Annotated in this window: 59 protein-coding genes and 1 pseudogene (2 of these 60 only partly in view); 52 read left to right on the forward strand and 8 right to left on the reverse strand. The window is 39.9% G+C overall.

Annotation, left to right across the window (positions count from 1 at the left end):
• The 23 genes from AC6BKE_RS14725 to AC6BKE_RS14835 form a co-directional block, all read left to right on the forward strand.
• Positions 1-145 carry the final stretch of a heptaprenyl diphosphate synthase component 1 gene (locus AC6BKE_RS14725; RefSeq protein ID WP_036126766.1) on the forward strand. The gene continues 623 nt to the left of window position 1, outside the view, so only the last 145 of its 768 coding nucleotides appear in the window; the start codon falls outside the window, past its left edge; its stop codon occupies positions 143-145.
• A gap of 15 nt (positions 146-160) precedes the next feature.
• Positions 161-865 carry a demethylmenaquinone methyltransferase gene (locus AC6BKE_RS14730; protein ID WP_036126763.1) on the forward strand — a complete coding sequence of 235 codons (705 nt, stop codon included), beginning with the start codon at positions 161-163 and terminating at the stop codon, positions 863-865.
• A 19-nt stretch (positions 866-884) separates the two neighbouring features.
• Positions 885-1,859, forward strand: a complete 975-nt coding sequence (gene hepT, locus AC6BKE_RS14735) for a heptaprenyl diphosphate synthase component II (RefSeq protein ID WP_036126761.1) — start codon at positions 885-887, stop codon at positions 1,857-1,859.
• An 86-nt stretch (positions 1,860-1,945) separates the two neighbouring features.
• Entirely contained in the window at positions 1,946-2,362 is a 417-nt protein-coding gene (gene ndk, locus AC6BKE_RS14740) for a nucleoside-diphosphate kinase (protein WP_004232627.1), read from the forward strand.
• Between the two features lie 242 nt (positions 2,363-2,604).
• Positions 2,605-3,753, forward strand: a complete 1,149-nt coding sequence (locus AC6BKE_RS14745; protein WP_340810278.1) for a thiolase family protein — start codon at positions 2,605-2,607, stop codon at positions 3,751-3,753.
• Positions 3,754-3,767: 14 nt separating this feature from the next.
• The gene (locus AC6BKE_RS14750; RefSeq protein ID WP_340810779.1) at positions 3,768-4,535 is read left to right on the forward strand and encodes a 3-hydroxyacyl-CoA dehydrogenase; all 768 of its coding nucleotides are present in this window, start codon (positions 3,768-3,770) and stop codon (positions 4,533-4,535) included.
• Positions 4,536-4,623: 88 nt separating this feature from the next.
• Positions 4,624-6,249, forward strand: a complete 1,626-nt coding sequence (locus AC6BKE_RS14755; protein WP_036123224.1) for a long-chain fatty acid--CoA ligase — start codon at positions 4,624-4,626, stop codon at positions 6,247-6,249.
• Positions 6,250-6,440: 191 nt separating this feature from the next.
• On the forward strand, positions 6,441-6,671 hold the full coding sequence (locus AC6BKE_RS14760) for a hypothetical protein (RefSeq protein ID WP_016994411.1): 231 nt from the start codon (positions 6,441-6,443) through the stop codon (positions 6,669-6,671).
• A gap of 84 nt (positions 6,672-6,755) precedes the next feature.
• Positions 6,756-7,529, forward strand: coding sequence for a CheR family methyltransferase (locus AC6BKE_RS14765; protein WP_036123217.1), 774 nt, complete (start codon positions 6,756-6,758; stop codon positions 7,527-7,529).
• A 407-nt stretch (positions 7,530-7,936) separates the two neighbouring features.
• Positions 7,937-9,118 (forward strand): chorismate synthase, encoded by a 1,182-nt coding sequence (gene aroC, locus AC6BKE_RS14770; protein ID WP_499857095.1) that lies wholly within the window; start codon positions 7,937-7,939, stop codon positions 9,116-9,118.
• A 3-nt stretch (positions 9,119-9,121) separates the two neighbouring features.
• Positions 9,122-10,213, forward strand: a complete 1,092-nt coding sequence (aroB, locus tag AC6BKE_RS14775; protein ID WP_340810781.1) for a 3-dehydroquinate synthase — start codon at positions 9,122-9,124, stop codon at positions 10,211-10,213.
• Positions 10,210-10,578 (forward strand): chorismate mutase, encoded by a 369-nt coding sequence (gene aroH / locus AC6BKE_RS14780; RefSeq protein WP_036123206.1) that lies wholly within the window; start codon positions 10,210-10,212, stop codon positions 10,576-10,578. The genes aroB and aroH overlap by 4 nt, the downstream gene beginning before the upstream one ends.
• Positions 10,579-10,596: 18 nt before the next feature.
• A complete protein-coding gene (gene hisC, locus AC6BKE_RS14785; protein ID WP_340810782.1) occupies positions 10,597-11,697 on the forward strand; it encodes a histidinol-phosphate transaminase in 1,101 nt (366 codons plus the stop codon).
• Entirely contained in the window at positions 11,694-12,791 is a 1,098-nt protein-coding gene (locus tag AC6BKE_RS14790) for a prephenate dehydrogenase (protein WP_036123199.1), read from the forward strand. The genes hisC and AC6BKE_RS14790 overlap by 4 nt, the downstream gene beginning before the upstream one ends.
• Positions 12,792-12,850: 59 nt before the next feature.
• The gene (gene aroA / locus AC6BKE_RS14795) at positions 12,851-14,137 is read left to right on the forward strand and encodes a 3-phosphoshikimate 1-carboxyvinyltransferase (RefSeq protein WP_249646081.1); all 1,287 of its coding nucleotides are present in this window, start codon (positions 12,851-12,853) and stop codon (positions 14,135-14,137) included.
• 95 nt (positions 14,138-14,232) lie between these two features.
• Positions 14,233-15,501, forward strand: a complete 1,269-nt coding sequence (locus AC6BKE_RS14800; RefSeq protein WP_080717083.1) for a tetratricopeptide repeat protein — start codon at positions 14,233-14,235, stop codon at positions 15,499-15,501.
• A gap of 14 nt (positions 15,502-15,515) precedes the next feature.
• On the forward strand, positions 15,516-16,073 hold the full coding sequence (locus tag AC6BKE_RS14805; RefSeq protein WP_036123193.1) for a ReoY family proteolytic degradation factor: 558 nt from the start codon (positions 15,516-15,518) through the stop codon (positions 16,071-16,073).
• 145 nt (positions 16,074-16,218) lie between these two features.
• Positions 16,219-16,668: a YpiF family protein gene (locus AC6BKE_RS14810; RefSeq protein ID WP_036123190.1), complete on the forward strand. Its 450-nt coding sequence runs from the start codon at positions 16,219-16,221 to the stop codon at positions 16,666-16,668.
• A 154-nt stretch (positions 16,669-16,822) separates the two neighbouring features.
• On the forward strand, positions 16,823-17,329 hold the full coding sequence (locus tag AC6BKE_RS14815; RefSeq protein ID WP_036123187.1) for a QcrA and Rieske domain-containing protein: 507 nt from the start codon (positions 16,823-16,825) through the stop codon (positions 17,327-17,329).
• A gap of 19 nt (positions 17,330-17,348) precedes the next feature.
• Complete coding sequence (gene qcrB, locus AC6BKE_RS14820; RefSeq protein ID WP_036123184.1) at positions 17,349-18,023, forward strand: menaquinol-cytochrome c reductase cytochrome b subunit; 675 nt, start codon at positions 17,349-17,351, stop codon at positions 18,021-18,023.
• Positions 18,024-18,064: 41 nt separating this feature from the next.
• Positions 18,065-18,838 (forward strand): menaquinol-cytochrome c reductase cytochrome b/c subunit, encoded by a 774-nt coding sequence (locus AC6BKE_RS14825; RefSeq protein ID WP_036123182.1) that lies wholly within the window; start codon positions 18,065-18,067, stop codon positions 18,836-18,838.
• Between the two features lie 317 nt (positions 18,839-19,155).
• A complete protein-coding gene (gene lhaT, locus AC6BKE_RS14830; protein ID WP_058844255.1) occupies positions 19,156-19,752 on the forward strand; it encodes a lipoprotein heptaprenylglyceryl N-acetyltransferase LhaT in 597 nt (198 codons plus the stop codon).
• Between the two features lie 60 nt (positions 19,753-19,812).
• Positions 19,813-20,487: a zinc metallopeptidase gene (locus tag AC6BKE_RS14835; RefSeq protein WP_058844265.1), complete on the forward strand. Its 675-nt coding sequence runs from the start codon at positions 19,813-19,815 to the stop codon at positions 20,485-20,487.
• Between the two features lie 55 nt (positions 20,488-20,542).
• Here AC6BKE_RS14835 and AC6BKE_RS14840 read toward each other — a convergent pair whose 3' ends face one another.
• Positions 20,543-21,412 carry a YitT family protein gene (locus AC6BKE_RS14840; RefSeq protein WP_004232676.1) on the reverse strand — a complete coding sequence of 290 codons (870 nt, stop codon included), beginning with the start codon at positions 21,410-21,412 and terminating at the stop codon, positions 20,543-20,545.
• A 115-nt stretch (positions 21,413-21,527) separates the two neighbouring features.
• Here AC6BKE_RS14840 and AC6BKE_RS14845 point away from each other — a divergent pair, with 115 nt between their 5' ends.
• The 6 genes from AC6BKE_RS14845 (at position 21,528) to AC6BKE_RS14870 (ending at position 26,568) form a co-directional block, all read left to right on the forward strand.
• Positions 21,528-21,863, forward strand: coding sequence for a nucleotide pyrophosphohydrolase (locus tag AC6BKE_RS14845; RefSeq protein ID WP_036124534.1), 336 nt, complete (start codon positions 21,528-21,530; stop codon positions 21,861-21,863).
• Positions 21,863-22,660 (forward strand): 4-hydroxy-tetrahydrodipicolinate reductase, encoded by a 798-nt coding sequence (dapB, locus tag AC6BKE_RS14850; RefSeq protein WP_058844256.1) that lies wholly within the window; start codon positions 21,863-21,865, stop codon positions 22,658-22,660. The genes AC6BKE_RS14845 and dapB overlap by 1 nt, the downstream gene beginning before the upstream one ends.
• Positions 22,661-22,679: 19 nt before the next feature.
• Entirely contained in the window at positions 22,680-23,084 is a 405-nt protein-coding gene (gene mgsA, locus AC6BKE_RS14855) for a methylglyoxal synthase (RefSeq protein WP_036124530.1), read from the forward strand.
• A 33-nt stretch (positions 23,085-23,117) separates the two neighbouring features.
• The gene (bshA, locus tag AC6BKE_RS14860) at positions 23,118-24,263 is read left to right on the forward strand and encodes an N-acetyl-alpha-D-glucosaminyl L-malate synthase BshA (RefSeq protein WP_499857104.1); all 1,146 of its coding nucleotides are present in this window, start codon (positions 23,118-23,120) and stop codon (positions 24,261-24,263) included.
• Positions 24,250-25,419 (forward strand): CCA tRNA nucleotidyltransferase, encoded by a 1,170-nt coding sequence (locus tag AC6BKE_RS14865; RefSeq protein ID WP_499857105.1) that lies wholly within the window; start codon positions 24,250-24,252, stop codon positions 25,417-25,419. Before bshA ends, AC6BKE_RS14865 begins: the two co-directional genes overlap by 14 nt.
• Before the next feature lie 165 nt (positions 25,420-25,584).
• Entirely contained in the window at positions 25,585-26,568 is a 984-nt protein-coding gene (locus tag AC6BKE_RS14870) for a biotin--[acetyl-CoA-carboxylase] ligase (protein ID WP_499857107.1), read from the forward strand.
• Between the two features lie 46 nt (positions 26,569-26,614).
• On the opposite strand, the gene AC6BKE_RS14875 is transcribed toward AC6BKE_RS14870, so the two are convergent.
• Genes AC6BKE_RS14875 through AC6BKE_RS14885 form a run of 3 tightly spaced genes read right to left on the reverse strand, consistent with a single transcriptional unit; the run spans position 26,615 to position 28,367 of the window.
• Positions 26,615-27,451, reverse strand: a complete 837-nt coding sequence (locus AC6BKE_RS14875) for a DUF4097 family beta strand repeat-containing protein (RefSeq protein ID WP_499857109.1) — start codon at positions 27,449-27,451, stop codon at positions 26,615-26,617.
• Positions 27,452-28,054 (reverse strand): DUF1700 domain-containing protein, encoded by a 603-nt coding sequence (locus AC6BKE_RS14880; protein ID WP_036124520.1) that lies wholly within the window; start codon positions 28,052-28,054, stop codon positions 27,452-27,454.
• Complete coding sequence (locus AC6BKE_RS14885) at positions 28,047-28,367, reverse strand: PadR family transcriptional regulator (RefSeq protein ID WP_036124518.1); 321 nt, start codon at positions 28,365-28,367, stop codon at positions 28,047-28,049. The genes AC6BKE_RS14880 and AC6BKE_RS14885 overlap by 8 nt, the downstream gene beginning before the upstream one ends.
• 429 nt (positions 28,368-28,796) lie before the next feature.
• Between AC6BKE_RS14885 and panB the strand changes: the two genes are divergently transcribed.
• From panB to AC6BKE_RS14940, 11 genes are all read left to right on the forward strand, one after another.
• On the forward strand, positions 28,797-29,636 hold the full coding sequence (gene panB, locus AC6BKE_RS14890; protein ID WP_499857111.1) for a 3-methyl-2-oxobutanoate hydroxymethyltransferase: 840 nt from the start codon (positions 28,797-28,799) through the stop codon (positions 29,634-29,636).
• Complete coding sequence (gene panC, locus AC6BKE_RS14895; RefSeq protein WP_499857112.1) at positions 29,633-30,487, forward strand: pantoate--beta-alanine ligase; 855 nt, start codon at positions 29,633-29,635, stop codon at positions 30,485-30,487. The genes panB and panC overlap by 4 nt, the downstream gene beginning before the upstream one ends.
• A 2-nt stretch (positions 30,488-30,489) precedes the next feature.
• The gene (gene panD, locus AC6BKE_RS14900) at positions 30,490-30,873 is read left to right on the forward strand and encodes an aspartate 1-decarboxylase (RefSeq protein WP_036124512.1); all 384 of its coding nucleotides are present in this window, start codon (positions 30,490-30,492) and stop codon (positions 30,871-30,873) included.
• A 264-nt stretch (positions 30,874-31,137) separates the two neighbouring features.
• Positions 31,138-33,243 carry a 5'-nucleotidase C-terminal domain-containing protein gene (locus tag AC6BKE_RS14905; protein ID WP_499857113.1) on the forward strand — a complete coding sequence of 702 codons (2,106 nt, stop codon included), beginning with the start codon at positions 31,138-31,140 and terminating at the stop codon, positions 33,241-33,243.
• A gap of 180 nt (positions 33,244-33,423) precedes the next feature.
• Entirely contained in the window at positions 33,424-36,195 is a 2,772-nt protein-coding gene (dinG, locus tag AC6BKE_RS14910) for an ATP-dependent DNA helicase DinG (protein WP_499857115.1), read from the forward strand.
• Between the two features lie 174 nt (positions 36,196-36,369).
• Positions 36,370-36,492 carry a hypothetical protein gene (locus AC6BKE_RS14915; RefSeq protein WP_268987987.1) on the forward strand — a complete coding sequence of 41 codons (123 nt, stop codon included), beginning with the start codon at positions 36,370-36,372 and terminating at the stop codon, positions 36,490-36,492.
• A gap of 173 nt (positions 36,493-36,665) precedes the next feature.
• On the forward strand, positions 36,666-37,433 hold the full coding sequence (locus AC6BKE_RS14920; protein WP_036125184.1) for an isocitrate lyase/PEP mutase family protein: 768 nt from the start codon (positions 36,666-36,668) through the stop codon (positions 37,431-37,433).
• 25 nt (positions 37,434-37,458) lie between these two features.
• A complete protein-coding gene (locus AC6BKE_RS14925) occupies positions 37,459-38,016 on the forward strand; it encodes a bifunctional transcriptional activator/DNA repair enzyme AdaA (protein ID WP_036125187.1) in 558 nt (185 codons plus the stop codon).
• A 14-nt stretch (positions 38,017-38,030) separates the two neighbouring features.
• Positions 38,031-38,936, forward strand: coding sequence for a DNA-3-methyladenine glycosylase family protein (locus AC6BKE_RS14930; protein ID WP_499857117.1), 906 nt, complete (start codon positions 38,031-38,033; stop codon positions 38,934-38,936).
• The gene (locus AC6BKE_RS14935; protein WP_089933272.1) at positions 38,933-39,418 is read left to right on the forward strand and encodes a methylated-DNA--[protein]-cysteine S-methyltransferase; all 486 of its coding nucleotides are present in this window, start codon (positions 38,933-38,935) and stop codon (positions 39,416-39,418) included. The genes AC6BKE_RS14930 and AC6BKE_RS14935 overlap by 4 nt, the downstream gene beginning before the upstream one ends.
• Positions 39,419-39,616: 198 nt before the next feature.
• Positions 39,617-39,946, forward strand: coding sequence for a DUF378 domain-containing protein (locus tag AC6BKE_RS14940; protein WP_036125191.1), 330 nt, complete (start codon positions 39,617-39,619; stop codon positions 39,944-39,946).
• 107 nt (positions 39,947-40,053) lie between these two features.
• On the opposite strand, the gene AC6BKE_RS14945 is transcribed toward AC6BKE_RS14940, so the two are convergent.
• Together AC6BKE_RS14945 and AC6BKE_RS14950 are read right to left on the reverse strand one after the other, a co-directional pair.
• On the reverse strand, positions 40,054-41,574 hold the full coding sequence (locus tag AC6BKE_RS14945; protein ID WP_499857119.1) for a CoA-acylating methylmalonate-semialdehyde dehydrogenase: 1,521 nt from the start codon (positions 41,572-41,574) through the stop codon (positions 40,054-40,056).
• A 13-nt stretch (positions 41,575-41,587) separates the two neighbouring features.
• On the reverse strand, positions 41,588-42,949 hold the full coding sequence (locus AC6BKE_RS14950) for an aspartate aminotransferase family protein (RefSeq protein WP_101966330.1): 1,362 nt from the start codon (positions 42,947-42,949) through the stop codon (positions 41,588-41,590).
• Positions 42,950-42,985: 36 nt separating this feature from the next.
• Between AC6BKE_RS14950 and AC6BKE_RS14955 the strand changes: the two genes are divergently transcribed.
• Positions 42,986-43,201: a hypothetical protein gene (locus tag AC6BKE_RS14955; protein ID WP_101966329.1), complete on the forward strand. Its 216-nt coding sequence runs from the start codon at positions 42,986-42,988 to the stop codon at positions 43,199-43,201.
• Positions 43,202-43,320: 119 nt separating this feature from the next.
• On the opposite strand, the gene AC6BKE_RS14960 is transcribed toward AC6BKE_RS14955, so the two are convergent.
• Entirely contained in the window at positions 43,321-44,490 is a 1,170-nt protein-coding gene (locus tag AC6BKE_RS14960; protein WP_036118693.1) for a PucR family transcriptional regulator, read from the reverse strand.
• Positions 44,491-44,630: 140 nt separating this feature from the next.
• Between AC6BKE_RS14960 and AC6BKE_RS14965 the strand changes: the two genes are divergently transcribed.
• The 7 genes and pseudogenes from AC6BKE_RS14965 to AC6BKE_RS14995 all read left to right on the forward strand — a co-directional run.
• The gene (locus AC6BKE_RS14965) at positions 44,631-45,875 is read left to right on the forward strand and encodes a Zn-dependent hydrolase (protein WP_499857121.1); all 1,245 of its coding nucleotides are present in this window, start codon (positions 44,631-44,633) and stop codon (positions 45,873-45,875) included.
• A gap of 44 nt (positions 45,876-45,919) precedes the next feature.
• Positions 45,920-47,323 (forward strand): dihydropyrimidinase, encoded by a 1,404-nt coding sequence (gene hydA, locus AC6BKE_RS14970; RefSeq protein WP_342544886.1) that lies wholly within the window; start codon positions 45,920-45,922, stop codon positions 47,321-47,323.
• Positions 47,324-47,422: 99 nt separating this feature from the next.
• Positions 47,423-48,790: an NAD(P)-dependent oxidoreductase gene (locus AC6BKE_RS14975; protein WP_089933262.1), complete on the forward strand. Its 1,368-nt coding sequence runs from the start codon at positions 47,423-47,425 to the stop codon at positions 48,788-48,790.
• Positions 48,791-48,990: 200 nt separating this feature from the next.
• On the forward strand, positions 48,991-50,253 hold the full coding sequence (preA, locus tag AC6BKE_RS14980; RefSeq protein ID WP_036118683.1) for an NAD-dependent dihydropyrimidine dehydrogenase subunit PreA: 1,263 nt from the start codon (positions 48,991-48,993) through the stop codon (positions 50,251-50,253).
• A 138-nt stretch (positions 50,254-50,391) separates the two neighbouring features.
• Positions 50,392-51,909 carry an NCS1 family transporter gene (locus AC6BKE_RS14985; protein WP_036118680.1) on the forward strand — a complete coding sequence of 506 codons (1,518 nt, stop codon included), beginning with the start codon at positions 50,392-50,394 and terminating at the stop codon, positions 51,907-51,909.
• Between the two features lie 45 nt (positions 51,910-51,954).
• Positions 51,955-52,164 (forward strand): hypothetical protein, encoded by a 210-nt coding sequence (locus tag AC6BKE_RS14990; RefSeq protein WP_016995612.1) that lies wholly within the window; start codon positions 51,955-51,957, stop codon positions 52,162-52,164.
• Between the two features lie 204 nt (positions 52,165-52,368).
• Positions 52,369-52,482, forward strand: a pseudogene (locus AC6BKE_RS14995) (IS200/IS605 family transposase); the annotation flags it as partial.
• Between the two features lie 30 nt (positions 52,483-52,512).
• On the opposite strand, the gene AC6BKE_RS15000 reads toward AC6BKE_RS14995, so the two are convergent.
• Positions 52,513-53,682: an FtsW/RodA/SpoVE family cell cycle protein gene (locus AC6BKE_RS15000; protein ID WP_499857123.1), complete on the reverse strand. Its 1,170-nt coding sequence runs from the start codon at positions 53,680-53,682 to the stop codon at positions 52,513-52,515.
• Between the two features lie 518 nt (positions 53,683-54,200).
• On the opposite strand from AC6BKE_RS15000, the gene AC6BKE_RS15005 reads away from it, so the two are divergent.
• The 4 genes from AC6BKE_RS15005 to AC6BKE_RS15020 all read left to right on the forward strand — a co-directional run.
• Entirely contained in the window at positions 54,201-54,707 is a 507-nt protein-coding gene (locus tag AC6BKE_RS15005; RefSeq protein ID WP_499857125.1) for a helix-turn-helix domain-containing protein, read from the forward strand.
• The gene (locus tag AC6BKE_RS15010; RefSeq protein ID WP_499858310.1) at positions 54,692-55,546 is read left to right on the forward strand and encodes an IS3 family transposase; all 855 of its coding nucleotides are present in this window, start codon (positions 54,692-54,694) and stop codon (positions 55,544-55,546) included. Before AC6BKE_RS15005 ends, AC6BKE_RS15010 begins: the two co-directional genes overlap by 16 nt.
• 378 nt (positions 55,547-55,924) lie before the next feature.
• Positions 55,925-57,298 carry an amino acid permease gene (locus tag AC6BKE_RS15015; RefSeq protein WP_036118664.1) on the forward strand — a complete coding sequence of 458 codons (1,374 nt, stop codon included), beginning with the start codon at positions 55,925-55,927 and terminating at the stop codon, positions 57,296-57,298.
• A 150-nt stretch (positions 57,299-57,448) separates the two neighbouring features.
• A protein-coding gene (locus tag AC6BKE_RS15020) for a spore germination protein (RefSeq protein ID WP_499857126.1) crosses the window boundary here: on the forward strand, positions 57,449-57,671 show its 5' end (the start). The gene runs 1,172 nt beyond the window's last position; only the first 223 of its 1,395 coding nucleotides appear in the window; it begins with the start codon at positions 57,449-57,451; its stop codon lies off the right edge, out of view.

Consider the following 57,671-nt stretch of genomic DNA (forward strand, 5'->3'; position numbering starts at 1 on the left):
CTTTAATAGCGTCATCCAGGAAAAAATTGTGCATTTAAAAACAGAGCTATCACAGATCATCAATCATTCAACTTTTTTACAAAGTGATATCAAACAAGCTTTACATGCACACGTAGAGGCATCCATTGCTTCTACTAACGGATAAGAGAGGTTTTTCAAAATGGCTAAAACGAAAGAAGAACACGTTCACGAAGTATTTGAGAGTATTTCGGACAACTACGACAAAATGAATGGTGTAATTAGTTTCCAGATGCATGTTGGCTGGCGTAACGATACGATGAAGCATATGGCTGTAAAACCTGGAACAAAAGCGCTGGATGTATGCTGTGGCACGGCAGACTGGACAATCGCTTTGGCAGAAGCAGTAGGTGAAAGTGGAGAAGTTAAAGGTCTCGACTTTAGTCAAAACATGCTGAAAGTTGGCGAACAAAAGGTGCAGTCATACCCGCAAATAGAACTAATTCATGGAAACGCGATGGAGTTACCTTTTCCAGATGATACGTTTGATTATGTGACGATTGGCTTTGGTCTTCGCAATGTACCTGATTATTTACAAGTCTTGAAGGAAATGCATCGTGTCGTAAAACCAGGTGGTATGGTGGTATGTTTAGAAACATCTCAATCTGAAATTCCTGGTTATCGTCAACTGTTCCGTTTTTATTTTAAATATATAATGCCGATATTTGGTAAAATATTTGCGAAAAGCTATAAGGAATATTCTTGGCTTCAGGAATCTGCGAATGATTTCCCAGGTATGAAGAAGTTAGCGGCATTGTTTGAGCAGGCAGGATTAGAAAAAGTAACGTACAAAGCATACAGTGGCGGGGCTGCGGCAATGCATATGGGCTTTAAAAAGGTACGTTAATGGGGGAAGGTTTTCACACGTGGAAAAGATGAAGTTAAAACTACTCTATTCCGATTTGAAATCAGATATCGATATCATTGAACGAGAGTTAGAAAAAGCGGTGGACTCGTCTTCATATTTGATCAACGATGCTTCTCTCCATTTATTACAAGCTGGTGGCAAACGGATACGACCAATTTTTGTGTTACTAGGTGCAAAATTTGGCGATTATGACATTGAGAAGATGAAGGATGTAGCAGTGCCATTAGAACTCATTCATATGGCATCACTTGTGCATGATGATGTCATTGATGATTCCAATATGCGAAGAGGACGCCCGACTGTCAAATCACAATGGAATAACAGAGTAGCAATGTACACGGGCGATTTTATTTTTGCACGTGCACTAGAATATATTACAAAGCTGGAAGACCCGCTTGTTCATCAAATTTTAGCCCGTACCATGGTAGAGATTTGTAACGGTGAAGTCATTCAAATTGAAGATAAATTTAGATTAGATCAAGGCTTGAAAGATTATTTTAGAAGAATCAAACGCAAAACAGCATTACTTATTTCCTCAAGCTGTGAGCTAGGTGCTGTAGCGGCAGGTGTTGATGCTAAAACAGTGCGACATTTAAAACGCTTCGGCTACTTTGTAGGCATGAGCTTCCAAATTATCGATGATGTGTTAGATATCATGGCAACAGATAAGGAGCTAGGGAAGCCTGCAGGTAGTGATTTATTGCAGGGCAATATTACATTACCGATTCTATTGCTGAAAGATGAGCCAGAGATGCAGCCATACTTAGTCAAAGTATTTGCAGGCACATTAACAGAACCGGAACGTCAAAATATGTTGCAATATGTGCGTAAATCTCATGCAATTGAGCAAGCTAATCGTATGAGTGATAAATATTTGAAAAAGGCCTTACAGGAAATTGATGCTTTACCAAAACATCCCGTAAAGAAAAAATTGCGTGATGTAGCATTGTTCATGGGTAAGCGCAAATTCTAGCTTTTTGTTGTATAAAGGCTCATTTTTTGTTAATATTTATCGGTAGGTGTAAAACCTGTTAGACGAATTTAAGGAGTGTTTTAAACATGGCAATTGAACAAACTTTTTTAATGGTTAAGCCTGACGGCGTTGAACGTCAAGTAATTGGAGACATCGTTGACCGTTTCGAACGTCGCGGTTTTGTAATGAAAGGTGCTAAATTAATGGTAATTCCTAAAGAATTAGCAGAAAAGCACTATGCTGAGCATGCTGAGCGTCCATTCTTTGGTGAATTAGTTGATTTCATCACTTCTGGTCCTGTATTCGCTATGGTATGGGAAGGCGAGAACGTAATCAAGCTTGCTCGTACAATGATGGGTGCAACTAAACCTGAAGAATCTAACCCAGGTACAATCCGTGGTGACTACGCAACAACTGTTTCTCACAACATCATCCACGGTTCTGACTCTCTTGCTTCTGCAGAGCGCGAAATCGGCTTATTCTTCGGTGAAGATTTAGTTTAATTTGTGAATAGAATAGATTAGGCAGTCTCAATTTACTTGGGATTGCTTTTTTTATTGCCTAAAAAGTAAGGATAGATAGTATGGCAATAGGGGAATTATCTATTTCTAGATAGATATAGAATTGTTAAAAGCTTTGTCCTCCTGTACAATTAAAGATGTAATATTCTGATAATTAAGTTAGGAATAGATTGATAGGCCTGTCAATAAACTGTGAGGGATGACAAGGAAAAGGGGTTATGGATATGAGAGAAGTGGTAATCGTAGCAGCTGTGCGAACTGCTGTAGGGCGTAGTAAGGGAGCATTAAGTCAAGTTCGAGCGGATGATTTAGCGGCAGATGTGTTACAGGAGGCTGTAAGGCGAGCAGGGATTGGCAAGGAACAAGTGGATGATGTCATATTAGGCTGTGTAACGCAAACAGCTGAACAAGGGGGAAATATTGCACGGACAGCTTTATTGATGGCTGGCTTTCCAGATAGTGTGCCAGGGGTAACCATTGATCGTCAATGTGGCTCTAGCCAACAGGCCGTCCATTTTGCAGCACAGGCCATTCTAGCGGGGGATATGGATATTGTCATTGCAGGTGGCGTGGAAAGTATGTCAAGGGTACAGATGGGGTCAAATATGCAAAATGCACATGCTGGCAAACGCTTACAGGAGAATTATGATATTATCCATCAAGGATTATCAGCGGAGAAAATCGCCTCACAATGGTCTTTATCAAAAGAACAGCTCAATAGCTATGCTTATGAAAGCCATCAACGAGCAATCGCAGCCATTGAAGCAGGTCATTTCAAAGATGAAATACTACCTATTCGAGTTCCACAGGAGGATGGATCAGTGACAACATTTACTGTTGATGAAGGTCCTCGTGCAGAAACAACCGTCGATATTTTAAATGCGCTAAAAACTGTTTTTCAAGAGGATGGCGTTATTACTGCTGGCAATGCAAGTCAGATGAGTGATGGGGCATCAGCGGTAGTGGTGATGTCCTTGGATAAAGCCCAGGAGCTTGGTATTCAGCCACTTGCTAAAATTGTGACAAGAGTGGTCGTAGGCTCTGATCCAACATTAATGTTAACAGGGCCAATCGAAGCTACGAGAAAAGCGCTAGAACGATCAGGTCTCAACATAGAGGATATCGACACATATGAGGTAAATGAAGCCTTTGCACCAGTACCGCTCGCATGGCTACAGGACATGGGTGGAGATCCGAAGAAGCTCAATCCTGATGGGGGAGCGATTGCATTAGGGCATCCATTAGGGGCAACTGGTACAAAATTGTTAACGACTATGTTATATCGCATGGAGCGAGAAAATTATCGTTACGGCTTACTGGCAATCTGTGAGGGAATGGGGATGGCAAATGCCACGATCATCGAAAAAATGTAAGGGGGATATGTTTGATGAAACATCATGAAGTGGTAGCGGTAGTAACGGGTGGTGCTTCAGGTTTAGGGGAGGCAACTGTCCGTCACCTTGTTGAACGAGGTGGCAAAGCGGTTGTTTTTGATGTCAATGATGAACGTGGACAAGCTCTAGTAGAGGAATTAGGGCAAAATGTCATCTATGCACGAGTGGATGTTGCGAAGGAGGAGGACGTGGCAACAGGTCTTGAGCAGGCCATTGCAGCATTTGGCAAGATTAATGTAGCGGTGAATTGTGCTGGCATTGCTGATGCGAGTAAAGTGATTTCGAAGCGAGGCGTACATGCCCTTGCTTTATTTGAAAAAGTGATCACTGTTAATTTAATTGGTACATTTAATGTCATCCGTCTAGTCGCGGAGAAAATGCAGCACAATGAGTCGAATGAGGATGGGCAGAGAGGTGTTATTATTAATACTGCGTCTGTGGCTGCATTTGATGGTCAAATTGGACAAGCAGCTTATAGTGCGTCAAAGGGTGGAGTGGCAGCGATGACATTGCCAATTGCACGAGAACTTGCGGAGATCGGTGTACGTGTGATGACCATCGCGCCAGGTTTAATTGAAACACCGATGTTTGCTTCGTTACCTGAGCCTGCAAGAACAGCTCTTGCTCAAATGACACCATTCCCTAAGCGGCTTGGCAAACCTTCGGAGTATGCCCTTTTAGTTGAAAGTATTATCCATAATGGTTTGTTAAATGGTGAGGTCATTCGTCTGGATGGTGCGATCCGTATGCAGCCTAAGTAACAACAACAATATTTAATTTTTGAAGTGGTTTGTCGCAGCTAGTAGTCTTGGTCGTTTCAAAATTTGATGTATGAAGGGACGCGGTATAATGCATATGATGGACACACCTTTATTATTAACAAGTTTTTTGAATCGCGCAGAACGATTTTTTCATTCGAAGAAAATTTATTCTAGAACAAGTGCGACAACTATTCATGAGTTTACGTATAAAGAATATGTTAAACGAACGCGCCGATTAGCGGATGCACTTACCAAGCTTGGAATGGAGCGAGGTATGAAGGTAGGCACATTTGCTTGGAATCACCATCGACATTTGGAAGCCTATTTTGCAGTCCCATGTGCAGGAGCAGTACTGCATATGATTAATATTCGGTTAGCACCTGAGCACATTGCTTATGTCATCAATCATGCAGAGGATGAAATATTACTAATTGATGATAATCTAGTACCACTTATTGCACCAATCTTGTCACAGCTGAAAACGGTAAAACATTTTATCATTATGGGAGATGCTGTTGCAGTCGAATCTATCCCCATCCCAAATGCTCTTTCTTATGAGGCTTTGCTCGCTGAGGCCAATGAACATTTCGTATTCCCAGAAGATTTAGATGAAAATACACCTGCTGGCATGTGCTATACAAGTGCAACGACAGGCATGCCCAAGGGAGTTGTTTATACTCATCGTAGCATCGTTCTGCATAGTTTAACGGCTGGCCTTGCTGATAGTATTGCTATTTGTGAATCGGATGTAGTGTTACCAGTTGTCCCAATGTTCCATGCTAATGCATGGGGATTACCTTTTGCCAGTGTCGCATTTGGTGCTACACAGGTCTTACCAGGTCCGATGTTTACACCACAGCTTTTACTTGAGTTATTTGACGTATATAAAGTAACGTTGACGGCAGGAGTACCTACGATATGGCTAGGGGTTTTACAGGAGCAACGTCAAAATCCGCGTGATTTATCATCGATGCGATTAATTGTTTGTGGGGGATCTGCCTCACCAATTGGCCTAATTCGAGGCTTTGAACAAGAACTCAATATCCCTTACATGACAGGCTATGGTATGACCGAGACATCACCGCTCGTAAGTCTCTCCACCTATTTAACCCATATGCAAGACTACACAGCTGATGAGAAAATGCATGTTCGAATTACGCAAGGTATGACCATGCCTCTAATTGAAACACGGGTAGTCAATGAACATGGTGAAGTGCCATGGGATGGCAAAACGATGGGAGAACTAACGATTCGAGGTCCGTGGATTGCTAATGAGTACTATCATGATGAGCGCACAGATGAAGCCTTTAAAGATGGTTGGCTCTATACAGGCGACATCGCGGTGATGACAGCAGATGGCTATATAAAAATTACCGATCGTACAAAGGATTTAATTAAGAGTGGTGGCGAATGGATTTCTTCTGTAGAGCTTGAAAATGCATTGATGTCCCATCCAAAAGTATTTGAGGCTGCTGTTATTGCTATTCCGCATGAAAAATGGTTGGAGCGACCATTAGCCTGTGTGGTAGCGAAGCCTGAATTTAAAGAATCGATTACCAAGGCAGAGCTACTAGAGAGTTTACAGCAGCAATTCCATAAAACGTGGATTCCTGATGATATCGTCTTCATTGAAGAGGTACCGAAAACGTCAGTAGGTAAATTCCTAAAGGCCAAATTACGAGAAGATTTAAAGGCGTATCGCGTACAAGTTTAATAAAATGGTTAGCATGAAGGTAGTGAAAAACTACCTTCATTTTTTGTGCGAAATTTATTATATATCAGTGCATCTGAACAACTACTGACTAATGCAAAAAATATTGTATTGGAAGAAGATAAATCCCTGAAAAATGAAACTATTTTTTCCATTTTGCCGTATAATCTTAGTAACGAAAGGATGTGGATGGATTGTCAATTGCCATTGTAGCGATTATTGGAGGCGTCATTATTTCATTAGCTGGGATTTTTACAGACGCTCGCACAAGACAACAAAAAATTAAACTGAAGGCTGTTGAGAAAGAAGTAGAGTTAGAAAAGCTTAGATTGGAAACGTATACGATAGAAACAGAAAAAATGCGCCTAGAATTAGAACAGTCGAAAGTGTTACTATTAGAAGAAAAACAAAATGCAAGCAAGTAGATTGGCTTACCCAAGAAAGACTATTTCAGGATTGGGACTTTTCCGCTATAATGGAAATACGACGCTAGAGGGGAAGATGACCATATGTCTGATTATGAACAATTTATAGAAGGTATTAAGCGCAAAACAGGAATAGATTTAGCGTTATATAAAGAAGCGCAAATGAAAAGACGATTAACCTCTCTTTATGAGAAAAAGGGCTATCGTAATTTTGTAGACTTTCTAAAGGCACTTGAACAAGATCGTGATTTAATGAATGAATTTTTAGATCGTATGACGATTAATGTTTCTGAATTTTATCGCAATGGAAAGCGTTGGGAAGTATTACAAAAGAAAATCTTGCCGAAGCTATTACAAACAAATAAGCGTTTAAAAATTTGGAGTGCTGCTTGTTCAACAGGAGAAGAGCCATATTCTTTAGTAATGGTATTATCTCAATTGGTGCCTTTATCTCAAATTCAAATTATTGCTACTGATTTAGATGAGAATGTCATACAAAAAGCGAAATTAGGTGTTTATCCTGAACGTTCTTTAGCAGAGGTGCCAAGTGACATTAAAGCAAAGTATTTTGAACAAGAGGGCTCCTACTATCGAGTGAAGGATGAAATTAAGCGTTGTGTAACCTTTAAGAAACATAATTTACTGAATGATTCATACGACAGCCATTATGATTTAATTGTTTGTCGCAATGTCATGATCTATTTCACAGAAGATGCAAAAGATCAAATTTATAATAATTTTAGTAAAGCCCTGCGCAAAGATGGCATTTTATTTGTTGGCTCAACAGAGCAAATTTTTAATCCAGCACGTTATGAATTTGATGTAGAGGACACGTTCTTCTATCGGAAAAATAGCTAATAATATGGATGAAAAGCTTTGTACAAACGACCAAAATAGTCTTGTACATATAGTAAGCAAGTATTAAACATAGATATTTCATACGCTTTTCGCTTATCATAAGCAAAGGCGTATTTTTTATAAAATTTAGCACTTCACTTTAGTAGTGCAACGAGTACTTTGTCAAATGCATGTTGTATCGAAGGCGAAACGTCAGCGGCAATTATGCTGTAGCGTAATGGATACAATTCAGCACGCCATTTCAGTAGTACACCGATTTCCTTTATAGACGTCGTTCAGAATATTCGCATTTAGAACGATGGAAATGGGGTGTACTGAAAAGACATTTGTAAAAGGACTGTTTTTTTAAAGAATATATGTTATAGTGAAAAATACATACTTTAGCGAGTTGAAGGGAGAAAGTGTTTATGCGTTACTTAACAGCAGGAGAGTCACACGGACCTCAATTAACGACAATTATTGAGGGTTTACCGTCACTCTTACCCATTACAGCAGAAAAAATTAATCATGATTTAAAACGACGCCAAGGAGGTCATGGACGGGGGCGCCGCATGCAAATCGAAACAGATACAGTAGAGATTGTTGCTGGTGTTCGACATGGTCAAACACTTGGCTCTCCTGTCGCACTAGTTGTAACAAATGATGACTGGAAGCACTGGACTAAAATTATGGGTGCTGAGCCATTAGCAGATGATATTAATCCTGAAGATATTAAGCGTCAAATTTCACGACCTCGTCCAGGTCATGCGGATTTAGTTGGGGGCATGAAATATGGTCACCGTGATTTACGCAATGTATTAGAGCGTTCTTCTGCACGTGAAACAACTGTGCGTGTAGCAGTCGGCTCTGTGGCAAAAGCTTTACTCAATGAATTAGGCATTTCCATTGTTGCACATGTGACTGAAATCGTAGGAATTAAGGCAGATACATCTGTACTAGAAGGAAAAACAACAGAAGAAATTCGTGCTATTGTCGAAGCAGATCCTTGTTACTGTGCTGACCCTGTAGCGTCTGCCAAAATGGTAGAGGCTATTGATGAGGCGAAAAAAGCTGGAGATTCTATCGGTGGTGTTGTAGAAGTCATTGTCGAAGGTATGCCAGCAGGTGTCGGCTCTTATGTGCAGTATGATCGTAAGCTTGATGCGAAACTAGCAGCAGCCATGCTATCTATCAATGCATTCAAAGGTGTAGAATTTGGTCTAGGTTTTGAAATGGCACGACGTAAAGGCTCTGAAGTGCATGATGAAATTATTTGGTCTGAAGAAGAGGGCTACACACGAGCAACGAATCGACTCGGTGGCTTAGAGGGCGGTATGTCAACAGGAATGCCGATTGTCGTACGTGGTGTCATGAAACCAATTCCTACATTATACAAACCATTACAAAGTGTGGATATCGAAACAAAAGAGCCATTTAAAGCAAGCGTTGAGCGCTCTGATAGCTGTGCAGTACCCGCAGCATCAGTAGTTGCAGAACATGTTATTGCCTGGGAAATAGCGAATGCTATTTTGGAGCAATTTCATAGTGATCAACTACCTCAATTACAAGCTCAAATTGACGAGCATCGTCAATATACAAAGGGGTTCTGATTTATGCGTGTACCAGTTGCAACAAAATCGCATCAGTATGAAGTTGTTCTCGGTCATCAATTTCTAACTGAAGCTGTTCAAGCATTTGCAGATAAACTTCAAAAAGCAGATAAGCTGATCGTATTTACAGATAGCAATGTTTGGGCTGCACAGGGAGATTATTTCAAGGCAAATTTCCCATATGATTTTGAGGTCTTTATTTTACCTGGTGGTGAAGCTTGTAAAACCTTTGAACAATACAATGCTGCTCAAACATTTTTATTGGAACAAAAATGCTCGCGGAAATCATTTGTTTTTGCTTTTGGGGGTGGAGCTGTCGGCGATTTAACAGGCTTCGTTGCGGCAACCTATATGCGTGGAATTCCTTTTATTCAAATTCCAACGACCATTTTAGCCCATGATTCTGCAGTTGGTGGTAAAACAGCTATTAATCATCCGTTAGGAAAAAATATGATTGGTGCATTTTATCAGCCTGAAGGTGTTATTTACGATACGGCTCTTACCGAAAGCTTATCCGAACGTGAAGTGCGTTCAGGAACAGCAGAGTTAATTAAACATGCGATGATTTCTGATTCTATTTGGTTAGAGGAATTAATGACAGCTGATTCAGTGATTCATTTTAATCAAAATGAACTGGCCAAGCAGCTGAAAAAAGGAATTGAAGTGAAAGCTCAAATCGTGGCTGAGGATGAAACAGAGCAGTCCGTTCGGAAATTTTTAAACTTAGGCCATACATATGGACATGCCATTGAGGCAGCAGCTGGTTATGGCAAAGTAGCACATGGAGAAGCCGTAATGATGGGGTTGGTCTATAGCCTATTGTTAAGCGAGCGTTATGGAAAGCTGGAGCGAGCTTTCACCAAGTCATTTTTACAGTTCGCAGTGAAAAATGGCTATCCATTTGAGCCTGTGAATGATTATTCATTTGAACAGTTAACTAGTTATTTAATGAAAGATAAAAAAGTGGAATACGGCATTTTACAGTTCGTTCTTTTGGAAGAAATAGGTAAACCTTTTGTGAGAGCCATTGATTTAGAAGAATGCAGAGAAGTAGATGCCGAATATAGACAGTTATTAGCGGAGGTGCTTGTATGATTCGTGGACTTAGAGGAGCAATAACAATTGAATCGGACAGGCCAGAGCTTGTATGGGATGAGACAGCAAGATTAGTGCGTGAGGTTGTGGCAGCAAATCATGTGGAGATCGATGATATTGCATCAATCCTTATTTCTACAACGCCAGATATTACCTCTGCATTTCCTGCCCGTGCAGTACGCTTGATGGACGGCTGGCAATATGTCCCTGTTATGTGTACACATGAAATGGATGTGCCGAACGCTTTACCTTTATGTATTCGTGTATTAATTCATGCGAACGTAGAGGTAGCCCAAAAAGATGTAAAGCACTTGTATCTCAACGATGCAGTGAAATTAAGACCAGATTTGGCGCAGGCTAAATAAGTAGAGGAGATGTTTTAGATGAAGTGGAAACAACAATTGGACGGTATGCAAGCATATAAGCCAGGGAAACCAATTGAAGAAGTACAACGTGAATACGGCTTAAAGGAAGTCATTAAATTGGCATCGAATGAAAATCCGTTTGGGTGCTCACCTAAGGTAACAGCTTATTTACAAAATAATGCGGTGAATCATGCCCTTTATCCAGATGGCTATGCACAAAATTTACGTACAGCTGTTGCGAATCATCTAGGTGTCAAGGAAACACAGCTTCTTTTTGGCAACGGCTCTGACGACATTATTGCTATTATTACGCGTGCACTGTTGTATCCAGGAGTAAATACGATTATGGCGGATCCTTCCTTCTCTCAATACTGGCACAACGCTGAAATTGAAGGTGCTGAGGTACGAAAAATTCCTTGTGTTGAAGGTGCCCACGATTTAGATAGCATGGCAGCTGCAATTGATGACCAAACATCGATTGTTTGGGTATGTAGTCCAAATAATCCTACAGGAGTTGTCATACCTGATACGGCATTACGTGCTTTTCTTGCAAAAGTACCAAGCGATGTCCTTGTCGTGTTGGATGAAGCTTACATTGAATATGTAACACATCCTGGCCATAAGGATACGTTACCAATCATTGATGAATATCCGAATGTACTTCTATTACGTACATTTTCTAAAGCCTATGGACTAGCTTCATTCCGTGTTGGCTATGCGATTGGGCAAGCTGGCGTTATTGCTAAGCTTGATCCTGTTCGCGCACCATTTAATAATACAATCTTAAGTCAAGCTGTGGCAGCTATTGCACTCAGCGATCAAGCTTACATTGAAGCATGTCGTGAAGCCAATGAAAACGGCAAAAAGCAATATGTAGAATTCTGTGAAAAGCATAATTTAAAATACTTCCCATCTGATACGAACTTTATTTTCTTTGATACTCAAGCTGATAGTGATGTTGTCTTCCAAGAGCTGATGAAAAGAGGCTTTATTGTCCGCAGTGGCAATGCTTTAGGATTACAAGGGTTTATCCGTGTCACAATTGGTACAGAGGCACAAAATGCAGCATTACTTAGCCAGCTTGACGAAGTATTAACACAGCAAGGAGTATTTGCATGACACGCAAAGTACTCGTTATTGGGCTAGGCTTAATCGGCGGTTCGATTGCCCTTGCTTTGCAAAAAGCACCCGAAACAAAAATTATTGGCTATGATATGGATACACAAACACGTGAGCATGCAAAAACATTAAATATTGTGCATGAGATTGTTACAGATCCGCAGGCTGTTGCGGCAGATGTCGATATCATTATCTTTGGTACACCTGTTAATGCAACACTTGTGTGGATGGAGCAATTAAAATCATGGCCATTAAAAAATAAAGTCATTATAACAGATACTGGGAGTACAAAAAAATTAATTATGCAAAAGGCCAGCGAATTACGTGAGCTTGGCATTACATTCATTGGTGGACATCCAATGGCAGGTTCTCATAAAAGTGGTGTGTTGGCTGCAAAGGCGCATCTTTTTGAAAATGCGTATTATATGCTGACGCCGCTTGCTGGAGAAGAAATCGTTCATATGGCTAAGCTTGAAAGTTTACTAAAATTTACACATGCAAAAGTAGTCAGTGTATCTGCGAGTGAACATGACCATATGACAGCTGTGGTGAGTCATTTTCCACATGTTATCGCAGCCTCATTGGTCCATCAATTAGGTGAGGAAAATGGAGAATACCCGATGACACGCTCGCTTGCAGCAGGCGGTTTTCGTGATGTTACACGAATTGCTTCCTCGAACCCCGTTTTATGGCGAGATATTACGCTACAAAATCGTGAGGAGCTACTTACTCAGTTAGAAGGCTGGGAAAAAGAAATGACTCGCATTAAGGAACTGCTGACGGATGGTTCTTCACAGGCTATTGAAAACTATTTTTCTGTTGCCAAAGAGCTGAGAGATGAATTGCCGATTAGTGCAGGGGCCATGTATACGCCATTTGACTTATATGTTGATGTTCCTGACTATCCAGGCGTTATTTCAGAAGTGACGGGCTTGTTAGCGGATGAAGCGATCAGTATTACGAATCTACGAATCGTTGAATCACGTGAAGATGTTTTCGGTATTCTCGTTATTAGCTTCCAAAGCGAAAATGATCGCGAACGTGCTGCGGCATGTATCCAACAACGAGCAAATTTCGAAACGTATATTTCATAGCATAAGAAAGCGTCGGTATTTCGGCGCTTTCTATCTTCATATTGAAGGGAAGAAAGTTTATGAGTGAAAAAATTTTGCAATACAATAAGCCTTCTTTACAGGGCACTTTAACCATTCCAGGCGATAAATCTGTATCCCATCGTTCTGTCATGTTTGGAGCCATTGCTAGCGGGACAACGACAGTAGAGGGCTTTTTACTAGGGGAAGATTGTTTAAGTACAATCGATTGCTTCCAGAAGCTTGGCGTTCAAATTGAGGTCGAAGGAACTAATGTAACGATTCATAGTCCTGGCATGGATGGCTGGCAGGAGCCAACAGACGTGTTGTATACGGGTAACTCTGGCACAACAACACGCTTAATGTTGGGTATTTTAGCTGGTTCTTCGGTTCATTCCGTGATGACGGGGGATGCATCTATCGGCAAACGACCAATGCGACGTGTGATAGACCCACTGCGTCAAATGGGTGCTCATATTACAGGGCGTGCTGACGGGCAGTACACACCCCTTGCTATACAAGGTACAAAACTACAGGCCATCGATTACAAGATGCCTGTAGCAAGTGCACAAGTGAAATCTGCTATTTTACTAGCAGGCTTGCGTGCTGAAGGAACAACGATTGTTAGAGAAATGGAAGTTTCAAGAGATCACACAGAGCGAATGCTGCGACAATTTGGTGCACAGGTAGAAGTAGACAATGGCGTTGTCTCCATTGAAGGCGGACAGTCTCTCAGCGGGACACATGTTGCTGTTCCAGGGGATATTTCCTCGGCAGCCTTCTTCTTAGTGGCAGGAGCCATTTGTGAGCATAGTCACGTAACATTAAATAATGTTGGTATTAACCCAACGCGTGATGGCATTGTCGAGGTACTTGAAAAAATGGGCGCAACAATGACCGTGACACCGAATGAGGATAATCAAGCTGAACCTACAGCAACCATTCAAATGGCCACATCTACTTTAACAGGCACAACAATTGAGGGGGACATTATTCCTCGTTTAATTGATGAAATTCCGATCCTTGCCTTACTCGCTACGCAAGCACATGGTCAAACAATCATTAAAGATGCTGAGGAGCTAAAAGTGAAGGAAACGGATCGCATCACGGCGGTTGTAACTGAATTGAAAAAGCTAGGTGCACAAATAGAAGCAACAGAAGATGGAATGATCATTAATGGACCAACACCATTAAAAGGTGCAAGTCTTCGCACATACGGCGATCATCGAATTGGTATGATGGGGGCTGTTGCAGCTCTAATTTCGGATGGAGCCGTAACATTAGATGATGCACAATGCATTGCTGTATCCTACCCATCGTTCTTTGAACATATTGAGGCAGTGAAATAACAATTCAAGATAGACTCTCCAGCTTTTGGGGAGTTTTTTCTTGTTTCAATGGTAAATGTTTTGTAGCATAAAGGTATCAATGAAAGAATAGGTGAATGACTGTGAACAATGCGATGACTGAAATGATGCAAGCACTTGAACAAGGGGACTTAGCATTAATAGATCAGCTACTAGAATCATTTTTAACGAAGGAGCTACCTGAGGAGATTTATGCACTCGCTGAGATTTTTATGCAGTATGGGTACATGAAAGAAGCTGACCGTGTGCTGGAGCATTTACAATTTTTATTCCCAGAAGAGGCACAGTTAAAAATAGATCGTGCAAATGTATTAATGGAGCTTGGTGATGAAGATGAAGCATTGGATTTATTATTAGAAATCGAAGAAGCATCACCAGAATATCCGCAAGCCTTATTAGTTCTAGCCGATTATTATCAAATGCAGGGGTTATTTGAGGTTGCAGAAAAACGTATAAATGAAGCATTAGCAATTTTACCTGACGAGCCGTTATTACATTTTGCTAAAGCAGAACTTTTATTTGAAACAGGTCGTTTTTTAGAAGCTGCAAGGTTGTACGAAGACTTATATGAGCAGCAAAATGAATTTGCAGGTATTCAACTTGTTGAACGATTGGCAGAGGTGTATCGTGCAGGGGCTGCCTATGAAACGGCTTTTGATTATTATGTCAAGGCCCTTGAGGATGAGGTAAAGCCAGATATTTTATTTGGAGCGGCTTATTCCGCTTTCCAATCACAAAAGTACGAGATGGCTATTAAACAACTAGAGGAATTGAAAGAATTAGATCCGGATTACTTCTCAGCCTATTTATTGCTTGCGGAAAGCTATGCTATGACAGAGGATAATAAAAAAGCTTATGGGGCCATTCAAGAGGGGCTAAAACGCGATGAATATGATAAATCATTGTATTTATTTGCTGGTAAAATGGCGTTGAAAAATGGTTTGCCAGAAGAAGCGGAGCAACATCTGCGAGAAGCTATAGCGTTGGATCCTGAGTACATGGAGGCGGTATTAGCCCTTATTTCTGTGTTGGGACAACAGGAGCGTCATGAGGATGTTATCGAATTATTTGAAACGCTACAGCAAAATGATTTTGAATGGAGCACATTATATCCATTTGCAGCAGAGGCATATGAAAATTTAGAATTGTACGACCGTGCATACGAATTTTACCGTTTGGCATATAATGATTTTAAGGAAGACGCAACATTTTTAGAAAAATATGTTTACTTCTTATTAGAGGAAGGAAAACGTTCAGAGGCAAAAGAGGTTCTTGGACAATTAATCAACATTCAACCGGGTGAACCAGAGTGGCAAGAGAAGTTAGAAGCCTTAGAATTTGAGTAAAGGAGGGAGTGGGTATGACTGCTTCTGTATCAGTTGTTGATAAAAAAGCATTTGTTCGATGGTTTTTAAAAAATTATCAATTGAAACGTCGTGAGTGTGTATGGATTTTAAATTATTTATTAAGCAATGATGACTTACTAAAAAGAATCCGATTTGTGGAAGAAGCTCACTATTGTCCTAGAGCGATGGTGATGTCGACAGTAGACTCAACAGGTGTACCTTTTCGTTTCTACAAAGGCAATGTGATGACAGCAGATGCTGAGAAGTCTTTCCATGATTTACGCTTACATGAACAAGAAGATATGTATATACAATTGAATTTTCCAAATATACCACCAAGTGCACAATACTTAGCAGTTCTCGAAGAAAACCCTTATATGCCAGAAACACTGCTAGTCAGTGAAAAAGATCGTTTACTGGCAGAAGAGCTGCTTTCCAATAGCTTACTCGTATTCCAAGAAGAAAAATTACTCGCACAAATTGATGAAGCCCTCGACCAGGGAGATGAAGAACGCTTTTATGAATTGTCTAATTTGTTACAAGCATTAAAGGAAACGGCTAATTTACGTTAATCATAGGTAAAAATTGAATGTCCTTTATCCACTTCAATATGGTAACATTACTAGTGAATGAATGATTGTTTTCACTTTTAATTGGGTATCCTATTTTAGAGTGGATAAGGGCATTTTTATTTTGCGATAAAAGGAGGTTTGTTGAATGTATTTTAATGCAAACGATGTGACATCGTTTCTGGCACAGAAGGATTTCATTGATACCGCTATTGTTCCACTTGTATCCATCGATCTCTCTTCTGAAAAAATGAAACAGAGTGGTGCCGAAGTAGATTTTGTTATGTCTTTAACTTCGTTTATAGAGCAACAGTTCAAAGGCCGTTTATTAGTTATGCCACCATTTTCTTATATGACAAATTTAAAAAACGATGAATTTCCACAGCAATTAGAAGCACAATTACATAATGCTGGATTTAAGCATGTGTTCTTCATTACTTGTGACCACTATTGGACAAAGAGTGAAGAGAAAGTCAATATAGTTTGGTTACCAGCTATTCCGTTAGAGAGCATGGATGCAAGTGTGAAAAAATCTATTTTAGAAGATCAATTACGCCAGGTGATTCCAATGCTTTCGACTAAATGGGCACAGATTTAACAATTAGTTTCAATAAATGTTCACATTCTCCAGCTTTCCACAGAATGCTATATTGACCAAGCTATGGACTTGATATATCATATATATGTCCTAGTATTACTATTTGTAAAAGTATGTCCGTTGGACTGACCTTTAAGTTAGAGGGGGGAAAATAATGAGTAATAATCGAGTTTCACGTCGTCAATTTCTAAGTTATACTCTTACTGGTGTAGGTGGATTTATGGCGGCAGGTATGTTAATGCCGATGCTTCGCTTTGCAATTGATCCAGTGTTACAAAAGCATGATGGTGGAGATTTTGTAGAAACAGAGCATAAAATCGCTGACCTCACTGAAGAGCCTGTCAAAGTTGACTTTTCATTCGAGCAAGTGGATGCATGGTACAAATCGAATGTTACAAACGTAGCGTGGGTTTATAAAAATGGCGATCAAATCATTGCTCTATCACCTGTTTGTAAGCATTTAGGATGTATGGTTGATTGGAGTGGAGATTCTGGACACCCAGATCAATTCTTCTGCCCATGTCACGCAGGTCGTTACGAGAAAAACGGGAAAAACGTTGCAGGTACACCGCCTCTAGGTCCGTTGGATGAATTTGAAGTACAAGAAAAAGATGGCTATTTAATGATTGGTCCAGCAAAAGCAAATACTCTAGTTAAATAAGTAAGGGGGTACGACAACAGTGCTAAATAAAATTTATGATTGGGTCGATGAACGCCTAGATATTACACCGATTTGGCGTGATATTGCCGACCACGAAGTGCCAGAGCACGTTAACCCTGCACATCATTTTTCAGCATTCGTTTATTGCTTTGGTGGATTAACATTCTTCATCACAGTAATTCAAATTCTATCTGGTATGTTCCTAACAATGTACTATGTACCAGACGTTGTGAATGCCTGGAAATCAGTTTATTATTTACAAAACGAAGTAGCATTTGGTGAAATCGTACGCGGTATGCACCACTGGGGAGCTTCATTAGTTATCGTAATGATGTTCTTACATACACTTCGTGTATTCTTCACAGGTTCTTATAAAAAACCTCGTGAGTTAAACTGGATGGTTGGTGTAGGTATTTTTGGTGTAATGATGGGTCTTGGCTTTACAGGATACTTATTACCATGGGATATGAAAGCATTATTCGCTACTAAAGTAGGTATCGAAATTGCTGCATCTGTACCGTTTATCGGTGGGATGATTAAAATATTATTAGCGGGTGACACTACGATTCTTGGTGCTCAAACGTTAACTCGATTCTTTGCGATTCATGTATTCTTCTTACCTGCAGTATTGTTTGGGTTACTTGCAGCGCACTTTATCATGATTCGTCGTCAAGGAATTTCAGGACCGTTGTAATTGTCTTGACGGTTCGATGATCTTTAAAAGGAGGGGACACTATGCATCGCGGAAAAGGAATGAAATTTGTCGGCGATTCTCGTATTAAAGCGAATCACAGAATGCCGAATGTTCCAAAGGATTATTCCGAATATCCAGGTAAGACGGAAGCTTTCTGGCCGAACTTCTTACTGAAGGAATGGATGGTAGGTGCTGTATTTTTAATTGGATACTTATTATTAACTGTCGCTCACCCGTCACCACTTGAAGGGCCGGCAGATCCAACTAGAGCATATACACCGCTACCGGACTGGTACTTCTTATTTATGTATCAACTTTTAAAATACTCATTTGCTTCTGGTCCATACAATGTAATCGGAGCTATTGTAATTCCAGGTCTTGCATTTGGAGCGCTATTATTAATGCCATTTTTAGACAAGGGTCCAGAACGTCGTCCATCTAAACGTCCATTACCAACAGCGTTCATGTTATTAACTTTAGCTGCTATGTTCTACCTAACTTGGGAGTCAGTTGTTAACCACGACTGGGAAGCTCAAAAAGCTATGGGTGCGATTGTAGAAACAGTTGAGTTCGATAAAGAATCAGAAGGTTATAAAGTTTACGCTGGTTCAGCATGTATTACATGTCACGGTGAAGGTTTAGAAGGTGGAGCTGGAGCGCCTACTCTAATGAACACAGGTTTAACTGCTGATCAAATTAAGGACATTGCTCATAACGGTACTGAGAGCGGTAAAATGCCACCAGGATTATGGACAGGTTCAGATGAAGATCTTCAAAAACTTGCTGAATTCATCGAAAGTTTAAAAGCAGAGTAATAGTAAAAGAGTCAGGGAACTGGCTCTTTTTTTCTACCTTGTTATACTATTGGGACTGAGAGCCAAGTTAAAAGGTTCCCTGGTATAAGAATTTTTAGCGAAAAATGTCGAAAAATATTATTTTGTCTGGATTCAGCAAGTATTAGTTGTATCGAAAGTGAAGCATCAGCGGCAAAATTAATGGGACAAATAAGCGCATTAAATCAACAAACTAACACATATTGATGGTGAGGAACAATTGAAATGTAGAGGGATTGCTCTAGGATTTCAGAACAATACATAACGAATGTTTTTTAAGAACGGAAGGAGTTGACTTCATGCAACTAACAAGAGCAAATATTTGGTATCTTCTGACCCATAAATCATTCTTAATAGCACTGCTCATTATTAATCTATTAGGGACAATTTACGGCTATTATTGGTACGGTTGGCAGCTGGCTATTACCAAGCCGATTTTTTATATTTTTGTTCCTGATAGCCCGACAGCTAGCCTATTCTTCTGTTTTGTGCTGATAGCATGGATTATAGGAAAAAGCTGGCCACTAATGGAGGTGCTCGCTCTCGTTACATTGGTGAAGTATGGTCTTTGGGCAGATGTTATGAATATTTGGACATTGATTGAAACTGGTACCATTGGCTGGCAGGGCTGGATGTTAGTTGGATCGCATTTTGCTATGGCAGTCCAAGCTATACTTTATTTGAAGAAGTATGTCTTCACTTATTGGCATGTAGCTATAGCAGCAGTGTGGACATTGCATAATGATGTCATTGACTATGTGTTTGGTCAAATGCCTATGTATCGAGATTTAGCTCAATACACAAGCTATATTGGTTACTTTACGTTTTGGTTATCCATTGCGTGTATTTTTCTTGCGATTTTCTCAATTAGGCAGCGCAAATATTTGCCGAATTAAGGTATAAATTATAGAATTATAGTATTGAGGTAGAAAGGGGTTAGAAAATTGTCAACTAGCATGTATATTGTTTATTTTGCCATTATTATGCTGCTCCCACTTTATGCACAGATGAAGGTAAAGGGGACGTATAAGAAGTTTGCAAAACAACGTACAATGAAGGGGCAGACTGGTGCAGAGGTAGCGCGTGCGATTTTAGATGCGAACGGCTTATATGATGTACGAGTTGTGCCAACGCAAGGTGTGTTGTCTGATCATTATAATCCGGCAACAAAAACAGTTGCTTTATCAGAAAGTAACTTTTATGAAGCGAGTGTTGCAGGTGCTGCGGTTGCTGCCCATGAGGTAGGTCACGCCATCCAACATAAAGAAGCTTATTCTATGCTTACATTACGTAGTAAGCTCGTTCCCGTAGCAAATATTTCGTCTAATATGTCTTGGATTTTTGTAATGATTGGTATTTTTGCAAGTAGTACGAATTTCTTGCTGTTAGGTATCATATTATTAGCAGCAGGTGTTGTTTTCCAATTAGTGACACTGCCAGTGGAATTCGATGCTTCAAAGCGTGCCTTAGTTCAAATGAATTCATTAGGTATTGTTACAAATGAAGAAGAACGTCCGGCACGAAAAGTGTTAAGTGCAGCAGCGCTAACATATGTAGCGGCGGCAGCAGTAGCCGTACTTGAGTTATTACGTTTAGTGTTAATTTTTACAAATATGCGTAGCGACGACTAAGAAAAAACTTGTTATAGTGGTACACCACTATAGCAAGTTTTTTATCTTCGTATGCTTAATGCAGTGGCTGCTTTTGATCGTCTAAGGTGAAGCCTTCCCCAGCCACATCTCGTACTTCTATAATGGAAACAAAGGCGTGCGGGTCGACTTCATGCACAATTGATTTTAATCGTACAACTTCATTGCGGCCAATGACACAATAGATCACTTCTTTAGGCTGTTTGGTAAAATGACCATGACCTTCTAAGATCGTTATCCCTCGCTCCATTCGTAGCGCGATCGTTTCAGCAATTGCACCAGACTTTTCAGATATAATAAGAGCACCACGTGCAGCGTAGGCACCTTCTTGGACAAAGTCAATAACACGAGCACCTACAAATACAGCAACTAGTGTATACATCATCGATCGAGCATCTAAGAACGTTAGCCACGAAAGGATAATGACAATGGCATCGAAGACAAACATAGTTTTCCCCATACTCCAGCCAAAATATTTATGACCAAGCCGAGCCAAAATATCGACTCCACCTGTAGTGCCGCCAAAGCGAAAAACAATACCAAGTCCAAGTCCGACGAAGACACCAGCAAAAAGTGCCACAAGTAACATGTCATCCTCTAAATGGATGGTAAATTGGTATTTTTGAAAAATCTTTAGAAAAAGAGAGACAGATAAAGTGCCGACAAGTGTATAGACAAATGATTTCTTTCCAAGCAATCGATAACCTATGATAAACATGGGAATATTTAATAATAGGTTCATTAAGGCGGGGTCCCATCCTAATGTAAAGTACAGTATGAGTGTAATCCCACTTAGCCCACCTTCACCCAGCTGATTTTGGATGTTGAAGTGAACAAAGCCGAAGCTAAAAACGGCGGCTCCGAGCATAATTGCGATAATATTACGAATTTTAATCTGTTTTAGCATTTGACCTCCTGTAGTTCCAAACAAATGAAGTAATGTTATCTATTATCTGACATTTTATTGGTTTTGACAACAATGGTGTAAATTTTATAGGATGGTAAATAGGAGCGTGATGATAATGACAGATCAATTAACAATGCAAGCATTGCAACAGCGTGTTGATGATTATATAGGACAATTTAAAGAAGGCTATTTCCCACCATTTGAGCTACTTGCGCGTTTAACAGAAGAATTAGGTGAACTGTCACGTGAGGTTCAGGATGTATATGGCCAAAAAAAGAAAAAAAGCACAGAGGACACAAATAGCATTGAAGAAGAGCTAGGAGATTTTCTCTTTGTACTAGTATGTTTTGCAAATGCACAAGGTATTAAACTAGATGAAGCACTTTTACGCGTCATACATAAATTTGAAACTAGAGATAAGGATCGTTGGACTAGAAAGGATGAAGAATGATGTCGATTCGTGTAGCCATTGCGGGTGCAAGAGGAAAAATGGGGGCTGAGGCTGTACATACGGTCATGAAACATGACAAAATGGAATTAGTAGCTGTACTAGATTATAAGGAAGTAGGAAAAACATTAGCTGATTTAGACATGTTTCCAGCAAGCTATACGGTACCTATATTTACTGAAATGCATGACCTTGTAGAAGTCACTGCACCAGATGTATTAGTAGATTTAACCAACCCACATGCAGTCTATAAGCATACTAAGGAAGCATTGAATTTAAATGTACGACCTGTAATTGGTACAACAGGATTTACAGATACACAACTAGAAGAATTATCAGCCATGGCCAAAGAAAAAGAGTTGGGTTGCATTATTGCACCAAACTTTGCGATTGGCGCTATCCTAATGATGAAATTTGCAAAAGAAGCGGCCAAATACTTACCAGATGTAGAGGTTATTGAAATGCACCATGATCAAAAGCTCGATGCACCATCTGGGACAGCGTTAAAAACAGCACAGCTAATACAAGAGGCCCGTATGCAAAAGACTCAAGGACACCCAGAGGAAAAGGAAACCATTAAAGGTGCAAGAGGTGGAGACTTTGATGGCATGCGCATTCACTCCGTTCGTTTACCTGGTTTAGTGGCACACCAGCAAGTATTATTTGGAGGAGATGGGCAGCTACTGACGATTCGCCATGATTCATTAAACCGAAACTCCTTCATGTCAGGCGTTGCATTTTGCATAGAAGAGGTTATGAAAATGGATCAGCTTGTTTATGGTTTAGAAAACATCATCTAAAGATTGGGATGGAAGCTATATGAAAATCGCATTGATTGCACATGATCGTAAAAAAGACAATTTAGTACAGTTTGCTATTGCTTACAAAGATATTTTACTTGAACATACGCTATATGCTACTGGAACAACGGGACAACGTGTCATTGAAGCTACTGGTTTAGAAGTCACACGTTTTCGTTCGGGGCCGCTTGGTGGCGACCAACAAATTGGTGCTATGATTGCCAATAACGATATGGACATGGTTATTTTTTTCCGTGATCCATTAACAGCACAACCACATGAGCCAGATGTTTCTGCACTTATCCGTCTTTGTGATGTTTACCAAGTGCCACTGGCAACAAATATGGGAACAGCAGAAATATTATTAAAAGGCCTACAAGAGGGCTTTGTGGATTGGAGACTGATACAAGAAAGACGTAACTAATAAAAGACGTGATTTAGAAAGGATGATCATCGAATGAAAAAGCTAAAAATCGGCATTACCTGTTATCCTACAGTTGGTGGCTCTGGTGTCATTGCAACAGAATTAGGCAAAATGCTTGCAGAAAGAGGACATGAAATTCATTTCATCACCTCAAGCGTACCATTTCGATTGAATAAAATTTATCCAACCGTCTTTTTCCATGAAGTCGAAGTTAATAATTATTCAGTGTTTCAATATTCTCCATACGATATTGCATTAGCGAGTAAAATGGCAGACGTCATTAAGGATGAAGAGTTGGATGTGTTGCATGTGCATTATGCCATCCCACATGCGGTATGTGCGGTATTAGCACGTGAAATGAGTGGTCGAGATGTTGGCATCGTCACAACCCTTCATGGCACAGATATATCGGTGCTTGGGCAAGATTCTACGTTGTCACAAGCCATTAAGTATGGAATTGATAAATCTGATATTGTGACAACGGTGTCACATGCATTAAAAGAACAAACCTATGAATTGATTGATACAGTAAAACCAATTGAAACGATTTATAACTTTGTGGATGAGCGTGAGTACTATCCTCGTAATTCAGGAAATTTAAAAGAGCAATTTGGTATTCAAGAAGATGAAAAAGTGCTTATTCATGTGTCAAACTTCCGTAAAATTAAGAATCTTCCGGATATTATAGATGCCTTTATGAAAATTCGGGCTAATATGAAGGCGAAACTCTTATTGGTAGGAGATGGTCCAGAAAAGCATCGTGTCATGGATCAAGTAAAGGAAAGTCTGTATATGAAGGATGTTTTATTTTTAGGGAAACAGGAAAATTTAGCAGAATTATATGCGATTAGCGATATGAAACTACTACTTTCACAGCAGGAATCGTTTGGACTGGTTTTATTAGAAGCAATGGCTTGTGGCGTACCTTGTATTGGGTCAAATGTAGGCGGTATACCAGAAGTCATTGAACATGGTGTAGATGGCTATATTGTGGAATTAGGGGACACAGAGGCAGTTGCAGCGTATGCGACCCATTTACTGCAGGATGAAGAGCTATTATTGCGTTTCCGGGAAGCGGCCATCCGTGCAGTAGATAACAAATTCCACTCATCTAAAATTGTTGAACAATATGAAAAAATGTATGAGAAGGTTGCGGAAAGAAATCATGCAAAACAATAAAGAATGGCAGGCAGCCTATTCAGTCATTGAACAACTAGAACAGGCTGGCTATGAGGCAGTTATTGTGGGTGGCGCTGTAAGGGATACTTTACTTAATCGCCCAGCTCATGATGTAGATGTTGCTACAAATGCCTTGCCTGAAGAAGTGAAATCGGTATTTCCACGAACTGTAGATATTGGGATTCAGCATGGGACGGTACTTGTTATCGTACCCGCTGGACCTGTTGAAGTGACTACCTATCGGACAGACGGGGAATACACGGATCACCGTCGTCCAGAAAAAGTACAATTTGTACGTTCACTGCAAGAAGATTTACAACGTCGAGACTTTACGATGAATGCCATTGCAATGCGTCTTGATGGCTCTTATGTGGATTATTACGGTGGTTACCAAGATATTGAAAAGCATATGATTCGAGCAGTAGGAGATGCACAACAACGTTTTTCAGAAGACGCTTTACGCATGCTGCGAGCGGTACGCTTTTCAGCACAGCTTGATTTTGCCATAGCAGCAGATACAATGTCTGCGATTCAAACTAGAGCATCTGATATTGCTTTTATCGCAAGGGAACGGATCAAAGCAGAGCTCGATAAGCTATGGGTAGGACAAGCAGTTTTTGGTGGTATTCAAAAATTAGAGGAAAGTGGTTTGGCTGCCTATTTACCAGGTGACTTTCAGGCTGAGTATTGGCGTGGCTTTCATACAGAGGACAAGCTCTTGGGCTGGGCTTATTTTGCCTTACTGCAAGGGACAGATTGGCGAGAGATAGTGAGAGATTACCGCCTATCTAATAAAGAAATGACGTTTGTCAAATCGGTTTTGAGCGCATATGAAGCGTTAAAAGAGGGATGGACAAATACCCATTATTTTATGTACACAGCACAAGAGTTAGAGGCTGCCCAATATTTTGCACGGCTTCGCCAATTGGACGCAGCGCTACCACAGCTGTCTATTCGAGAATTACAGGCAATGCTGCCCATTCAGCAAAAGCAAGATTTAGTGGTGAATGGGGCGGATTTATTAAAATGGTCTGGAAAAAAGGGTGGACCATGGCTAAAAGATGCATTGGAGGACATGTTGAGCGCTATTATTCATCATGAACTCCAAAATGATCGACAACAGATTAAAAACTGGCTAGAGCAGCACTATTTCTAGGAAAGCGGGGCTGACTTATGGCTAACACAATATACAACAAGCAGCCGTCTCAGAAACATGGGACGGCTTTTATCTTTGGTGGTCATTTAGACTGATTTACAGTATGATAAAGACAAAATAGGTTACATAAAAAATAGCATAGTTGACTAAAGGATTGATGTGAAGATGACAATTTCCATGAAAGACGAAATTTTAAAAAGAATACTGGCTGCTGATGGTGAAGCAGTTTCAGGTCAGGAATTAGCAGATTCTTTGGGTGTCTCTCGGACGGCTGTCTGGAAGCATATGCAGACATTGCAGGAGGAAGGGTATACATTTGAAACCATCAAGAAAAAGGGGTATGTATTGACGGGTGTACCTAATAGCTTGAATCCAACCCAAATTGAGCTCTTTTTAAAGACAGTGCATTTTGGACGTGAAATCCATTATTATGATGTGGTAGATTCTACACAAACGATTGCGCATAAGCTAGCTCAAGAAGGAGCCCCACACGGTACGATCATTATTGGTGAGGAACAAACAGCGGGGCGTGGCCGTATGGCGCGTCCTTGGGAATCTGCACATGGTACTGGGATTTGGATGACCATTATTGTACGACCTGATGTTACCCCCCAACAGGCATCCTCCTATACACTTGTGGTGGCAGTAGCAGTTACAATGGCTATCAAAACATTATATAAGCATGTAGAACCAGCCATTAAATGGCCCAACGATTTATTAATTAATGGCAAAAAATGTACAGGTATTTTAACGGAGATGCAGGCAGAGGCTGATCTTGTGCAAGCTTTACTTGTTGGGATTGGCATAAATGCGAACCAAGCAGAGGCTGATTTTTCACCTGATATAGCAGATATAGCTACTTCATTACGATTAGAGGCTGGAGAAGAAATCAACCGCGCAGCCCTTGTGGCATCTATCTTGCACTATTTAGAACAATTTACAGAGTTATATGTGAAAGAGGGCTTCGCGAGTATCAAAACGCTATGGCAGCAATTATCCTGTACAATTGGTCAACGTATAGAGGTGAAGACATTACGTGAACGTTTTGAAGGGATTGCTAGTGGAATTACAGATGATGGTGTTCTACAGCTTACTCAGGACAATGGGATAATCCGAACGATTTATGCAGGGGATATCAAAATATTATAGAAAAGAAGCTGCAAGGAATTTTTCTTGCAGCTTCTTGAATTCAGCTTTACTTCAGTGATACATCTAAATCACCATGTGATAAGGAAACATGCAGTTGATGGTCACCATTATTTACTTGCGTCACCTTGCCACTTTGTTCTTCACCATCCATCGTAATATCACCGAAACTAGTTTTTAAGTCATAGCCTAAATCACTTTGTTTGTTTTGTAAGTGAAGTGTCATATCACCAAAGCTAGAAGAAATGGTGGATTGACCATTTAATGTACCATCTATAGTGATGTCACCATGCTCACTTTCAATGCTAATGCCGTTACTAGCATATTGTTGGAGCGTCAAATCACCAAAGGACTGTGTAATCTCTGTTTTGTCACCAGTCGTGTTAGTGAAGGTAATATCTCCGTAATCTTGCATGAGTTGAAGCTCCTCATAATGTAATCCACGAACAGCTGTATCACCAAAATCACTGTCTATTACAACTGACTCTATTTTTGTATCTTTCGGGACATAGAGCTTTATAGAGGGAGAAGAAAAGCTATTGAAGCCAAATTGAAAACCATCCCTTTTCTTCGCCTTTGTTTCAATCGTTAAAACACCATTGTCTATATGATAGGTTACGTCTTGCTGCTCAAAGACCTGTGTCTCTAATCTATAGTCGTTATCTCTCGCAATAATTTCAATATCTCCATAGTCATTCACTATATTAATACTTGTAAACGTATCTAACTCATGTGATTGACTCACTAGATTTGTATGGCTTGGGACGTGAAGACCGTCGGCATCTTTGAAAATAAGCCAGCGACCGCCCGAAAAATAACCAACCAATGCAAGTAAAATACCTAATGCAATCATTGTCATGGCGATAAGGGTATTTTTAGATGTCATTTAGAAGCCCCCTTTCCGTTTTTTCGTTATTTTGTGGAATAGTCTTCCTAATGCTTCAACAGAAACAAGAACCGTTTTCTTAATAAAACGTGTGACAAAAGGAAAGAGTAGGACACCTAAGCCCGTTACAACCAATCCCGCACCCATAAAGAGCAGTGCAGTAGGCCAATGCTCTGTTAAAATCAAGAAGCCTGAAATAAGGGCTACGATGCCACCAGCAAAAATACTAATGACTGTCGCGATAATAGCCAGGATCAAGCTGACGATGACTGCGCCGAATGAAAAAATAAGTGCAATAGCTGTTGCCAGTAATGGCAGTGAAAGTGGCGCAGACAATATGGCTAGAATAATGAGCCAAATGGCTGACATATTCTTTTTCGTTGATTTGGCTGAGGAGGTTTCCAAATCCTTTAGTGCGAAATCAGCTAATATTTGTGAGGCGACATGAGAAGGGGAGCCAAGTTGCGACATGACCTGTTGCTCATTTTCCTCTCCAGCTTCCGCAAAGTATTCTTCATAATAAGTAAGTGCAGCATCTAACTCATGCGCAGGAAGCCGACGTAATTTTCCTCGTAGCTGTTTCAAATAGCTTGCTCTATCCATCTAAATTCCCTCCTAAAAGTACACAATCAACCTTTTCCTTATACACTTGCCATTCTTTTAATAGCTCTAATAATCGTATACGTCCTTGCTCTGTAATTTGATAATAGCGTCTATTTCTACCTTGATAGGGCTGATCGTATGTTGTTAAGTAATGTGCTTTTTGTAAGCGGCGTAATACTGGGTACAGTGTAGACTCCGAAATCTCCATGACCGATTGTACTTGCTGTGTTAAAGAATAGCCATAGGCGTCCTCTTTATCGACGATAGCCAATACACAAGCATCAAGTAAAGCTGAACCAAGCTGAAATGTCATCTCTCCACCTCACATATAGTACCTATACTTCATTTTATATTATATGACGTATAGTATGTGGATAGTATATGACGTATAGCATTAATTGTCAATTCTAATGAAAGATAAATTTTACCAATGTCGTTAAACGATGATATTGTAAAAAAATAATATTTGAAGATTAGTAGGAGAATCTGTTATAGTATGAGCTGAAGGGCAGTATCCATTGTGAACGGCACCTTCAAAAGCGCAAGATCCCATATTAACCAATATCTGCCTTGATCTTTTTAGACAGGGACGGAAGAAAACGATACGTTCAAATAGCTTTCTTTTTGTAAGCTATTGCCTCTTGATGAGGTTTTTTCCAATGAACGAAACACTACCCTTCTGTCCGTTTTCGGCACAGAGGGGTTTTTCTGTTTTCTTCCCTTAAAAAAGGAGGACTACAACATGAAAACGACGACAGATTTTTTAAAGATGAAAGCAGCAGGCGAAAAAATCGTAATGGTGACGGCCTATGATTATCCGGCTGCTACATTCGCTGAAGACGCTGGTGTCGATATGATACTGGTCGGTGATTCACTTGGAATGGTCGTGCTTGGCTATGATTCTACAATGCCAGTGACTGTAGCGGATATGATTCATCATGCTAAAGCGGTTCGACGTGGAGCAAAGGATACGTTTATGGTCGTGGATATGCCATTCGGTTCTTATCATGGCGATGTCAATGAAACATTAACAACAGCCATTACGATGATGCAACAAACTGGGGCTGATGCCTTAAAGGTAGAGGGAGCGGGTGAGGTTATTGCTGTCATTCGTAAATTAACATCAGCTGGTATTCCTGTCGTTGCTCATTTAGGTTTATTGCCACAGTCAGCAGGGGTGCTAGGCGGTTATAAAGTACAAGGAAAAACGGCTGAACAGGCTGCCACGTTAATTGAAGAAGCAAAACAATGCGAAGAAGCGGGTGCTTGTGCAGTCGTATTAGAATGTATCCCTCACCAGCTGACTGAGGTTGTCTCCGCTAGTTTAATGATTCCAACCATTGGTATTGGTGCAGGGGTAGAAGCTGATGGACAAGTGCTGGTGTATCATGACATGTTAAGCTACGGCTCACATCATGTGCCGAAGTTTGTTCAACAATTTGCCGATATGGGCAAAGAAGCAAGCGCTGGCATGGTTCGCTATGTTGAAGCTGTGAAAGCAGGTACTTTCCCTGCACCAAAGCATTTCTTTACGATGAAAGAAGAAGCATTAGATAAGTTATATGGGGGCGTCCAAGCATGAGAGTCGTAACTACCATACAAGCATTAGCTGAAGAAATAAACGCAGCCAAGCAGGCTCATCAAACCATTGGACTTGTTCCGACGATGGGCTATTTACATGAAGGTCATTTAACATTGGCACAAACAGCTCGTGCTGAAAATGATGTAGTCGTTATGAGTATATTCGTCAACCCAACACAATTTGGACCAAATGAAGATTTTGAAAGCTATCCTCGTGATTTACCTAGAGATACTGCATTGGCACAGTCTGTTGGTGTTGATATTATGTTTGCACCAAGTGTGGAAGAAATGTATCCCCACGATGGTGGCATCCGTATACAGGCTGGTGAGCAAGCAACCATTCTTTGTGGTGCGAGTCGTCCAGGCCATTTTGATGGCGTGTTACAGATTGTCTCGAAATTATTTCACTTAGCACAACCAAATCGGGCTTATTTTGGACAAAAGGATGCACAGCAAGTTGCCATTATTGCAACGATGGTACGTGATTTTAATTTCCCATTAGAAATACGTGTTGTCCCAATTGTCCGTGAGGAAGACGGTTTAGCGAAATCTTCTCGCAATGTCTATTTAAGTGAGACAGAGCGACAGGAGGCCCCAGCCATCTATGAAGCATTACAATTGGCACGTGATAGCTTTCTAGCGAATGGTGATGCTGTGCGTGCACTGGCTAAAGCAAAAGCTCATATTCATGCACGAACGCATGGTCAGATTGACTATATCCAAATATTAGCTTACCCAGATTTAACACCCGTGACTGCTACGACACAGCAAGCTCTGTTGGCAGCAGCTGTCTATATAGGTAAAACACGCTTAATCGATAATTGTATCTTTACTGTGAAAGAAGGACTGTAAATATGTTACGTATGATGATGAATAGTAAAATCCACCGTGCAACAGTGACACAGGCGGATTTAAATTACGTCGGCTCTATAACAATTGATGAAGATATTTTAGATGCAGTAGGTATGCTAGCAAATGAAAAAGTACATGTTGTGAATAATAATAATGGTGCTCGTTTTGAAACATATATCATTGCTGGTGAACGAGGTTCAGGCGTAATTTGTGTGAATGGTGCAGCAGCGCGACTTGTGCAACGTGGCGATATTGTGATCATTATTTCCTATGTCTATGTGGATAATCATGAAGCCAAAGAGCATAAACCAACAGTGGCCATTATGGGAGAGGGCAATACTATTAAAGAAATGATTGCACATGAGCCAGAAGCAACAGTGATGTAGTGAAGTGAGTAGCATTCATTAAGATGGACGCAGCAATTTATAATTAGATATTAGATAGGAGGATGGCAAAGTATAGCCAATCCTCCTTTTTTCTGTATTCGTATCCATTATAAAAGTTTTGGAAAAATTTTTCTTTTCTTACTATTAAACTAGTTTTAAGATTATAATTTTGTAAAAAAATTCGAATGTTCTAGTATTTTGTGTCATATTTATGTAGAATTTAGTTGTTAGTACATCATTTTACTAGTGGAGGTATCATTTGTAATGGAAAATAAACGTAACAAATTTTTAACAGCAACTGCCGCAGCGTTAGCTGTAACAGCGGTAGCAGTAGCACCAGTATCGGCAGCAAGTCCTTTTTCAGATGTAAAAGAAAGTCATGCAGACTTTGATGGCATCGCTACTCTTTATGCAGCGGGGATTATTAGCGGATACCCAGATGGTACATTTAAACCTGATACAAATGTCACACGTGGACAAGCTGCTAAAATGATTGCAGGTGCCTTAAAGCTGGATACGAAAAATGTTGAGAATCCTAACTTTACGGATATTGGTGCATCCAATCCATATTATGGTTCCATTGCAGCGCTTGTAGAGCTAAAAGTTATTTCAGGCTATGGGGACAAAACATTCCGTCCAAACCAAACAATTACACATGGTGATTTAGCAAAAATCTTGTCGTCTATTCCAACATTACCAGAGTTAGAAAGTGTAAAAAACCATGCGGCTAGCGAAAATGTTACACGTGGACAGCTAGCAACTGTGATTGCAGAAGCCCTAACAAAATCAACGCCAGAAGATGGATTTACTTTATCAATTTTACATGTAAATGATACACACGCTCGTGCAAATGAACTACCTAAATTAGCAACAGCTGTAAAGGAGCAACGTGCAGCAAAGGAGAATGTTCTAACATTACATGCTGGTGATGCATTTAGCGGTACACTATACTTTAACGAATTCCATGGACAAGCAGACTTAGCATTATTAAATGAAATCGGCTTTGACGCCATGGTATTTGGTAACCACGAATTTGATTTAGGTTCATCACCTGAAGGCCATCAAGCACTAGTAGACTTTATTAAAGGTGCTAAATTCCCATTTGTGGATGCCAATACAGATTTCTCAGCAGATGACAAATTCACTGGTTTATTTACAGATTTAATTTCAAGTGAGCCTGAAAACGGTAAAATTTATTCAGGTATCGTGAAAGAAATCAATGGAGAAAAAGTAGGTATTTTTGGCTTAACGACAGAAGAAACGAAAGATATTGCTTCTCCAAACAAAGTGAAATTTACAAACTATATCGAGGAAGCGGAAAAAGCAGTGGCTGCCTTTGAAGGAATGGGCGTCAACAAAATTATCGCTTTAACACATATCGGTTATAATGATAACCCTAATGTGGATAATGATATTTTACTAGCACAAAACGTACCAGGCATTGATGTCATTGTTGGTGGTCATGATCATACAAAATTAGAGGAACCATTTGTAGTTGACACAAACACGGTTGGCGAAGCAAAAGATGCTACATTAATTGTACAAGCAAATGAGTATGTAAAATATTTAGGTACACTCGATGTAACATTTGATGGAGATGGTGTTGTCACAAAGTATAAAGGTGAATTAATTGACCTTGGTAAAGTAGCGGAAGATAAGAAATTAGTGAAGCTGCTTGCACCGTATAAAGCAAAAGTAGATGAAGTGAACAACAAAGAAATTGGTGTAACACTGAAAGAAGCATTAGCCAACCCTCGTTCAAGTGAAACTAGTCTTGAAAGTGTGCGTAGCAATGAAACAGCTCTAGGTAATATTATTACTGATGGTATGTTAGCAAAAGCACAAAAATTTACAGATAAAACAGTTGTAATGGCATTGCAAAACGGAGGAGGTATCCGAGAAGCAATTCCAGCAGGTAATATTACTGTTGGTCAGGTTATTACAGTCTTACCATTTGGTAATACATTAGCATTAATGGACGCAACTGGTGCTGAGCTAAAAGCTGCGTTTGAAGTATCATTGAAAAATGTACCGAATGAAAATGGTGGCTTCCTGCACATCGCTGGGGCAAAATTACAATATGATTCATCGAAAGAAGCAGGCTCACGTGTTGTATCTGTGGAGTACTTCGACAAAGCGACAGGTAAGTACGTTCCGTTGCAGGATGATAAACGGTATACAGTAGCAACGAATGCATACACGGCTAAAGGTGGAGATGGCTTTGATATGTTTGCGAAAGCATATGAAGAAGGTCGTGTTACAGATTTAGGCTTGTCTGACTGGGAAAACCTTCAAGAGCAATTACTATCCCTAAAAGAAGTGAAAACAACAACAGAAGGTCGTATTGTTGACCTAGCTAAAAAACAATAAACTTCTGATTGATTAGGTAAACAGGTAATCGTATTTTCTTTTACGCAACCTTAGGGACTTCCTCTAAGGTTGCGTTTTTTGTATGGATGAAGTGGCTCATCAAAGGAGGAGAAAGGATGCCGTAAAGACAAATCTATGATAAAATTCAACTTATCTAATGTGAACTGTGAGTTGAGATGTATGATGGAAAGTCAAAAATATGCAATTGTAGATTTGGAGACAACTGGTCATTCACCAGCAAATGGAGACCGGATGATTCAAATCGCGATTGTTATTATGAAAGATTGGGAAATTGAGCGTACCTATACGAAGTTCATTAATCCAGGAAAAACCATTCCATCTTTCATTCAAGATTTAACGCATATCACGGATGAAGATGTTAAGGATGCCTTACCATTTGAGGCACATGCGGATTACATATATGAACTCTTAACTGATTGTGTGTTTGTCGCACATAATGCAGATTTTGACTTATCCTTTTTACAAGCAGAATTTAAACGTGCCGGACTATTGAAGTGGCAGGGTAAAAAAATGGATACGGTGGAGCTAGCTAAAATTTTGTTTCCGATGTCCCTCAGCTTTAAGCTAGGGGATTTAGCAGCAGATTTAAATATCGAGCTAGCCAATGCACATCGAGCAGACGACGATGCTCTTGCTACGGCAGAGCTATTCAAATATTGCTGGAAGGAGCTGTTAAATCTCCCACAGCTAACGCTAGAACAGATGCACAAGCGTTCATTTCGCATGAAATCAAATATTTCTCAGCTTTTTTTCGAGGCATTACAAATTAAACGTCAGCATCTGACAGGTCATGAAAATGTGCATTATTACCGCAATTTTGCCATTTGTAATGGTCGTAATCAGCATGAGAATGAATCACAAACGATGGACTATCCGCAAACGGTGGATGAAAAAAAGGCATTCATGGCAAAGGCACTCCCAAATTTTGAGGTAAGACCTGCACAATTTGAGATGATGGACACGATTTGGCAGGCATTACATGAACAAAAAGAGTGTGTGATTGAAGCTTCTACAGGTATTGGCAAAACCGCTGGCTATTTACTTCCTGCGATTTTGTATGCACGAGCTGTCCATAAAAAGATAGCCATTAGCACCTATACTTCTCATCTACAGGAACAGCTTGTAGAGGAAGAGCTACCTAAGATTGAAAAAATTCTTGGGACAAAAGTGAATTTATGTGTGCTAAAGGGAATGCAACATTACATTGATCTGGAACGCTTTGAGCAATGTATGGCCCATGCTGATGAATCCTATGATGATACATTTACTATTTTACAAATACTCGTTTGGCTGACAAAAACAGAGACAGGTGTGTTAAGTGAGCTCAATGTTTCTGGTGGCGGCCAACTGTTTTTAGAGAAAATCCGCAAAATACCGAGTGACAAGCCTTCAAAGGGCTTTGATTTCTATGAACGAGCGTTAAAGAATAGCACTGTTGCGGACTGTATTGTGACGAATCATGCCATGGTATTGAGCGATTTAGTGCGTCAAACACCGCTCTTTACACAAATTGATGGCTGGATTATGGATGAGGCACATCAATTTATTCAGGCAGCAATGCAGCAAGATGAGGTTGTCTTCTCCTATACACAATGGAAGTATATTTTCGGCCAAATCGGCACGATGGAGGACAGTGCTTTATTTCAACAGTTTTGCCAAGCAGCAAAGAAAAAACAGCGAGTAGCTATGCAAAATTTACAGCGACTGGATGCACAATTTATCCGTCTACAACGAACATTTGATGAAACAATTCAGCAAGCGATTCAAAAAATGCAACAGCAAGTTAAAGGGAAGCAAACTGGTAGTAAATGTACCTTGTTTTTAGAGGATGTTTCATTGGCGAAAGAGCCATTTGCACTAGTCAGTAAACTGACACAGCAATGGTTGGATCTAGCTAGTGGAATTACGCAGGCTTTCGAAAATAATATCGAGCAATTAGATAAAAATGACCTTTTTGTATTGTCTGAATGGCAGTATTGGATTCGAGAAGTGAAAATAAAAATTGCAGAATGGGAAGATATTTTTCTCTCCCCGCAGGACGGCAATTCTGTATGGTTAGAATTTGATGTACGAAGTGTTCCAGGCAGTCTCCATGTCTTTAAAAAGCCCGTCAATGTCACACCAATTATTGAACAAGTGTTAGCACCTCTACGTCAGCAAGCAAGTATTGTTTGGACATCAGGTACATTAACGGTACCTGGCAATGAACGTTTTATTACACGTCAGCTAGGGATCTCAAATGAAGTCAAAGTTATGAAACTACAAGCACCACCAGCCTATTATGCGGGCGCTAAGGCATTTATTGTAACTGATATGCCAGATATTCAGCATGTCAGCCAAGAAGAATACATTGAGGCTGTTGCCCATGCTATTACACGGACAGTTCGTATGACAGAGGGGCGTTGCTTTGTGCTCTTTACGGCACAGGATATGCTACGAAAAACGGTCGAGCTTATTCAAGATAGTGAGCTTTTAGATGACTATATGCTTTTTGCACAAGGTGTGACAGGCGGTAGCCGTATGCGCATTTTAAAATCATTCCAAAAATTTAGCCATGCCGTGCTTTTTGGCACAAATAGCTTTTGGGAGGGTGTGGATGTGCCAGGGGATGCCCTTGCCTCTGTCATTGTCGTACGCCTACCATTTTCTTCACCAGAAGAGCCCGTCTTTAAAGCGAGAGCAAAGCATCTAACAGCTCAAGGCCGTAATTCCTTTACAGAGCTTTCCTTACCAGAGGCCATTATGCGCTTTAAGCAAGGCTTTGGTCGATTAATTCGTTCTTCACAAGATAAAGGTGCGTTCATTGTACTAGATCGTCGTATTACTAGTAAGTCCTATGGAAAAGAGTTTATTAAGGCATTACCGCCCATCGACGTAAGGAAATTACAGCTACCCGAATTGTTAAAAGAACTAAATCATTGGCAAAAATAACAGTAACCCCTTTTAGCATAAGCTAGAAGGGGTTTTACTATTGTATTGAGGGGTTTGATAATATTATTTTGCTATCATAATCACTATCACTGTTGCTTATTTTTATTTTACACATAAAAAAAGGTTGGCGTTTCGAACAATCTCAGTAATATAGTTCATGACGATTTCCGTTGCTTGTTGAACATCATAGCCATTATTGGGTTTATTACAGTGGTCATTTGGCAACGTGTAACGAAAGAAAAACGACAAGAAATTGCCTTCCAACGTAAGCATGCAAAGGAACAGGCGCTTACTTAATGTAGTTTGATTGAAATAACATGAAAAGACGTCAGGACAAAGCGATTGTTTTGGACGTCTTTTTTGTATGCCCCTATTGCGTCCAACGAGACCATAATAGCAAGATTGAGGACGAAATAAGTGGAGAATTCCTGATAATATGAGGTCAATCAAACAGTATGGAGGCTTTCGCTATGTCAAAAATTCAGGAATTCAATGATTTACATTGTGCACAAGAGCTGTTGTTTTTAGGAAATGCTTGGGATGTATTATCGGCATTAGCATTAGAAAAAGCAGGTTTTCAGGCGATTGGCACAACTAGCTGGGGTATAGCGAATTCATTAGGCTATGCTGACGGTGAATGGATAGACTTTCAACACCATCTAAATATTATTCAAGCTATTGCAGAGCAGGTGAACATCCCCGTATCTGCGGATATTGAAGCGGGGTATGGTCATGATGAACAAAGTATTATCGACAATGTGTTAAGAACAGCTGATGTTGGAGTAGCAGGAATTAACATCGAGGATTCCTTTAAAAAGCAAACTGGATTAAGAAATATAACAAAACACTGTCACCTGCTAGCAAATATGAGGGCAAGGCTAGATAATCATGGCTATAAAGATTTCTTTATTAATGCAAGAACAGATACGTATTTGCTGCTAATGCATCCGTTCGAGGAAACCATGATGAGAGCACAAGCTTATAGCGAGAGCGGAGCAAGTGGGGTCTTTATCCCAGGCTTAATAGATGTCAATGAAATAAGTGCTATCACAAGCAATGTGGATGCACCCATCAATCTTCTTTCTTTACCAGGATTAACAAATTGCCAACTATTAAAAGAATTAGGGGTAAGGCGTTTGAGCTTTGGCAATGCACTTTCAGATAAAATCATTGCCTATTTATCACAGCATGCTGCACAATTAGTAAAAGACCAAGATACTTCTTCTTTATATGTGTAATCTATGAAATCGAGGTGGTTCATTCGTGGACAATCCAATCAATTTATCCTTTGAGGAAAAGTGGGAAAAAATCATAGCATGTGATCAAACCTATGATGGGCTATTTTATACGGCAGTTAAAACCACTAAAATATATTGCCGTCCTTCCTGTAAATCAAGAAAACCGAAAAAGGTGAATGTTGAATTTTATGAAGATATTCAAGAAGTAGAAGCAGCCGGGTATCGTGCATGTAAACGTTGTCAGCCTGAAATAGAACATTCACCACATACCCAATTGATTAAAAATATTACAGCATTTATCATCAACGAGTATAAACAAAAGCTGACATTACAGGATATGGCGGCGCATGTCGGCATCAGTCCATTTCATCTTGAACGATTATTTAAACAAGAAACAGAAGAGACTCCCAGAACATATCTAGAAAAAATAAGAATTGATAAAGCTGCCCACTTATTAAAGCATACAGATGCTACAAATTTAGAAATTTGCTATGAAGTAGGATTTCAAAGTCCATCCAATTTTTATAAAGTTTTTCGACGGTTGAAAAATTGTTCACCTACACAATATCGACACCTTTCATAGCAAGGAGACCTATTATGAATTGGATAAATGCCGATTGTTATGTAGTCATCGAACCACCAAAAGAATTCAATTATATGGAATGTTTGCTGTTCTTAAAGCGCTCCAATCAAGAAAATTTGCATCATATAAAAAAGGACACACTCTTCAAATTATTAAAGATAAATGAACGGCTTATTTTATGTACCGTCACCGAGCAAGACAATAAAATAAAAGTATCCTTTCTGATGAATCAGCCAGCTGTCCATGAACGAGCAATCATCGTACAATATATAACAGAGTGGTTTGATTTAAACAGGAACTTGCAGGACTATTACCAGATGGCTGAACAGGATCCCATCTTATGTTCACTTACGAAAAAATATAGTGGATTACGTTTAATCGGAATTCCTGATTTATTTGAAGCACTGGTGTGGGCTATTATTGGACAACAAATCAATTTAACATTCGCTTATACGTTAAAAAAACGATTTGTAGAACATTTTGGAGAGCATGTTCACTTTAAGGGACAAAGCTACTGGCTCTTTCCGACACCAGAAAAAATAGCAGCCATTCAGGTAGAGGACTTGAGAAGCCTTCAATTTACATTGAGGAAATCAGAGTACATTATTGATATTGCGAAAAGTATAGCAAATGGCCAATTGACAAAAGGTTTATTGCGTCAAAAAGACAGCTACGAGGATATGAAAAAAAGTTTAATGGCTATTCGAGGCATTGGTGCATGGACAGCCGACTATGTGTTGATGAAATGTTTACAAGAGCCATCTGCTTTCCCCATTGCGGATGTTGGATTGCATAATGCAATAAAAACACAATTAGCATTAGAGCGAAAACCAACGCTTGAGGAAATTCATCACTATGCGAAACATTGGCAAGGCTGGCAAGCTTATGCCACCTTTTATTTATGGAGGTCACTAGTATGAAACGGTATAAATTAGATTACAAATCGCCCATTGGAATTATTGAAATCGAAGGTAGTGAAACAGCTATTGATGGGATTAATTTTGCAGAGCGAGGGGAGATTGTCAATATCCCTCAACAAGATACTCCTCAAGTGCTACTAACATGTGCTAAGCAATTGCATGAGTATTTTATTGGTGAACGTCATGCGTTTTCATTTCCCTACACCTTTAAAGGTACTGATTTTCAGCAAGCAGTTTGGCATGCCTTACCTAGTATAGGCTATGGTGAAACAGCTTCTTATAAAGATATTGCAATGGCCATTAATAATGAAAAAGCTGTAAGAGCTGTCGGTAGCGCCAATGGCAAAAATAATATAAGCATTGTTGTTCCTTGCCATCGAATTATTGGCTCTAATGGAACGTTGACAGGGTATGGTGGCGGGATGTGGCGCAAAGAATGGCTACTTCAGCATGAGCAAACCTATAAAAATCCATCCAAGTAATGTTCGTTCATCGTCGTACCTTTCTTTGTGATAATAGCATCACTGCAATTCCATGCTGTATAAAAAAGTAGTTATTGCAAAAAATAAGACCGTCAAAATGGCGGTTTTAATGACTAGTCTTTGTCATTTTATCGCTTCTTATGACATCTCCCTGCTGAAAATTCAGCTTGGAGTAAAGACGATAAAGGAGGTGTACGCATGAGCGTGCTTTATAGAATTGCCTTAGTATTAGTCATTATAGGTGCAATCAACTGGGGACTCATTGGATTCTTTAGATTTGATTTAGTTGCTTATTTGTTTGGTGGACAAACTGCGGTCTTATCTCGATGGATATATGCCCTTGTTGGACTTGCGGGTCTAATCACCATACCAATTCTTGTGAAGCGATTTGAAGACGAGGATGATGTAGATACATTCACTCGTATGGACAGAAATCCTAGCTATGGCATGGAGGCTGGGGAGGAAGCGGATTTCACTGAAGTAACAAAGACAGAAGTGAAAAAAGTGGAGAAAAAAGAGAACGACTAATTAATCTGCAAAAACTGGTGACCCAATTTGGTTCGTCAGTTTTTTTAATAGAGCAAAAACATTCGCATGGCTCCTTTAAGAAGCAACACGAATGTTTATTTTAGTGATTAGTCTTGATTACTCGGAAAAGCAAAGGATGAGGTTACATCATTTCCTTGTTCCACCCATCTTTCTGATATGGTTTTCGCTTTTGTGAAGAAACGTACTTGGTCAGGGCCAAACATATGCCCTTCACCGAATCTTGAACGTTTCCAGCCACCGAAATTGTGATAGCCTACTGGAATAGGAATGGGCACGTTGACACCTACCATTCCAACTTCAATTTCAGTGGTAAATTTCCGAGCAGCCGCACCATTGTTTGTAAAGATTGTCACACCATTCCCTAATTCATGGGCATTAATAAGAGCAATTGCCTCATCCAATGTAGCTACTCGAACAATATTCCGTGCAGGTCCAAATACTTCTTGCTCATAAATTTCCATCCCAGGCTTTACGTGATCGAGTAGGGTAGGACCCAAGTAGAAACCATTCGATTGCTTGGCGATATTAGGATTTCTTCCATCACAGACAATTGTAGCACCTTCTTCCACGCTACGATCGATAAAACCAATAATGGCATCCTTGGACTGCTGTGTAATAACTGGTCCAAAATCGACTTCGGAGTCTGTATACGGACCCACTTTTAATTTGGCAATTTTATCAGCAAGAATACTGACTAATTTATTGGCTGTATCCTCACCTACAGGAATAATAGTTGAAATCGCCATACAACGCTGAGAGGCAGCTCCAAAGGCAGCACCTAGAAAGGCATTGGCAACGTGCTCTAAGTCAGCATCTGGCATAACCACCATATTATTTTTACCACCACCTAACGCTGTCACACGTTTCCCATGTTTAGAGGCTGTGGCATAAATAGCTTCTGCGACGGGTGTAGAGCCGACAAAGGAAATTGCTTCAATGGCTGGGTTGCATAACAGCTCATTGACAGCCTCTTTATCGCCATTAATGACAGTCCAGACACCATCTGGTAAACCAGCTTCTTTCCATAGCTCTGATAAAAATAGAGCGGAGCAAGGAACACGCTCTGATGGCTTTAAAATCACACAATTTCCTACGGCTATCGCCATGCTTGTAATGGCTAGTGGAACCATGGCAGGGAAATTAAATGGCGAGATAGCCGCCACTACGCCTAATGGTACTTTCATCGAATAGGCATTGATATGACCACCTACATTAACGGAATATTCACCTTTTAGTAGATGTGGGGCATTAATAGCTAAATCTACTGACTCTAAACCTCGTGTAATTTCGCCTTTTGCATCCTCCATTGTTTTGCCACTTTCAGTACAGATCATATCGATTAACTTATCCATATTTTCTGTTAATAGTTGGCGAAACTTTAGGACGATTTCTGCTCGTTTCCCAATAGATAAAGCACGCCAAGCTGGGAAGGCAGCTTTGGCAGCAGTAATCGCTTCCTGCACCTCCGCTGTTGTTGCTAAAGGAACACGAGCGATGACAGTGCCAGTACTTGGGTTGTGAACATCTGATAACTGGCCACTTTTCCCTAAAATCGTTTGTCCATTGATAAAATGACCTAGCTCTTTTATGTCGGTATTCGTTACCATCTAGCTATTCCTCCTACAGTTTAATAGATTGTAATGCCTGCACAAATTTTTCAATAATAAAATCTTTCTCATCTGAGGAGATAATCAGTGGCGGAGATAATGTCAATACATTATTGAAACCTGCAACGGTTACACCATTTTTCCCAATGATTAATCCGAGTTCCTTACATTGCGCAATCACTTTGTTTACAAGCGTAACATCGAGTGGTGTTTTGCTGTCTTTATCTTGAACAAGCTCAACGCCAATCAATAAGCCTTTCCCACGAATATCCCCAACATATGGATGTTCCTTTAATTGCTCCTGTAAGGTAGCCAGAAGTGTTGCTCCTAGCGAAGCGGACTGGGCAAATAAATCTTCCCGCTCCATTATTTCAATATTTTTTAGTGCTACGGCACATGCCGCTGGTGATCCACCGAATGTGTTGACATGGCGGAAAAAGTCATATTCCTCACTCCCTGCAAAAGCCTCATAAATTTCACGGCGAACAGCTGTAGCTGACAGAGGCATATAAGCACTTGTTAAGCCTTTCGCCATTGTCACAATATCAGGCTGGATGCCGTAATTTTGAAATCCAAAAGCTTTGCCAGTACGTCCAAAACCACAAATTACTTCATCGACAATAAGCAATGCACCATGCTTTTCACAAATAGTTTTGACCCCTTGTAAGTAATGGTCATGGGGCATAAGCACGCCACCACCAGTGATGATCGGCTCCATAATGATAGCTGCAATGGAATCGGACATTTCCCATGTCATAATATGATCAATCGCTTGAACGGATGGTAATGCACAAGGGTCCTTACTTTTAATATGGTCTTCATTTGCACGATACGTGTCAGGCGGTGTGACATGAAGAAAACCAGGTGCCAGTGGCTCATATTTATATTTTCGCTGAGCTTGTCCAGTAGCTGCCAAAGCACCCATTGAGCTCCCATGATAGGCACGATAACGAGAGATAATTTTCGTTCGATTGGCATGACCTTTTTGTTGATGATATTGTCTAGCGATTTTGAAGGCAGCCTCATTTGCTTCAGAGCCACTATTGGAGAAAAAGACGACATAATCATCTTCTAAAAGCTCACTAATTTTTTCGCTTAATTTAATGGCAGGGATATGCCCTACAGATAATGGTGTATACGTATTTTCAAGCAATTGCTCATAGGCAACTTTGGCAATGTCCTCTCGTCCATAGCCAACATTCACACACCATAAACCAGCCATAGCATCTAAATAGCGTTTTCCTTCAATGTCGGTAATCCATGCTCCTTTAGACGATTGGACAATCATCGTTGCATTCGGATTGTATGGCTTCATAGAGTGCCAAACAAATTGTTCATCTTTCACTTGCCAATTTGGGCTTGTTACATTAGTCACGAAGCTTCACTCCCTCTGTATAGGTGGTTGAATAGCATGCATATGTTTGTATCAGATGTGGACAACGAAAATGCACAGTTGACCCCATTTGTACTTTATATGTATGCCTTAAGTGTTTTAGAAGGGGTATTTATCTTGATTGAACTGAAGATTTCCTCCTACTCTGAGGGAGATGAGTGTTTGCAGTGGGTGTCCAATCAATCGCTGAAAGAAAAGAACACCGTCAAAAAACACCACGTTCTGTGGCAATGACGGTGTGACCAATATCATGTTGCCTCACAATCTCTGGAGGATGTCGCAGATTTTGTAGCCGAGTTTTTTTGAAAAAATAGCAGAGGTAAAAAGATTGAAAAATCAGATAATTAAGCAATCTACTGATGTGTTAAAACATCCTCAATTAAAAAAGCAATATACAGGTTAGTTTTCGTAAAGGGATTACTTAAGTCCATGTCCAATAGCATTTCGATTTTCTTTATTTTATAAAGAACCGTATTACGATGAATAAATTGACGTTCACTAATCCTACTTGTACTGCCATTTTCCTCAACAAATATACGTAAAAAAGGAACGTAATCTGTGTTGTGCAATTCATCATAGCGATAAAGCTGTCCTAAAATATCCTGACTGAAAGACTTCATCAAGGGCTGATTTTGCACAGCCATAAGTATTTTATAGGCACCAATTTCTTGATATTTGTATAAGTAACGGTTGTTATGAAGCTGTGCTAAATGAATGACAGTTAATGACTCATCATAGCTTTTACGAGCATTTTCTAGCTCTTTATAATAGTTCCCTTTTCCGATAATAATATCTAAGAAACCGTTTTTTAAGGTGATTTTTTCATAGATTTCTTCCACGACTTTTGAGAAGGGTACATTCGGTGTTATGATTTGAGCTTTATCAATTAGAAAAATGAGGTGATTTTTATGCTTTAATTTTAAGAAGCGTTGATAGCGATTTTGAAAAGCGAATTGCATCATCACCTCATAACGGTCAATAGAAGCTTGAGTGCCAATGGTTGTGCAAGTAATGATCGCTAATTCTCTCCCGTGGGGAAATCCTAGCTGTGCTAGTTGATCTTTCATCGTGTTAGCGTTTTGTTTGTAGTGAAATAGTAGATTGAAAAGTACCTTTTCTTCGATGGAGAGCTCTTGATGATGGTTGGCAATAAATTGAAAAGTAGTTTTTAATAGATCGGCAATACGATAATTCCATGGCATTTGAAAAATAGGGAAATCATGTTGATTAGCGAAAGAGATGACGGCTTCTGGAATATCAGGAATGAAAGGCCCTGTATTAATGATAAAGCCAGCTACTTTTTTGGTGTAGGCTTGTTTGACAAGCTGTTCTAAGGAAGCTGCTTGTGCATCTAAATGAATGCCTGTTGTGACGACTAATTCATTAGGTCTACAAAACATGATTAAATCACTGCTCTCCACAACGTTAATACCAGTAACTCTGCGATACGTACCACTATGTCCAGCGACTAATGTGAGCATTGGGAATTGAACACCCTCTACAATTTTACGAATCGTCCCCATATTTCCCCCCCTTAATTATGAACATAACTTACCATATATGATGTGCAGTTGCACATATTTTTTTAGTTTACTATCCATATCTCACAAGTTTTATTTTTTTTAGAATGTTTAATAACTACTGTGAAAGAGAGGACTTGCATATGTATAAATGTAATAGTAGACGATTGCAAGAGTTAATTGAACAATTTAGTCAATTTGGAGCCACTGACAATGGTGGTGTCACACGTTTGTCTCTTTCGGATGAGGACGTTTTAGCAAGAAACTATTTTTGTAAGTGTTGTGAGGCGTTAGGTATGAACATTCAGGTAGATGATATGGGGAATATTTATGCCACGCTTCCTGGGAAAAAGAATGTGCCGCCCATCGTTATGGGTTCCCATCTAGATTCTGTTGAAAAAGGTGGGAGATTTGATGGCGTGTTAGGCGTACTAACAGCTATCGAGGCCATTCGAACAATAAAGGAAAATGACATTGATGTGGATATTCCACTCATGATTGTCAATTTCACGAACGAAGAGGGGGCACGTTTTGATCCAGCCATGATGAGTTCAGGGGTCATCACCTCGAAGTTTGATAAAGAAAAAATGCTGCAATCCACAGATAAAAATGGCATTCGCTTTCAAGAAGCATTACAAGCAAGTGGCTATGAAGGAGAGCAGGTCAATCGTCTAAAAGAAGCACTGGCTTATATTGAATTGCATATTGAGCAAGGGTCAGTACTAGAGGCAAAACAACGTGAAATTGGTGTTGTTGAAGGTGTACTAGGTATGGTCTGCTACGAAATCACCATTACGGGGCAATCGAATCACGCAGGGACAACGCCAATGTCAATGCGCAAAGATCCGATGATTGTTGCATCGACGATCATGACAGAGCTCCATGAGCAATTAGGCAAGGTGGATGAACAGCTTGTGTTTACCTTTGGTCGTATGCATGTTTCTCCAAATATTCATACAGTTATCCCGAATAAGGTGACATTTACCATTGATTCCCGTCACCAAAAGCCAGAGGTCATGCAACTGGTTGAGGATATTCTCCATGCACTTCCAGAGACAGCAGGCGGATGCCATATTCAGCCCGTCAAGCTATGGGGAAGAGATACCGTGCATTTCGATAGCGCCATTTGCAATGAAGTAGAAAGAGCATGTCAAAGCTTTGGTTACTCAGCTCATCGTATGTTTAGCGGCGCTGGTCATGATGCACAGTATATGGCAAGTATGGTTCCTTCCGCGATGATTTTTGTCCCAAGTATCGAAGGCAAGAGTCATTGTGAAGAAGAGGAAACAACCTTTGAGGATTGTGCAAAGGGAGCAGATATTCTACTAGAAACGGTGTTAACGCTACAAACAAAGTTTAGTCTGGGCGAGACATATACACTGCATTAAACATCAAGGATTCTCTAATTTTGTGATGAAGGGTGAGGGGCACAATGAAAAAAATCATTAAAGGTGGACGAGTTGCAACTGCTGCTGACGTATTTGAGGCAGATATTTTAATTGATAACGGTAAAATTGTTCAGATTGGACAAAATTTAACGGATGCTAATGCTGAAATAATTGATGCAACAGGGAAGTACGTATTACCTGGTGGCATTGATCCCCATACGCATTTAGATATGCCATTCAATAATACGGTGACAGATGATGATTGGAAATCAGGTACAATTGCAGCGGCCTATGGTGGGACAACTACTATTTTAGATTTCTGTTTAACAGCTGGGGAAGAAAAATTGTCTACAGCGGTGGAGAAATGGCATGACAAGGCTAAAGGAAAGTCAGCTATTGATTATGGTTTCCACCTAATGATTGGCGACTTAACACCTGAAACGGAAGCTGAATTACCGAAGCTACTGGAGCAAGAGGGCATTACCTCTGTAAAAGTCTTTATGGCGTATGCAAAAGAATTCCAAGCAACAGATCGTACTTTATTTAAAGCCTTTAAAATCGCTAAAGATCTTGGTGCCGTGGTGATGGTACATTGTGAGAATGGCTCTGTTATTGATGAGCTGGTAGAAGAAGCTCGACGTGCTGGTCATAAGGAACCCATTTATCATGCACTGACTCGTCCAGCCGAATTAGAGGGAGAGGCAACAAAGCGTGCCATCGAATTAGCCCATATTGCTGGAGCAAAGCTCTATGTGGTGCATGTGACATGTAAAGAAGCAGTGGATGAAATTATTGCTGCTCGTGAAAAAGGCTATGACGTCTATGGTGAAACTTGTCCGCCATATTTAACACTCGATCAATCAGCCTTAGCACAGCCAGGCTTTGAGGGAGCCAAATATGTATGGTCGCCACCACTTCGTCCGAAGTATCATCAAGAGCATTTATGGCATGCATTAAAGGCGAAACAGCTTCAGACCATTGGCTCAGATCAATGCTCCTTTAGCTTTAAGGGCAAAAAGCAGCTAGGCTTAAATGATTTCTCGAAAATTCCAAATGGCGGGCCATTCATTGAAGATCGATTCAGTATTTTATATTCGGAGGGTGTAGCAAAGGGGAGAATTTCAATCCATGAATTTGTGGATATGATTTCTACTAGTGCGGCAAAAATATTTGGCTTATTCCCGCAAAAAGGAACGATTGCGATTGGTTCTGATGCGGATATCGTTGTTTTTGACCCAGAGGCAAAACGCCAAATTTCGGCTAAAACGCATCATATGAATGTTGACTATAACCCATATGAAGGCTGGGAAGTGACAGGGGAGCCTGTTAGTGTCCTAGTCCGAGGGGAATATGTCATTAAAAATAAAGAATTTGTAGGCATACTTGGCAGTGGACAATACATTAAACGTCCATTAAGAACAGTAGTTGCGGAAGCGTTAAATATTTAGCTTCCTTCAGTAGACGACCGATTGTTTTGACTGGAGAACAAAACAATCGGTTTAGTAATTGATTCACGGAAAAAATGCTCACATGAGGGGGATGTGGAAATGGTTCCGATTCAAGAAAACGCGATGACCATACAGCTTAGACGTAATTTCATGGAATTAAAAGGAAAGATGACAAAGAATGAGGCTATTGAGGAAGCCAATCGTTGTCTATATTGCTATGACGCTCCATGTATTAAAGCCTGTCCAACAAGTATTCAAATCCCGAATTTCATAAAAAAAATTGCATCTGGTAATATGAAGGGTTCTGCTACGACTATATTAGAAGCAAATCCTATTGGTGCAAGCTGTGCGAGGGTTTGTCCAACAGAAGAACTATGTGAAGGGGCGTGTGTCTTAAATTCTTCAACAAAGCCAATTAAAATTGGTGAGTTACAGCGTTATGCAACGGATTGGGCAATGGAAACAAATGCCCAGCTATTCCAACCAGGCCAGCATAATGGACAGAAAGTAGCCATTATTGGAGCAGGCCCTGCTGGTTTATCGGCAGCACGTGAACTCAGCCGCTTAGGCTATCATGTAACGATTTATGAGGCGGAGGCAAAGGCTGGAGGTTTAGGTAGCTATGGCATTGTAGCGTTCCGTTTACCAAATGAAGTTGTAGATTGGGAAGTGGACCAAATTGAACAGCTCGGTGTGGACATTCAAACCAATACAGCTGTAGGTGTGGATATTACAGCAGCTGAAATTTTGGCGCAATATGACAGTGTGATATTAGCTGTCGGTATGGGGGCTGTGCCGAATCTGGGCATTAAAGGTGAAGAACTAGAAGGTGTACATGATGCCATTGACTTTGTGCGAAAAACAAAAATGGGACCGCTTACAAATGATATTGTAGGAAAACGAGTAGCTGTGATTGGAGCAGGAAATACAGCCATTGATGGTGCTACAAGTGCAGTGCGCTTAGGTGCTGACAATGTGCAAATTCTGTACAGAAGAACGCAAAAAGAAATGACAGCGTACAAATTTGAATATGAATTTGCTAAGCAGGATGGCGTGGAATTTAAATGGCTAACTGCACCGAAGAAAATTATTGGCAATGAAGCGGGCAAGGTGACAGGCATTGAATGTGTGAAAATGAAGCTTGGTGAGGCTGGTGCTGATGGGAGACAACGACCAGAAGAAGTTGAAGGCTCCAATTTTATCATCGAAGTGGATGCGGTGATTAAAGCCATTGGACAAACGCGTTTTGTATCGTTAATTGAAGCCTTTGGTTTAGCCCATACAAATGGGGTTGTCGATATTGATGAAACGACAATGCAAACGTCTCATGACAAAGTATTTGCTTGTGGAGATGTTGTCTTTGGTAATGGACAGGGGGAAGCGATGGTGGTGACCGCTGTACAACAAGGAAAAGATGCAGCATACAAGATTCATGAACGTTTAAGAAAACCAAGTGAGATTGCATAAAGTGAACCTTCAATCCGTGGAGGTTTTTCATCCTCCACGGATTGTTAGTTTCACCAATCGGGTTTTTACAGGCTGTTGATTCAGCATTTGAATATTTGGGCATACCTTTACATTCTGAAGTCGGGGTCTTACAGCTTATACCTGATGCTATGCTTTCGGTACAAAATAGCTTGTTAATAAGGGATAGAGGGGGAACTTATATGGCTGACTTACGCATTAATTTAGCGGGTATCAAATCACCTAATCCATTTTGGCTAGCATCCGCACCACCAACGAATTCAGGTTATCAAGTACAGCGTGCATTTGAAGCAGGCTGGGGTGGTGCTGTTTGGAAAACATTGGGGGAACCGATTTTAAATGTGTCCTCTCGTTTTGCAGCAGTTAGTTTTAATGGTCAACGTGTCGCAGGTTTCAACAATATTGAGTTAATTACAGATCGACCATTAGAAGTAAATTTACAAGAAATATATGAGACGAAAAAGAGATTTCCGAATCATGCGATTATTGCCTCGTTAATGGTAGAGCCAAAGCAGGAAAAGTGGCATGAAATTGTGAAACGCGTAGAAGATGTGGGGGTTGATGGTCTTGAGCTTAACTTTGGTTGTCCACATGGGATGGCAGAACGAGGCATGGGTTCTGCCTCTGGTCAAGTCCCTGAGTTGGTGGAAAAACAAACGTACTGGGTAAAGGAAGCAGCGCGTACACCTGTTATTGTGAAGCTAACACCAAACATTACAGATATTACTGTAACGGCGGAGGCAGCGACAAGAGGTGGAGCAGATGCAGTTAGTATGATTAATACGATTAATAGTTTAGCAGGTGTCGATTTAGATTCGTGGAATACAGTGCCTAATGTAGCTGGCAAAGGGGCACATGGTGGCTATTGTGGTCCAGCAGTTAAACCGATTGCCCTCAATATGGTTGCAGAATGTGCCCGTAATCCATTAGTCAATGTACCGATTTCGGGCATTGGTGGTATCTCGAACTGGCAAGATGCAGCAGAGTTTATTTTAATGGGTGCCACAGGCGTCCAAGTATGTACAGCAGCGATGCATCATGGCTTTAGTATTGTGGAGGATATGATTGATGGACTGAATAATTATTTAGATGATAAAGGCCTAGCTTCGGTCATGGATTTAGTAGGTCGCTCTGTGCAAAGATATTCAAGCTGGGGTGATTTGGATTTAAATTATAAAATTGTTGCAGAAATTAATAATGATGTTTGTATCAATTGTAATAAATGCCATATTGCGTGCGAGGATACTTCCCATCAATGTATTGATCTCTATACAGAGGGTGATCGTCCAATGCTAAAGGTTCGTGAGGAAGACTGTGTCGGCTGTAACCTATGCTCCATTGTTTGTCCTGTCGACGGTGCCATTACAATGGTAGAACGTCCATCAACGATTCCGCCAATGACATGGAATGAACGTCAAGCCCTTCTGAGCAGTCTGTCAAAATAATGGCCTCTTTAGCTCAATACTGAATATAAGATAAAAGATGATTAAAATCGAAATTCCACCTTCCTTCAGCATTTGGTGGAGGAAGGCATAACTTCAAGTAGGTTGTCACGGAAATTAGAGAAAAAGGAGAGAAGTAGGATGGAACGTGAAGGGAATTATTTGAAATCCCCAGATTTACTTCCAGTGACACATCAACAAAGAAATATTGGAACATTTGGTTTTGCAGTGATTTGGATTGGCATGGCGATTGTTCTAGCGGCTTTTGCCATTGGTGGCTCAGCCATTATGAACTTATCACTACCAATGGTTATTGTAGCAACATTGGTAGGCTCTTGTTTAATCGGTGTCTTTATGACGTTAATTGGTGATATAGGAATTGAGCATGGGCTATCATTCCCAGTCTATATGCGTGCACCTTTTGGCACATTCGGTACACATATACCTTCCCTTGTACGTGGTGTCACAGCTGCTTGTTGGTTTGGTCTTAATACGTATTTCGGTGCTTTAGCGATAAATGGTATTTTAAATTTAATGTTTGGCTTTAATAATTGGTTTATCTGTTTCCTTGTATTTGCTGCTCTTCAACTTTTTAATACATCCCTAGGTATTAAATCCATTGAGCGCTTTGCTGATTTAGCAGCACCTGTCATTATTTTAATTTCTTGTTGGATGTACTACACATTAGCAGATAGTGCAACGTCACAAGGAAAAAATATTTGGACGTGGGTGGAAACCCCAACAACAGGCATTGCTGCTTTTACCGCTTTTATGGTAGTCGTGATGGCAAATATGGGCTTTTGGGCAACACTCGCAGCCGATATGCCTTCCCTATCTCGTTTCTTTAAGGCACCTAAAAATGAGCGAAATTGGTTTAAACGTAATAAAACACAGCTTGTTGGCTCATTAATTGTTATGCCAATTACCAATACATTCATTGTCGCAATTGGAGCAGTTTGTTATATGGCTGTTGCATCGGCTGATCCGATCAACGCCCTACAACAAAGTGCAAGCGGCTTTATTTTAGGTATTTTATTGTTGATGATTGTGTTAGCGCAATGGTCGACTAATACCTCTGCCAATGTTGTGCCAGCTGCGACGATTTTCTCTAATATTGGCGGTCCTAAAGTACCGTTTTGGGTAGGGGTTGTCATTGCAGGAATTATTGGTATTATTGCACAGCCTTGGAGCCTATTTGATGTGATGGTCAATGTCCTATTAATAATTGGCGGTATTTTAACGGCCATTGTAGGTATTTTATTTGCTGATTATTACCTAATTCGTAAACGCCGTGTTCATGTTAAAGAGCTTTATGAGTTAGATGGGCAATTTAAATATTATAAGGGCTTTAATATGGCCGGGTTAATTGCCTGGGTCATTGGGGGAGCGGTCGCGAATATTTTTGCAACTTATTCCTCTTTAGTAGGATTTGTTGTTGGAGCGGCTGTATATTATGTATTAGCGAAGTATTGGTGGTTTAAAAAGTATCCACAGGCGGAGCTAGAAGACCCGAGTGATGCCAAATATTTAGGCATTACAGTCGGGCATAATTTGGATGAACTATTTGGGCAACCAGCATCTGCTCCAACGTCGGCCCTAGAGGAGGAAGAACTTGTGGAGCAACCAGATCCTCTGTTAGAAATGAAGGGCGCCGAGTAAGATAGACTACATCAAGACATTTTCAAAAGAAGGTGAGGTGATGACATGTCTGAATTCCAACAAAGCACAGAGGAAATCCAAAAAGTAGATCATTATTTAGATAGTGGCTTTAAAATCAAATATGTCTACGAAAATTTAAGTGGGATGTTTGTAGAATTTGCTCGTCAGGAAGAAGTGACATTGTTGCAAATTCTGACAGCGGATGCACGTAAATACTTCTCTGCAAAATTACAAGAACAAACATTATTACAATAATGACCTACACTCTATTCCTTTCAATGAGATGGGAATAGAGTTTTTTGTATCTTTTGAAACGATGCGAGGGTTCCAAAGAGCTTCTAGCTATAGACAAGAAAAAAACCCTTTCGTACAATGAGGTCTGGTCAATCAACTTCGTACGAAAGGGAATCCAAATGGATTATAAAAGTTTAGCACACAACATGGAATTGTAAGTATTAAATCGTCTTTGCTCCCCAGTATAGAAGACAGATTATTTATGGGCAAATCAAAGCAGATATAGGTAAAGTTTTACGCCAGATGGTAAGCATAAGAAAGCTACTCCTGCTAGAAGCAGTAATACTAAAAGCTTATACATTTCATTACTTATTCCTTTGTTGCTTTAAACATATAGCCGCTATAAGATTTGTAGATAATCATCACAATACCCATTAGCATAAAATTTGATATTAGTGAACTTCCACCATAGCTTAAAAATGGCAGTGTCATACCAGTTACTGGTAGAAGCCCAATGGTCATACCAATATTTTGGGTAATTTGGAAGGCCAATAAGCTAGAAATTCCTGCACCCATCAGTGTCATAAATGGGTCTCTTGCTTGTACTGTAATAACAACAATACGGTAAATAACAAAAAATAAAAGTGCAATTATAAAGGATCCTCCAATAAAGCCTAGCTCTTCGGCAATATTCGCAAAAATAAAATCAGTATGTTTCTCCACGACATAAACATTATTGTTCATGTATCCTTTCCCAGTAAACTCACCTGTACCAATTGCTAAAAACCCCTGCCTCGTTTGATAAGAAGAATCTGGATATTCATATGGCTGTAACCAACCATGAATTCGAGAAATTTGATGCCCTGATAATTTATTTAAAATTTTATCTGTAAAAAAATCGTGGGATTTTACATATAAAAGTACCACAACACTAATAATTGATAGAGGGACGGCTGTAAAGATGACAAGCAATTTTCTTTGTATGCCTGAAAAGAAAATCATTGGTAAAATCATCGACATATAAAGCATGACCATGCCTGTATCAGGTTGCTTGTAAACGGCGAGCATCGGTGGAAGTGATATAATAGCAATTATGAAGAGAAGCCTCATATCCGTGAAAAAGGTAGGACGTTCGTATTTCTCTCGATGTGCGACGATAACCTTGCTGACAACGATTAAAAAGGCGAACTTTAAAAACTCTGACGGCTGAAATGATCCTAGCAAAGGAATTTGGTACCAGCGCTTCGCCTCGTTTATAGTTCTAGCTATACTTTCAGGTGCAATGAATAAGCTAAATGTTAATAACACCATTATCCAATAAAACGGCCAGCCAATTTTTTTAAGCTGTTCAATATCAAGTATGGCTATCCCATACATAGTTAAAAATCCGATTATGTAATAAATAAACTGCTTTATAATAAATGAGCTTGAATACTGTTCGAACACCGTACTACTGGAATGGACAAAGAGACAACTAATCATACCTAGTAGCATCAAGCTAATTACTAAACCTTTATCCAATTTATTGAAATGTAACATTCAAATATCTCCCCTTTGTTAGAAGCAACTATTAACGATAACGATTGGTAACTATGGAAGGTTGCGACATAACGGGGTAATAAATTTGACTTCAGATTATTTTGCTTAACTATTCATCCAATTTCCACAAAAATAGAACAAGTGATTTCTAGCTATATACTTTAATTATTGGTGATATATGGATAACTGGTTTTTTGATACATATGGGAAAGACAAGCTACTTGTACTATCGAATGGATTATTAGGTATTTTTAATGTTGATAATTTAGGGAAAAGTTATACTAGCCTATTAATCAAATTAAGCGTTAAAAGAAGTCTCTACTAACCTAGTGGAGACTCCTCTTAGTGTGGAAAAACAAAACAGTCAATTGAAAGGTAGAAATGGATTTCCGTTGCAGGCTACTTGCTTTCCTGTGGGCGAGCGCCGAGCCGCTTCCTCCGTGCAGGGGCTCGCCTGTCTCGCTATGAGCTGCACCCAAAATATTGGACTTAAAAATCTACTATAGGGGGTGCAGGTAGTGATTTCTGATGAACAAAAATTAGCCGCAGTTCTAGCTTACTTTGAAGAAAAAGAAAGTACGTATCAGATTGCCAATCGATTACAGAGGGATCGACAGTACATTCGATTATGGATTGAATTATATCGCTATCATGGCATCGAAGGAATTATTCGTCCTCAAGGGTTCACGAATTACGAAGATTCTTTTAAAATAAAAGTAATTCAACACCTGATAGAGACGGGCGATTCGCTCCTTCAGACTGCTGCGAAGTTTAATATTCCTTCCCGTGAAACCATTCGGAGATGGAAAAAACAATGGATGTCAACGGCTGGTGAGGTGCTCTATCAAGTAGAAAAGGAGCGCCAATCAATGCCAAAAAAACAACCAGCTTCGTCCGATTTAAATGAAAAAACAACGGAAGAGTTAAAAGCGGAAATTGAGTATTTACGGATGGAAAATGCCTATTTAAAAAAGTTGAAAGCCTTAGTTCAAGAAAAGGATGCCTTCAAATCCAAGAAAAAGTAAGAGCTGTTGATGAGCTAAGGTTGGATTTCCCTCTTCAAGCTCTATTAAAAGTGGCAAACATCAAGAAAAGCACGTATTATTATCACCTTCACAAAAGGACAACACCCGATAAATATGAGCAGATCAAAGAACGAATTCAGACGCTTTTTCATTACCATAAGGGGCGTTATGGCTATCGTCGTATTTGTTTAGCCCTCCGAAATGAAGGGTTTTTCATCAACCATAAAACGGTCCAACGATTGATGCAAGAAATGGGCTTAAAAGGGACGATCCGCCCTAAAAAATACCGTTCGTATAAAGGGACAGTCGGCTATGTCGCAGAGAATATCATCCAACGTGATTTTGAAGCCACTGCACCCAATCAGAAATGGGTAACCGATGTAACGGAGTTTAAAATAAACGGTCAAAAAATCTATGTATCGGCTATATTAGATTTATTCAATCGAGAAATCGTTGGATATGAGGTATCAAAATCACCTAATTTTGAGTTAGTCCAACAGTCTTTGAAAATGGCGTTTACGTATACACAGCTATCAGAAAAGAGTGGCTTAATCATCCATTCTGATCAAGGATGGTTATATCAAATACCACGTTTTAAAGCGTTATTGGCCACTTATGAAATCAAGCAAAGTATGTCACGGAAAGGGAATTGTTTAGATAATGCCGTGATAGAAAGCTTTTTTGGCATTATGAAATCAGAATTTCTATACGCAACAACGTTTAAGAACTACGAAGCATTCAAAAAAGCGTTAGTAGACTATATCCACTACTACAATCATGAACGGATAAAAATAAAACTCAACGGAAAAAGTCCAGTTGAGTTTCGAAGAGTTTCTTAAAAGTTCAAATTTTTGGGGTCAGTTCATAGCGTCACAGATGAGACCCTGGAGCGAGCGTAAGTGAGTGAAGCGGCTCATCGGACGCCCCCTGGAAAGGGCGCTGACGGAACGGAAATCAACCTCTCACCTTGCAAATTTGCTTTTTCTGCCGTTGACATCATCTTTTTTCAACAACATGAGAAGTCTCTACTAACCTAGTGGAGACTCCTTTGCGTTATTTAGTAAAGTTATAAAATGAAAGAGCGGTATGAGCTAAATCTATCAAAATATCATTATTTTTTGTTTTTCCTAAAAATACATTTGTCTTTTTTAGAAAAATTGATTATGATTTTAAAGGTATTCAACGTAGAGAGAACATCAGAAAAGAGGCGTTAACGAGTGGCCAATAAGGAATTAAAACGAGGATTAGAAGCACGTCATATCCAAATGATTGCACTTGGCGGTACGATTGGTGTAGGGCTATTTATGGGCTCGGCCAGTGCAATTCAATGGACGGGACCTTCTGTACTCCTTGCCTATGGTATTGCAGGTATTTTTATTTTTTTCATTATGAGGGCAATGGGTGAGATGCTTTATATGGAGCCGAGTACAGGCTCTTTTGCAACGTTTGGCTATAAATATATCCATCCTTTAGCGGGGTATTTAACAGCGTGGAGTAACTGGTTCCAATGGGTTATTGTTGGGATGTCTGAAATTATAGCAGTCGGAACGTATATGCAATACTGGTATCCAGAATTACCAGCGTGGATACCAGGTCTTATTGCGATGATTATTTTAGGTTTGGCGAACTTTATTTCTGTCAAATCATTTGGGGAATTTGAATTTTGGTTTGCGATGATTAAAATTGTCACGATCATTTTAATGATTGTAGCAGGTGTAGGGCTGATCTTCTTTGGCTTTGGCAATGATGGTATTGCAATTGGTTTATCTAATTTGTGGAGTCACGGTGGCTTCTTTACAGGTGGCTGGACAGGCTTCTTCTTTGCCTTATCTTTAGTTGTTGCTGCATATCAAGGGGTAGAGCTTATCGGGATTACGGCTGGAGAAGCAAAAAATCCACAAAAAACGATTACTAATGCCATTCAAAGTATCATTTGGCGTATTTTAATTTTCTATATCGGTGCGATCTTTGTCATTGTGACGGTGTATCCTTGGGATGAACTTGGGACAATAGGTAGTCCATTTGTGGCGACATTTGCTAAAGTAGGTATTACAGCTGCCGCAGGTATCATTAATTTTGTTGTAATCACAGCAGCTATGTCAGGCTGTAACAGTGGGATTTATAGCGCTGGACGTATGTTATATACTCTTGCGATGAATGGACAAGCACCAAAATTTTTCGCCAAGCTTTCAAGGAATGGCGTACCTTTATTTGGAACAGCAGGTGTGTTAGTCGGGTTATTCATTGGTGTCATCCTAAGCTATATTGCTCCTGAAAATTTATTTGTTTATATATATAGTGCGAGTGTTTTACCAGGAATGATTCCATGGTTTATTATTTTAATCAGTCAAATTCGCTTTAGAAAAGAGAAGGGTATGCAACTGGCTAAGCATCCTTTCAAAATGCCTTTCGCACCCATTACAAACTATGTAACGATTATCTTTTTAATCATGGTATTAGTTGGTATGTGGATTAATGATGATACACGTATATCATTAATTGTCGGTATTATTTTCCTAATCCTCGTAACAATTAGCTACTATGTGTTTGGGATTGGCAAAAACCGCTACAGTAAAGATTCTATAGAATAAGCTAGAGGGATGTATCTCAACGTGAGATGCATCCTTTTTCTGTCTATTTTTACTAGCACAATTTTTACATAAATGAACGGATAAAAGCCAAACTACTAAAAAATGAATGACAATGACTGGTATTCATCGGAATTAAAGGGGTTGAAAGAAATGAACGAGATACCGGAACAAATTGTAGCTAAATTGACGCAGGAGATCAACGAAATTGATGATGTAAAACTGAAAATGGTGGCGACAGAAGAGGGAGATGTCACGGTCATTTATTTCTCCTCGCTCATTGAAAAAATGACCTTACAAACCATGGTGACGATTCCGTTGGCTAATAATTTAAAACAAATTCATCAAGTCGCTCAATATGTGGACCCAAAGGATG

It is taken from the genome of Lysinibacillus sp. COL-1 (genome assembly GCF_059814265.1).

Excerpts from the sequence above, each read along its gene's own strand:
- AC6BKE_RS14730 (WP_036126763.1), top strand. The coding sequence starts at position 161 with ATGGCTAAAACGAAAGAAGAACACGTTCACGAAGTATTTGAGAGTATT.
- ndk (WP_004232627.1), top strand. The coding sequence starts at position 1,946 with ATGGCAATTGAACAAACTTTTTTAATGGTTAAGCCTGACGGCGTTGAA.
- AC6BKE_RS14745 (WP_340810278.1), top strand. The coding sequence starts at position 2,605 with ATGAGAGAAGTGGTAATCGTAGCAGCTGTGCGAACTGCTGTAGGGCGT.
- AC6BKE_RS14750 (WP_340810779.1), top strand. The coding sequence starts at position 3,768 with ATGAAACATCATGAAGTGGTAGCGGTAGTAACGGGTGGTGCTTCAGGT.
- AC6BKE_RS14755 (WP_036123224.1), top strand. The coding sequence starts at position 4,624 with ATGCATATGATGGACACACCTTTATTATTAACAAGTTTTTTGAATCGC.
- AC6BKE_RS14765 (WP_036123217.1), top strand. The coding sequence starts at position 6,756 with ATGTCTGATTATGAACAATTTATAGAAGGTATTAAGCGCAAAACAGGA.
- aroC (WP_499857095.1), top strand. The coding sequence starts at position 7,937 with ATGCGTTACTTAACAGCAGGAGAGTCACACGGACCTCAATTAACGACA.
- aroB (WP_340810781.1), top strand. The coding sequence starts at position 9,122 with ATGCGTGTACCAGTTGCAACAAAATCGCATCAGTATGAAGTTGTTCTC.
- aroH (WP_036123206.1), top strand. The coding sequence starts at position 10,210 with ATGATTCGTGGACTTAGAGGAGCAATAACAATTGAATCGGACAGGCCA.
- hisC (WP_340810782.1), top strand. The coding sequence starts at position 10,597 with ATGAAGTGGAAACAACAATTGGACGGTATGCAAGCATATAAGCCAGGG.
- AC6BKE_RS14790 (WP_036123199.1), top strand. The coding sequence starts at position 11,694 with ATGACACGCAAAGTACTCGTTATTGGGCTAGGCTTAATCGGCGGTTCG.
- aroA (WP_249646081.1), top strand. The coding sequence starts at position 12,851 with ATGAGTGAAAAAATTTTGCAATACAATAAGCCTTCTTTACAGGGCACT.
- AC6BKE_RS14800 (WP_080717083.1), top strand. The coding sequence starts at position 14,233 with ATGACTGTGAACAATGCGATGACTGAAATGATGCAAGCACTTGAACAA.
- AC6BKE_RS14805 (WP_036123193.1), top strand. The coding sequence starts at position 15,516 with ATGACTGCTTCTGTATCAGTTGTTGATAAAAAAGCATTTGTTCGATGG.
- AC6BKE_RS14810 (WP_036123190.1), top strand. The coding sequence starts at position 16,219 with ATGTATTTTAATGCAAACGATGTGACATCGTTTCTGGCACAGAAGGAT.
- AC6BKE_RS14815 (WP_036123187.1), top strand. The coding sequence starts at position 16,823 with ATGAGTAATAATCGAGTTTCACGTCGTCAATTTCTAAGTTATACTCTT.
- AC6BKE_RS14825 (WP_036123182.1), top strand. The coding sequence starts at position 18,065 with ATGCATCGCGGAAAAGGAATGAAATTTGTCGGCGATTCTCGTATTAAA.
- lhaT (WP_058844255.1), top strand. The coding sequence starts at position 19,156 with ATGCAACTAACAAGAGCAAATATTTGGTATCTTCTGACCCATAAATCA.
- AC6BKE_RS14835 (WP_058844265.1), top strand. The coding sequence starts at position 19,813 with ATGTATATTGTTTATTTTGCCATTATTATGCTGCTCCCACTTTATGCA.
- AC6BKE_RS14840 (WP_004232676.1), bottom strand. The coding sequence starts at position 21,412 with ATGCTAAAACAGATTAAAATTCGTAATATTATCGCAATTATGCTCGGA.
- AC6BKE_RS14845 (WP_036124534.1), top strand. The coding sequence starts at position 21,528 with ATGACAGATCAATTAACAATGCAAGCATTGCAACAGCGTGTTGATGAT.
- dapB (WP_058844256.1), top strand. The coding sequence starts at position 21,863 with ATGTCGATTCGTGTAGCCATTGCGGGTGCAAGAGGAAAAATGGGGGCT.
- mgsA (WP_036124530.1), top strand. The coding sequence starts at position 22,680 with ATGAAAATCGCATTGATTGCACATGATCGTAAAAAAGACAATTTAGTA.
- bshA (WP_499857104.1), top strand. The coding sequence starts at position 23,118 with ATGAAAAAGCTAAAAATCGGCATTACCTGTTATCCTACAGTTGGTGGC.
- AC6BKE_RS14865 (WP_499857105.1), top strand. The coding sequence starts at position 24,250 with ATGCAAAACAATAAAGAATGGCAGGCAGCCTATTCAGTCATTGAACAA.
- AC6BKE_RS14870 (WP_499857107.1), top strand. The coding sequence starts at position 25,585 with ATGACAATTTCCATGAAAGACGAAATTTTAAAAAGAATACTGGCTGCT.
- AC6BKE_RS14875 (WP_499857109.1), bottom strand. The coding sequence starts at position 27,451 with ATGACATCTAAAAATACCCTTATCGCCATGACAATGATTGCATTAGGT.
- AC6BKE_RS14880 (WP_036124520.1), bottom strand. The coding sequence starts at position 28,054 with ATGGATAGAGCAAGCTATTTGAAACAGCTACGAGGAAAATTACGTCGG.
- AC6BKE_RS14885 (WP_036124518.1), bottom strand. The coding sequence starts at position 28,367 with ATGACATTTCAGCTTGGTTCAGCTTTACTTGATGCTTGTGTATTGGCT.
- panB (WP_499857111.1), top strand. The coding sequence starts at position 28,797 with ATGAAAACGACGACAGATTTTTTAAAGATGAAAGCAGCAGGCGAAAAA.
- panC (WP_499857112.1), top strand. The coding sequence starts at position 29,633 with ATGAGAGTCGTAACTACCATACAAGCATTAGCTGAAGAAATAAACGCA.
- panD (WP_036124512.1), top strand. The coding sequence starts at position 30,490 with ATGTTACGTATGATGATGAATAGTAAAATCCACCGTGCAACAGTGACA.
- AC6BKE_RS14905 (WP_499857113.1), top strand. The coding sequence starts at position 31,138 with ATGGAAAATAAACGTAACAAATTTTTAACAGCAACTGCCGCAGCGTTA.
- dinG (WP_499857115.1), top strand. The coding sequence starts at position 33,424 with ATGATGGAAAGTCAAAAATATGCAATTGTAGATTTGGAGACAACTGGT.
- AC6BKE_RS14920 (WP_036125184.1), top strand. The coding sequence starts at position 36,666 with ATGTCAAAAATTCAGGAATTCAATGATTTACATTGTGCACAAGAGCTG.
- AC6BKE_RS14930 (WP_499857117.1), top strand. The coding sequence starts at position 38,031 with ATGAATTGGATAAATGCCGATTGTTATGTAGTCATCGAACCACCAAAA.
- AC6BKE_RS14935 (WP_089933272.1), top strand. The coding sequence starts at position 38,933 with ATGAAACGGTATAAATTAGATTACAAATCGCCCATTGGAATTATTGAA.
- AC6BKE_RS14940 (WP_036125191.1), top strand. The coding sequence starts at position 39,617 with ATGAGCGTGCTTTATAGAATTGCCTTAGTATTAGTCATTATAGGTGCA.
- AC6BKE_RS14945 (WP_499857119.1), bottom strand. The coding sequence starts at position 41,574 with ATGGTAACGAATACCGACATAAAAGAGCTAGGTCATTTTATCAATGGA.
- AC6BKE_RS14955 (WP_101966329.1), top strand. The coding sequence starts at position 42,986 with ATGCATATGTTTGTATCAGATGTGGACAACGAAAATGCACAGTTGACC.
- AC6BKE_RS14960 (WP_036118693.1), bottom strand. The coding sequence starts at position 44,490 with ATGGGGACGATTCGTAAAATTGTAGAGGGTGTTCAATTCCCAATGCTC.
- AC6BKE_RS14965 (WP_499857121.1), top strand. The coding sequence starts at position 44,631 with ATGTATAAATGTAATAGTAGACGATTGCAAGAGTTAATTGAACAATTT.
- hydA (WP_342544886.1), top strand. The coding sequence starts at position 45,920 with ATGAAAAAAATCATTAAAGGTGGACGAGTTGCAACTGCTGCTGACGTA.
- AC6BKE_RS14975 (WP_089933262.1), top strand. The coding sequence starts at position 47,423 with ATGGTTCCGATTCAAGAAAACGCGATGACCATACAGCTTAGACGTAAT.
- preA (WP_036118683.1), top strand. The coding sequence starts at position 48,991 with ATGGCTGACTTACGCATTAATTTAGCGGGTATCAAATCACCTAATCCA.
- AC6BKE_RS14985 (WP_036118680.1), top strand. The coding sequence starts at position 50,392 with ATGGAACGTGAAGGGAATTATTTGAAATCCCCAGATTTACTTCCAGTG.
- AC6BKE_RS14990 (WP_016995612.1), top strand. The coding sequence starts at position 51,955 with ATGTCTGAATTCCAACAAAGCACAGAGGAAATCCAAAAAGTAGATCAT.
- AC6BKE_RS15000 (WP_499857123.1), bottom strand. The coding sequence starts at position 53,682 with ATGTTACATTTCAATAAATTGGATAAAGGTTTAGTAATTAGCTTGATG.